46 protein-coding genes and 2 riboswitches (2 of these 48 only partly in view) are annotated in these 57671 nt (G+C 40.1%); of the genes, 15 read left to right on the top strand and 31 right to left on the bottom strand.

Annotated elements, in window-relative coordinates:
* The 10 genes from IE199_RS01505 to IE199_RS01460 all read left to right on the top strand — a co-directional run.
* Positions 1-533, top strand: partial view of a LysR family transcriptional regulator gene (locus tag IE199_RS01505; RefSeq protein WP_189766948.1) — the 3' portion only. Its footprint begins 307 nt before the window's first position; only the last 533 of its 840 coding nucleotides appear in the window; the start codon falls outside the window, past its left edge; the stop codon is at positions 531-533.
* Between the two features lie 99 nt (positions 534-632).
* On the top strand, positions 633-2696 hold the full coding sequence (locus tag IE199_RS01500) for a TonB-dependent receptor (RefSeq protein WP_189766947.1): 2064 nt from the start codon (positions 633-635) through the stop codon (positions 2694-2696).
* 242 nt (positions 2697-2938) lie between these two features.
* Complete coding sequence (locus IE199_RS01495; protein ID WP_189766946.1) at positions 2939-3790, top strand: MipA/OmpV family protein; 852 nt, start codon at positions 2939-2941, stop codon at positions 3788-3790.
* Positions 3780-4190, top strand: a complete 411-nt coding sequence (locus IE199_RS01490) for a DUF3019 domain-containing protein (RefSeq protein ID WP_189766945.1) — start codon at positions 3780-3782, stop codon at positions 4188-4190. Before IE199_RS01495 ends, IE199_RS01490 begins: the two co-directional genes overlap by 11 nt.
* A gap of 18 nt (positions 4191-4208) precedes the next feature.
* Positions 4209-4910 (top strand): response regulator, encoded by a 702-nt coding sequence (locus IE199_RS01485; RefSeq protein WP_189766944.1) that lies wholly within the window; start codon positions 4209-4211, stop codon positions 4908-4910.
* A 2-nt stretch (positions 4911-4912) separates the two neighbouring features.
* Entirely contained in the window at positions 4913-6214 is a 1302-nt protein-coding gene (locus IE199_RS01480) for a sensor histidine kinase (RefSeq protein ID WP_189766943.1), read from the top strand.
* Positions 6215-6373: 159 nt separating this feature from the next.
* Positions 6374-7267, top strand: a complete 894-nt coding sequence (locus IE199_RS01475) for a sugar phosphate nucleotidyltransferase (RefSeq protein ID WP_189766942.1) — start codon at positions 6374-6376, stop codon at positions 7265-7267.
* 29 nt (positions 7268-7296) lie between these two features.
* Positions 7297-8379 carry a phosphotransferase enzyme family protein gene (locus IE199_RS01470; RefSeq protein ID WP_189766941.1) on the top strand — a complete coding sequence of 361 codons (1083 nt, stop codon included), beginning with the start codon at positions 7297-7299 and terminating at the stop codon, positions 8377-8379.
* Positions 8380-8829: 450 nt separating this feature from the next.
* Positions 8830-10455, top strand: coding sequence for a methyl-accepting chemotaxis protein (locus IE199_RS01465; RefSeq protein ID WP_229854464.1), 1626 nt, complete (start codon positions 8830-8832; stop codon positions 10453-10455).
* Between the two features lie 611 nt (positions 10456-11066).
* Positions 11067-11516 carry a MarR family winged helix-turn-helix transcriptional regulator gene (locus tag IE199_RS01460; RefSeq protein ID WP_189766940.1) on the top strand — a complete coding sequence of 150 codons (450 nt, stop codon included), beginning with the start codon at positions 11067-11069 and terminating at the stop codon, positions 11514-11516.
* Here the strand turns inward: IE199_RS01460 and IE199_RS01455 are convergent.
* From IE199_RS01455 to IE199_RS01380, 16 genes are all read right to left on the bottom strand, one after another.
* Positions 11513-12319, bottom strand: coding sequence for a UDP-2,3-diacylglucosamine diphosphatase (locus tag IE199_RS01455; protein ID WP_189766939.1), 807 nt, complete (start codon positions 12317-12319; stop codon positions 11513-11515). The two genes, IE199_RS01460 and IE199_RS01455, sit on opposite strands and share 4 nt — an antisense overlap.
* Before the next feature lie 68 nt (positions 12320-12387).
* On the bottom strand, positions 12388-15681 hold the full coding sequence (locus tag IE199_RS01450) for an ATP-binding protein (RefSeq protein ID WP_189766938.1): 3294 nt from the start codon (positions 15679-15681) through the stop codon (positions 12388-12390).
* A 151-nt stretch (positions 15682-15832) separates the two neighbouring features.
* Positions 15833-16723: a cation diffusion facilitator family transporter gene (locus IE199_RS01445; protein ID WP_189766937.1), complete on the bottom strand. Its 891-nt coding sequence runs from the start codon at positions 16721-16723 to the stop codon at positions 15833-15835.
* Positions 16724-16969: 246 nt separating this feature from the next.
* On the bottom strand, positions 16970-20170 hold the full coding sequence (locus IE199_RS01440) for an efflux RND transporter permease subunit (protein ID WP_189766936.1): 3201 nt from the start codon (positions 20168-20170) through the stop codon (positions 16970-16972).
* A gap of 9 nt (positions 20171-20179) precedes the next feature.
* Positions 20180-21466: an efflux RND transporter periplasmic adaptor subunit gene (locus tag IE199_RS01435; protein ID WP_229854463.1), complete on the bottom strand. Its 1287-nt coding sequence runs from the start codon at positions 21464-21466 to the stop codon at positions 20180-20182.
* A gap of 113 nt (positions 21467-21579) precedes the next feature.
* Positions 21580-21924, bottom strand: a complete 345-nt coding sequence (locus IE199_RS01430; RefSeq protein ID WP_189766934.1) for a DUF2946 family protein — start codon at positions 21922-21924, stop codon at positions 21580-21582.
* A gap of 135 nt (positions 21925-22059) precedes the next feature.
* The gene (locus tag IE199_RS01425; protein WP_189766933.1) at positions 22060-22749 is read right to left on the bottom strand and encodes a hypothetical protein; all 690 of its coding nucleotides are present in this window, start codon (positions 22747-22749) and stop codon (positions 22060-22062) included.
* Positions 22746-23537 (bottom strand): hypothetical protein, encoded by a 792-nt coding sequence (locus IE199_RS01420; RefSeq protein WP_189766932.1) that lies wholly within the window; start codon positions 23535-23537, stop codon positions 22746-22748. Before IE199_RS01420 ends, IE199_RS01425 begins: the two co-directional genes overlap by 4 nt.
* On the bottom strand, positions 23527-23880 hold the full coding sequence (locus IE199_RS01415; protein WP_189766931.1) for a cupredoxin domain-containing protein: 354 nt from the start codon (positions 23878-23880) through the stop codon (positions 23527-23529). The genes IE199_RS01420 and IE199_RS01415 overlap by 11 nt, the downstream gene beginning before the upstream one ends.
* Entirely contained in the window at positions 23867-25180 is a 1314-nt protein-coding gene (locus IE199_RS01410; RefSeq protein WP_189766930.1) for a sensor histidine kinase, read from the bottom strand. Before IE199_RS01410 ends, IE199_RS01415 begins: the two co-directional genes overlap by 14 nt.
* A complete protein-coding gene (locus IE199_RS01405; protein ID WP_189766929.1) occupies positions 25181-25840 on the bottom strand; it encodes a response regulator in 660 nt (219 codons plus the stop codon).
* Positions 25841-25894: 54 nt separating this feature from the next.
* Positions 25895-26557 (bottom strand): tetratricopeptide repeat protein, encoded by a 663-nt coding sequence (locus IE199_RS01400; RefSeq protein ID WP_189766928.1) that lies wholly within the window; start codon positions 26555-26557, stop codon positions 25895-25897.
* Complete coding sequence (locus IE199_RS01395) at positions 26554-27345, bottom strand: SDR family oxidoreductase (protein WP_189766927.1); 792 nt, start codon at positions 27343-27345, stop codon at positions 26554-26556. The genes IE199_RS01400 and IE199_RS01395 overlap by 4 nt, the downstream gene beginning before the upstream one ends.
* Positions 27335-28021 carry an iron-containing redox enzyme family protein gene (locus IE199_RS01390; protein WP_189766926.1) on the bottom strand — a complete coding sequence of 229 codons (687 nt, stop codon included), beginning with the start codon at positions 28019-28021 and terminating at the stop codon, positions 27335-27337. Before IE199_RS01390 ends, IE199_RS01395 begins: the two co-directional genes overlap by 11 nt.
* Positions 28008-29474 (bottom strand): AMP-binding protein, encoded by a 1467-nt coding sequence (locus tag IE199_RS01385; RefSeq protein WP_189766925.1) that lies wholly within the window; start codon positions 29472-29474, stop codon positions 28008-28010. The genes IE199_RS01390 and IE199_RS01385 overlap by 14 nt, the downstream gene beginning before the upstream one ends.
* Positions 29471-30154, bottom strand: a complete 684-nt coding sequence (locus IE199_RS01380; protein WP_189766924.1) for a thermostable hemolysin — start codon at positions 30152-30154, stop codon at positions 29471-29473. The genes IE199_RS01385 and IE199_RS01380 overlap by 4 nt, the downstream gene beginning before the upstream one ends.
* A 277-nt stretch (positions 30155-30431) precedes the next feature.
* Here IE199_RS01380 and IE199_RS01375 point away from each other — a divergent pair, with 277 nt between their 5' ends.
* Positions 30432-31463 carry an NAD(P)/FAD-dependent oxidoreductase gene (locus IE199_RS01375; protein ID WP_189766923.1) on the top strand — a complete coding sequence of 344 codons (1032 nt, stop codon included), beginning with the start codon at positions 30432-30434 and terminating at the stop codon, positions 31461-31463.
* A 90-nt stretch (positions 31464-31553) separates the two neighbouring features.
* Here IE199_RS01375 and IE199_RS01370 read toward each other — a convergent pair whose 3' ends face one another.
* On the bottom strand, positions 31554-31988 hold the full coding sequence (locus IE199_RS01370; protein WP_189766922.1) for an Rrf2 family transcriptional regulator: 435 nt from the start codon (positions 31986-31988) through the stop codon (positions 31554-31556).
* Positions 31989-32623: 635 nt separating this feature from the next.
* Here IE199_RS01370 and IE199_RS01365 point away from each other — a divergent pair.
* Entirely contained in the window at positions 32624-34915 is a 2292-nt protein-coding gene (locus IE199_RS01365; protein WP_189766921.1) for a nitric-oxide reductase large subunit, read from the top strand.
* 51 nt (positions 34916-34966) lie between these two features.
* Positions 34967-35131 (top strand): CCGSCS motif protein, encoded by a 165-nt coding sequence (locus IE199_RS01360; RefSeq protein WP_189766920.1) that lies wholly within the window; start codon positions 34967-34969, stop codon positions 35129-35131.
* Positions 35132-35215: 84 nt separating this feature from the next.
* On the opposite strand, the gene IE199_RS01355 is transcribed toward IE199_RS01360, so the two are convergent.
* The 12 genes from IE199_RS01355 to IE199_RS01300 all read right to left on the bottom strand — a co-directional run bounded on the left by IE199_RS01355 (position 35216) and on the right by IE199_RS01300 (position 49735).
* Positions 35216-36595, bottom strand: coding sequence for a PhoH family protein (locus IE199_RS01355; RefSeq protein WP_189766919.1), 1380 nt, complete (start codon positions 36593-36595; stop codon positions 35216-35218).
* Between the two features lie 296 nt (positions 36596-36891).
* Positions 36892-38733 (bottom strand): TonB-dependent receptor domain-containing protein, encoded by a 1842-nt coding sequence (locus IE199_RS01350; protein WP_189766918.1) that lies wholly within the window; start codon positions 38731-38733, stop codon positions 36892-36894.
* A 36-nt stretch (positions 38734-38769) separates the two neighbouring features.
* Positions 38770-38926: riboswitch (cobalamin riboswitch) on the bottom strand.
* Positions 38927-38928: 2 nt separating this feature from the next.
* Positions 38929-39795, bottom strand: a complete 867-nt coding sequence (locus IE199_RS01345) for a cobalamin-binding protein (RefSeq protein ID WP_189766917.1) — start codon at positions 39793-39795, stop codon at positions 38929-38931.
* The gene (gene cobO, locus IE199_RS01340; protein WP_189766916.1) at positions 39795-40397 is read right to left on the bottom strand and encodes a cob(I)yrinic acid a,c-diamide adenosyltransferase; all 603 of its coding nucleotides are present in this window, start codon (positions 40395-40397) and stop codon (positions 39795-39797) included. The genes IE199_RS01345 and cobO overlap by 1 nt, the downstream gene beginning before the upstream one ends.
* Positions 40397-41872, bottom strand: coding sequence for a cobyric acid synthase (locus IE199_RS01335; protein WP_189766915.1), 1476 nt, complete (start codon positions 41870-41872; stop codon positions 40397-40399). Before IE199_RS01335 ends, cobO begins: the two co-directional genes overlap by 1 nt.
* Positions 41872-42528, bottom strand: coding sequence for a histidine phosphatase family protein (locus tag IE199_RS01330; RefSeq protein WP_229854462.1), 657 nt, complete (start codon positions 42526-42528; stop codon positions 41872-41874). The genes IE199_RS01335 and IE199_RS01330 overlap by 1 nt, the downstream gene beginning before the upstream one ends.
* Positions 42528-43094: a bifunctional adenosylcobinamide kinase/adenosylcobinamide-phosphate guanylyltransferase gene (gene cobU / locus IE199_RS01325; protein WP_189766914.1), complete on the bottom strand. Its 567-nt coding sequence runs from the start codon at positions 43092-43094 to the stop codon at positions 42528-42530. Before cobU ends, IE199_RS01330 begins: the two co-directional genes overlap by 1 nt.
* Positions 43094-43900 carry an adenosylcobinamide-GDP ribazoletransferase gene (locus IE199_RS01320; protein WP_189766913.1) on the bottom strand — a complete coding sequence of 269 codons (807 nt, stop codon included), beginning with the start codon at positions 43898-43900 and terminating at the stop codon, positions 43094-43096. The genes cobU and IE199_RS01320 overlap by 1 nt, the downstream gene beginning before the upstream one ends.
* Positions 43900-44976 (bottom strand): nicotinate-nucleotide--dimethylbenzimidazole phosphoribosyltransferase, encoded by a 1077-nt coding sequence (gene cobT, locus IE199_RS01315; RefSeq protein WP_229854461.1) that lies wholly within the window; start codon positions 44974-44976, stop codon positions 43900-43902. Before cobT ends, IE199_RS01320 begins: the two co-directional genes overlap by 1 nt.
* Positions 44977-44978: 2 nt before the next feature.
* Positions 44979-45911: a FecCD family ABC transporter permease gene (locus IE199_RS01310; RefSeq protein ID WP_189767294.1), complete on the bottom strand. Its 933-nt coding sequence runs from the start codon at positions 45909-45911 to the stop codon at positions 44979-44981.
* Between the two features lie 56 nt (positions 45912-45967).
* Entirely contained in the window at positions 45968-46744 is a 777-nt protein-coding gene (locus IE199_RS01305) for an ABC transporter ATP-binding protein (protein ID WP_189766912.1), read from the bottom strand.
* Positions 46745-46843: 99 nt separating this feature from the next.
* Positions 46844-47037, bottom strand: a riboswitch (cobalamin riboswitch).
* A gap of 61 nt (positions 47038-47098) precedes the next feature.
* The gene (locus tag IE199_RS01300; protein WP_229854460.1) at positions 47099-49735 is read right to left on the bottom strand and encodes a TonB-dependent receptor; all 2637 of its coding nucleotides are present in this window, start codon (positions 49733-49735) and stop codon (positions 47099-47101) included.
* A 310-nt stretch (positions 49736-50045) separates the two neighbouring features.
* On the opposite strand from IE199_RS01300, the gene IE199_RS01295 reads away from it, so the two are divergent.
* Entirely contained in the window at positions 50046-52187 is a 2142-nt protein-coding gene (locus tag IE199_RS01295; RefSeq protein WP_189766911.1) for a winged helix-turn-helix domain-containing protein, read from the top strand.
* 50 nt (positions 52188-52237) lie between these two features.
* On the opposite strand, the gene IE199_RS01290 is transcribed toward IE199_RS01295, so the two are convergent.
* Together IE199_RS01290 and IE199_RS01285 are read right to left on the bottom strand one after the other, a co-directional pair.
* On the bottom strand, positions 52238-53620 hold the full coding sequence (locus IE199_RS01290) for a TonB family protein (protein WP_189766910.1): 1383 nt from the start codon (positions 53618-53620) through the stop codon (positions 52238-52240).
* Positions 53621-53938: 318 nt separating this feature from the next.
* A complete protein-coding gene (locus IE199_RS01285; RefSeq protein ID WP_189766909.1) occupies positions 53939-56506 on the bottom strand; it encodes a TonB-dependent receptor in 2568 nt (855 codons plus the stop codon).
* Between the two features lie 1024 nt (positions 56507-57530).
* On the opposite strand from IE199_RS01285, the gene IE199_RS01280 reads away from it, so the two are divergent.
* Positions 57531-57671, top strand: the beginning of a protein-coding gene (locus IE199_RS01280) for a hypothetical protein (RefSeq protein WP_189766908.1). The gene runs 363 nt beyond the window's last position; 141 of the gene's 504 nt are visible here — the first part of the coding sequence; it begins with the start codon at positions 57531-57533; its stop codon lies off the right edge, out of view.

Genomic DNA, 57671 nt, shown 5'->3' with positions numbered 1-57671 from the left:
GTATGAGTACGTTGCTAAAACAGTTTATTTCTGAGCAACCTCAAATGGAGCTGACATTGGTGCCACAATATGAACAGTGTAACGCCCGTATTATCATTAAAGAGGAGTTAGCCAGTAATGAGTCCTATCATGTTATTTGGCAAGAGCAATACCTGCTAGCTTTGCCTCTTGAACACCCATTAAGCTTAAAAGATCACATAACGCTGGACGATTTAGATGGCGTCGATTTTATCCAACGTACGCCATGCAGCGCTTGGCAACTTTTGCAAGACACCCTCACCTTATCTGGCATTCAGCTAGCCATCAGAGCAAAAATTCAAACCATTGATTACGCGCTAGGTTTGGTCAAAGCAGGATTAGGCGGAGCTTTGGTGCCAGCGCACAAAGAAATCATCGATCAAAGTGACATTTGTTTTAAGCCCCTACAACAATTAGCACTACATCGTGAAATTGTATTGGCCTATTCCAACACATCACCACTAGTGGAAACATTATTAGACTGTATCAACAACATGCCAGCTTACAAAGATTGACATTTGCCGACATTTTTTCAACACAGATGATAAAGATTCAAACAGGGGAAAAGTAAACAATAGCGACAACAAAAAACGGCTCTTTGCATGGACAGGCACATGACACAATTTAACCGATCTTTATTAACTATCGCTATTTCCAGTTTATTTATTTCAACAGTTCAAGCGGCTACACCAACAACAGGTGTTGCTGCTGAAAAAACACAAGATTCAGCTATTGAAACTATCGAAGTAACAGGTCGTCGAAATCAACCTAATACCGAAGTTTCATTGGCAACTGAAAAACTGTTGGCCATTGCGGGCATAGATAACGATCCGCTAAATTCTGTCTATAGCATGCCAGGGGTAGTCTACGCCGGTGGAGATAACGGTGGAGAACCAGCCATTAGAGGTTCCTCTCCCGACGATAACGGCTTTTACATTGACGACTTGCCTGTTGATTACATTTTTCACTTGTTTGGTGACAGTATCTTTAATGAAAACTTAGTAAGAGACTTTTCGCTTCACCCCGCCGCATTTAACAGCCAATTTGGTAATGCAACGGGAGGAATATTTGATGTGCAATTAAGAGACCCTCGCAATCAAGACATACAAGTGATCGCCGACGCCAGTCTATTAAAAACAGGTGTGATGGTTGAAGGTGGGGTAACGGAAAACCAAGCATTTTATTTTTCTTATCGCCGTAGTTTAATGCACCTGTTTTTGGAAGAAGGTGAAGAAGACGAAGGCTATACTATTTTTAAAGCGCCGGTTAGTGACGACTACCAAGGTAAATATCAGTGGTTAATTGGAGATACACACAAACTCACCTTTACCATTGCTGGTGCCAGCGATACCGGAGGGCTTAATATTTCTGCAGCGTCTGAAAGTGGCCGTGCAGATCCCGATGTCATAGGTGATTTAAAAATTGATACCTCTTTCGACAGTCAATCTTTAAGCTGGCAATACTTTGGTGACAGTGGAAAAATCATGCAAGTTATTGCTGGGCATAGCAGTAGTGAAGCGACCGAGTCATACGGTCGTGGGCAGTTTATTAAAGTAGAAGAAGATAAATACAACTTACGAGCACACTATCAGGTCAATTGGTTTGACAATCATACGTTAATTGTTGGCGCTGATATTGAAGACGCCACGATAGATTACAGTTTTGATGCGATCCCTTATTACTGCACAGATCATCAAGCAGATTGTCAAAGTCAAAAAGGCGATAGAATTCAAGATGAAGACGAGCTATCAAGTTTAACTACCGCAATTTACCTCAATGACAAATGGCAATTTGGTGAAAACTGGCTTTTGGAATTAGGACTAAGAGCAGAGCGCAACGATTACACGGAACAATCATTTGTTCATCAACGTATTGCGCTAAATTGGTATGCTACTAAAGATCTCACTTTATCACTTAAACAAGGCAGTCATAGTCGTTTTCCTGACGTTGAAACCGTATTAAGAAAAGTCGGCAATCCCAAATTAAAACAGCCCAAAGCTCAACATTACGCCATTTCTGCCGCTTACCAAATAGATGATATTTGGCATACTAGCCTAGATGTTTACTACAAAGACCTAGGTGATTTACCTAGAGCCTTAGAAGAAAACGACATCAACTACGATTTGCATTACAGCAATGATATGTCAGGTACTGCACGTGGTATTGAGTGGGTCATTGAACGAGAACTTGCCGATGATTGGTATGGTTGGGCTTCAATTAGTTGGTCAAAAAGCGATAGAACCGATGAAAAAATTAACCAGACCACAGATTATTATCTAGATACACCGCTACTAGGAAATTTAGTAGCAAACTACAAATACAATGAAAAGTGGGATTTTGGAATCCGCCTTACGGTGCGCAGTGGACAAAAATACACACCTATCGTGGCACTTAGAACAAACCCTGATTACCCAGACAACTTCTTACCTGTGTATGGTAAATTAAACAGCAAAACATTACCCACTTATCATCGACTTGATCTTCAGGCTAATTACAACACGCAATATTGGGGTTATGACGCACAGTGGAGTTTTGCCATCTTAAATGCACTTAACAGCGATAACTATTCAGGCTATTACTATGCGCCTGATGGCACAGAAACTATCGATAATTATAAAATTGAAGGGGAAGAAGGCCTTGGTATATTCCCATCAATTGGGCTTAAAATGACCTTTTAACAAAAACTATAGCCCTAAGCCCCGCCTGTTAAAATGACAGAGTGACAACAATAGCTTAACAAACGTTTGTTTATTACTTTATTGAAGTCGCTCTCTTTTCTTACAATTTTTAAACATTTGACTTAAGCTGTTCAGTGCACATTAATAACATCATTTGTTACTATTACCGTAAATCTTGCCATGTGTGCAAATTAACAATAACAAGGTTCGAGCGCATTCGCGCCAACAGGGAAAGACAATCGATGTATAAATCGCTCGTCGCAGCACTAATGCTTTTTTGCACTACGCTAAGTTATGCAAATGAGAAAAAGCTGGAAAATGAAAGCACTGTCTTTAATGAAACGTTTAGCTGGCAAATTCAAATGGGCTTGTCTGGCTACTACTACGACATTATTTTAAAAGATGTAGAACAAGTTGACACCATAGATTTTATCAATGCTTCACTTCTTATCGACTTTTACTATAAAGGATTTTTTATTCAGTCAAACCACAGACGCACTGATACACATACCTTAGGGGCAGAAGTGGGTTATCAGCTAATAGTGAATGACGAATGGGAACTCGACATTATCAGTAAAAGTTATATCGGCGGCTTTGATCCAGAATTTATCCAAGATGATTCCAGTCGAGATATTCCTATTATTGAAGGGTTAGACAGCCGCAGCATTGGAAGTGGTGTAGGCTTGAGGTATAACCGATATTTTGAAAGTAGCCAATTATCAATCGATGTAGCTTCATTAGGCTTAAGTAGTTCAGTCAATGGCTGGTTAGTTGAGGCCTTCTACACGCAACTTATCCCTTACCGCAATTGGGACATATACCTTAATTCCAGTATTACTTTTTATGCTAAAGAAACCATGGATTACTATTTTGGTATCGACCCACACGAAGTAACTGAGATAAGACCGCTCTACACAGCAAAAAGTGATATTAAAGTACAGTTGGAAGCATTTTTCCAACACCCTATTACTGAAAAATGGACGTTTAATGCAGGATTTAGCTACAGCCGTTACCTAGGTGACATAACCGACAGCCCTATCGTTGATCAGCCAGATGCAAGCCAGATAATGTTAGGGGTTCTTTATGTATTTTAAACTAGGCAATCAAGTTGCGTGGTTTACTCTAGCTTTTACCTTGTTAATTGGGCTTGAGGCTCACGCTGAGTCAACAGCAGATAAAACACCAGTAATTACCGCACAACCAAGTAATTGTGTAACCTTGCATCAAGGCCGAGCCTGTTTTGCTAAAGTCGTTATAAATTGGCAAGTTGATCAACCAGGTAACTACTGTATTTTAGCTAAACACAATGGTCAAACACTGCACTGCTGGCGAAATTTAAAAGAAAGTCAGTGGATTTTTGAGTTTCAGTCCGCTGAAAAAGTCGAATATCAATTAGTAGCCGCAGATTCAAAACAAATATTAGCTGAAACTGAAATAACAGTAAGCTGGGTGCATAAAGCCACCCCCAGAAAGCGCCGCTGGCGTTTGTTTTAATGTAAAAGAGAAAACACCATGTCAAATCAACATCGAATTTTATTAGTTGAAGATGATCTCACCCTGGCTAACTGGGTAATTGAATACTTAGAAGACCAAGATTTCAACGTGGCACATGTTGCTCGAGGCGATCTGGTTGAAGAAAAGCTATTAAGCTATAACCCAGACATAGTGCTGCTAGATGTGATGTTACCAGGGCTAAGTGGTATTGAAGTTTGCCGCCTGATTAGACAGCATTCAAACTTACCTGTCATCATGTTAACGGCAAGAGCAGATGAATTCGATGAAGTCATAGGTTTCGAAGCAGGCGCAAACGATTATGTGATCAAGCCGGTTAGGCCAAGGGCTTTATTAGCGAGAATACATAGTTCATTAAAAAACCAAGTGGTTCCAGAACAAAATTCCAATGAAATTAAGCTAGGTCGCTTAGAGATTAACGGCGAAGCAAACAGAGTAGTCTTTAAAGGTGAAGAAATTGAACTATCAACCAGTTTATTTTCCTTTTTGTGGTTTTTGGCCAGTCACGCAGGGGAAGTTGTAGATCGTGATACTGTGTTTAAAGCCCTTAAAGGTAGAGAATATGACGGTCAAGATCGTCGTTTTGATGTCATGTTATCCACCCTAAGAAAAGTATTTAATGATGATCCTCAAAGCCCTAAAAAATTTAAAACAGTTTGGGGAAAAGGCTATTTGTTTGTCGCTGATGCCTGGGACGAATAAGCGTGACTCGACTATTTCTGAGTATCATTGTTACGGTGATTGGCTCATTATTTTTAATCGGTTTAGGCTTAGATAAACTAGTTGCCTCCCAAGAGAATGTAACAGAGATCCCTTTAGAAACTGCAATTTATCAACAAATGTTGGAAGGTTTAAGCCAGGAGTTAGCACATACTCCTGCACCTGACGTTGCCGACAAGTTCACTCAACTTGCTGAGCATTTTCAATTAGAATTAAGTTTAGATAAAACCCAAGACGTCGCTTTACCGCTGGCACTGTCGTCTCAATTAACCCAAGTTGGTGGACTAATACTTGCGTCGGATCAGCAGCCCTACTTATTGAGACAAATTCCCAATCACGATGACTATTTATTACGCTTACAATTACCCAATTTAGTGGATGAAGAACATCAACAAAGCGTTATTTTAACCGCTATTTTGTATTTGGGTGTTTGTGGTATTTTAATTCTTTGGCTTATTCCGTTGGCACGTCGTCTATTTATTCTAACTAATGCCGCCGCTAGAATTGGCAAAGGTGAACTTAATGTCAGAGTTAACTTAAACAGGCTTTCATATATTTATCCACTGGAAGCAAGTTTCAATCAAATGGCAGCTCAAATTGAAAAACTAATGGCTGACAATAAGCTGTTAGCTCGCAGCTTATCGCATGATATTCGCACGCCAATGTCTTGTTTACGTTTTGGTGTCGAAGCGGCGCTAGACACAAGTAACATCGAGAAAAAGAATACTTATTTACAGCGAATGGAAGCTGAGTTAACACGCATGGAAGATATGACCAGTGCGTTTTTATCCTACGCAAGTATGGAACGGCAAGGTGTTAACTTACGTATTCAAAAAGCTAATATTAATCAATTTATTGATAATGTTAGTCAGCATTTTCAAAGTTTGGCCGCTCAACATAACATTGTTTTAAGCACAGAACTGCTTGAACACGAAGCGCAAATAGAGATGGATCAACATTGGCTACATCGCGCTATTCAAAATTTAGTTTCGAACGCCGTACAATATGCTAATTCACGTGTATTAATATCGATAAAACGTGACGGCAAAGGTATGCTCATCAAGGTTGAAGATGACGGCAAAGGCATAGAAGAAAATAAGCTTGATGTGGTGTTTGACCCTTTTGTAAAACTTGATGTTGATCGTTCACGCGAACAAGGACACTTTGGCTTAGGGTTAGCGATTTGCGCAAAAGTGGTTGATTGGCACAATGGTTCAATTAAAGCACAAAAGTCTGTGGCACTTGGCGGTGCGGCTTTTGTTATTTATTTGCCATGCACTCATTAAAAACTAACAAGCACCAATTGAAACAAATATGTATTTCAATTGGTGTTAACGCTCAATCCCGTGATATATTGCTGCGTTAACGCGGTTTTATGTTTAACGCTATTTCCTTCTATTAAGTAGTGTAAACCTCAAAAAAATACTATTACTAATCTATTCATTATGAACAATCCTAATAACGCAATGTCACTTGTCATCTTGGCTGCTGGTCGCGGCAGTCGTTTTGGTGGCCCAAAACAATTTACTGACTTTGGTCCAAATCAATGGCCGTTAATGCTGTATAACATTTCACATGCTTTTAAAGCAGGAATTTTGCATGTGGTATTTATTACACGCCCTGAACATTTAGCTGTGCTGCAGGAAAAAGTATTGGCTAAACTGCCAAGCCAAATGACTTACGATGTCGTTTATCAGGATATCTCAAACTTTCCTCAAGAGTGCTTTGTTGATTCAACTAGAGAAAAGCCGTTAGGTACAGCACACGCACTATGGTGTGCCAAATCGGTTGTTAAAAGTAACATGTTAGTGATTAATGCTGACGATTATTATGGGTCAGAAGCTTTTACATTGGCGGCACAGCAATTAAACAGTAACGGGTTAGTCGCCTTTGAACTTAAAAATACACTTTCAATGCACGGCGGTGTGAATCGCGGCCAATGCAAACTAGAGAACAACAAATTAATTGATATCGAAGAAATTCTTGATATTACACAAGATAACGAACATGAATGTATTGGCTATACCACAGATAACACACAAGTGAATCTACCACTGACACAATTAGTTTCTATGAACTGTTGGTTCTTTACACAGGATATTTGGCCAGCATTAGAAACGGTATTAACTCAAACCCTAACAGAAAATGCAGCACTTGATGTTGAAGCTCATCTACCCTCTGCCGTTGCGCTTTTGTTGACCCAAAACAACTTGGTTAAGGTTTTAACTTCACATGATGCGTGGTTTGGCGTAACATATGCCGCCGATTCAGAAGCGGTAAACCTCCAATTAACTGAATTAACACAACAAGGAAAGTTTCCAGCCCTCGCTGAGCAGTAAGTAAGGATAAAAGGATTAGCGGTACCAACATGAGTAAAAGTATTGAACAAGCACAATTTGAACACGTATTAACAGCATACGATTGTCAAATTGATCAAACCCAAGTTTCACCTTTAGGTAACGGATTAATCAACAATACTTTTTTAGTGTCCTCTCCTGAATCTAAATTTGTTTTGCAACGCATAAACCATCACGTGTTTAAGCAGCCTAAACAAGTGGTTAGCAATGCTGATCTAATTAATGACCACCTACAAAACAAAAAAGAAGCACAAGAGTATTCACTTGAACCCATGTGGCAACTCAAAGATAAAGACGGTAAGCCAAGTGTTAAGTACAAAGAACATCTATGGCGCGCTATTCAATTTATTCCAAATTGCTACACCATTGAAGAAGTTGATTGTGCTAATCAAGCGCATATGGTTGCCAAGGCATTTGGTGAATTTACCTCAGCGTTAAGTGATTTTCCTGCAACTGAGTTAAGTGAAATTATTAAAGATTTTCACAATCTAGAATTTCGCATGTCACAGTTAGCCGATGCGGTATCACAAGATAAATGTGGCCGATTAAAACAGTGTAAAGATTTAGTCGATTTATGTTTTAAACAACATCGCTTTATTGATGAAGTAGCCACTTATGTTGATAACTTGCCAGTGCAAGTAACTCATAACGATACGAAAATTAACAATTTACTTTTTGCAAATTCGACCAAAGAGCCTATTGCGGTAATTGATTTGGATACCTGTATGCCAGGGTTTATTATGCATGACTTTGGCGACATGGTGCGCACCTGCTGCTCTAACTTAGCAGAAGATGGTACAGCACTTCACAAGATGGAACTGCGTTTAGATATTTTTGAAGGTTTAGCAAACGGTTATGTTGAGAGCTTCAGTGGAAAAATGACACCTATTGAAAAAGATAGCCTAGTTATTGGTGCTCAATTGTTGCCCTTTATGATAGGTGTACGCTTTTTAACTGACTTTATCGATGGTGACAACTACTTCCACACCCAAAGAGAAACTCACAACCTGGATCGAGCTAAAAACCAAATTAACCTGTATTCTTTGCTGAAAAACTCTCGCTCAGAGCTCGAAGCAATTGTCGCAAACGCTTAATTAGCTTTTGCTTTGCATCAAGATTTCGAAAAAAACAGCAGAGTGTTAATCATTTAATCATTCACTCTGCTTGTATATTTATACAAACTCCACTTTGTCTTTCTCGCCCTATTTTCAGCTATAAACAAATAGATAAAAACTAGCATTTCATTATATAACAGTTACTTAAAATCAACGTATGCTGTCACCAACAACTATCTTCCGCCTCAATTACTAATTACTAAGCAATAACCGTAATTCATTTTTTAAGTCAATAAATTATTAGGCTGAAACACAATTTCAGTGTTAGGGTAATTGGTAACAATTACAGTGATTAATGACGTTAATTGATAAAAATAGTTGTTAATAAACTACTTTTCAGCGCTTTTTTGTAATTTTCAGGCTAAAAAGTGTTAATACTGTAAACAAATAACAAAGTTTCAATAAAGTATTAATTTGGGGGTGGCAATAGTGAAGCTAAGCTTAAAAGTGAGTGCATTAGTTGCGTTAATTTTGGTCTCTTTTTTAATGTTGATGATGGTCGGATTGACCGCGTTACGTATTGCCAGCAATACTGATAATCAAGCCCGCGTCGAACAATTATTTAAGTCGGCATATCACATCGTTATCGAAATGGAAAAAGCAGTTAAACGCGGTGAAATGGATGAAACGCAAGCAAAAGCGTTGGCAACTCAATTACTGCGAGAAAACAAATACCATAAATCTGAATATGTGTACGTAGCCGATGAAAACTTAAACTTCGTTGCAACTCCACTTGATCCGCAGTTACACGGGACAAGTTTTAATGAATTTAAAGATGGTAATGGTCGCAGTGTTGGCCAAATATTACAAAATGCCGTCAGGCAAAACCCTAATGGCATCGCTCAGTATGAGTGGACACAAAAACAAGCAGACGGTTCCATTGAAGATAAGCTGTCTATTGCTCAACAAACACCGGACTGGGGCTGGTATGTTGGAACAGGTATTGGCTTTGCCGAAGTTGAAGCTCGTTTTTGGGCCAATGCTAGATGGCAAGTTTTAATTTGTTTAGCTTTAACAACCGCATTGGGTGTATTGCTGTTTTGGTCAACTCGTCGCCTGTTAGATGACTTGGGCGGAGAACCATCAGAAGTATTAAAACTCGTGCAAAAAGTGGCATCAGGCGAATTAACTGGTGATAACGATAAACAAGATGTCAGACCGGATTCTATTTATGGTTCAATTCTTAAACTAAGATCATCACTTGCGACAATTTTAGGCAGTGTTGATCAATCAATACGCCAACTTCGTCAACAAACCGAAGACACCAATAGACGATCAGCAGAAATTGATGAAACCTTTGAAAGCCAAAGAAGTGAAATTGATATGGTCGCTACCGCCATGACAGAAATGTCATCGTCTTCTCAAACCGTTGCGGAAAGTGCTAATGCCGCAGCGAAATCGACAGAAGAGGCAGATGAACAAGGGGTTAAAGCGCATCAAATTATTAACTCTGCTGTTAATTCCATCACTAACTTAGCCTCACAGATTGACGAAGCGAGCACTGTTATTACCGCACTGGGAAATGACGTAACTAATATAGTATCTGTGTTAGATGTTATCCGTGGTATCGCTGATCAAACTAACTTATTAGCCCTTAATGCCGCTATTGAAGCAGCTCGTGCGGGTGAACAAGGTCGAGGGTTTGCCGTGGTTGCAGAAGAGGTTAGAAATCTCGCTAAGCGAACACAAGACAGTACCGAAGAAATTCAGCTCATGATTGAGCGTTTACAATCGGGCTCGGTGAAAGGTGTTGAAACTATGGAGCAAAGTAAGTCATCAAGTGAAGGTACTGTAGAGCAAACACAACAAGCCGCCATTGCACTAAATCAAATTGCACAATCACTGTCTTCAATCACCGATATGAATAATCACATTGCCACGGCAGCTGATCAACAAAATAAAGTTGGTGATGATATTTCAAGACGTATCAATATGATCGCGGAAAGTTCACACGAAGCAGCAGAACTTGTACATGCAGGTAAAGATGCGACATATACCTTGGCACAATTGACCGATGAACTTGAAGACTTAATGTCACACTTTAGAACATCTTAATTACGCTAATTTTAAATGCAGCTCAATTATTGAGCTGCAAACAAATGTTGCACGAATCAATTAAATCAATAGCAGAAAAGTAGTGTTATATCGCTTAGGCCAAGTGTTCAACGCAAGGAGCTAACAAAATAAAACAAACTACACTGGAAACTTAACGCAAAACAAAACCAACAAAAACCTTCATTAAACTTCGTTTCGTCAAACTGACGACAAAACAAGCTAAACAACCTTACAATTGCACAAAAGTTTCGCCATAGTTACAAACTGAAGCCTTCAAAACGAAACACGTAACATATTTTTTACAAAAACAAATCCAAAAATTATCAATTGCAACAAATATTTAATTTAAAGGTGTGTTTTTTAAGCATAAGTTTGCTAATCTTAAAGGGTTCCGGGTAGACCAGCCCAGAACACCAGTTTAAACAGTGTTGTCTAACTTGGTTGAATTAGTAGTGGTGCAGTTACAGGGGTGTTGGTGCGCTTATTAATTTACTCAAAACGATGCTGTTTACCAAGCAGGCTCTGTTCTCCCTAGAGCCTGCTTGACCTCTACGATGTTTTTACATACCCTGTGCTCGGTCCGACTTTATTATCTGGCAATATTTCAACCAATGAAAAAAGCTATCATTGATCTTAGTTTATTTTTTCCTTATCAACTCTCGCAGTTACAAGCGACAGTAAGTAATTGTATTGCTCAAGTTTATGGTGGTAAATACCAGTTGAGCCGACAAGAATGGCGAGTGTTGGCCACCTTAAATAACCAAGAAGCCTTAAATGCTAGCCAAATAGGTGAACAATGCGACTTAGACAAAATGCCAACCAGCAGGGCAATAAAGTCACTTGTTGAAAGGGGCTTGATTCTGCGCAGAGAAGATACACAAGATAAACGCGCGTCGTTGCTTTCATTGTCTGATACAGGGCAAAATTTGATGCAAGACATCGCACCGCTTGTTCTTGCGCAAGAGCAGGAAATTTTGTCTGCGCTTTCTCCAAAAGAGCAAGCCACCATGGTTAAGCTTTTAGAGAAATTGCAGGCACACGCCAACAGCCTAAATCACTAGGCTAAACGCTTTACTTCATCTAATTGGATTACTTGCGCCGATGACATTTGATCCGACCAATGCATGATTTCCAAACGCCCTGTGTTGGTTTCTATCATAAAGGTGCAGTTTTCAATCCAGTCGCCATCGTTGCAATATAAAATACCGTCTTTCTCTCTAATATGTGGATGATGAATATGACCACATATCACGCCATCTAAGCCGCGTTTCTTTGCCATATCAATGGCAGCATCTTCAAATAGGGTAATGGCAGACTTTGCCTTTTTTACACGTACTTTTAGATATTTAGCTAAAGACCAATAACCATAACCTAAGCGTTTACGAAAAAAGTTAGTCCAGCGGTTTAAAAACAAAAGAAAGTCATATGCACTATCACCAACAATGCGGTTAATACGACTAAATCGAATAACATTATCCAATTCATCACCATGCATCACTAACATACGACGATTATCTTTAGTTTGGTGAATGTATTGTTTATGCACCTCAACAGCACCAAACTTTTCACCAATAAACTCTCTAAAGTTTACGTCATGATTTCCCGGGATATAGATAACGCGACACTTCTTTTTTGCCATTTTCATGATTTTGCTGATCACTTTATTATGAGCAACTGGCCAATAAAACCGACGACTCAAAGACCAAACATCGATAATATCACCAACGAGATATAAAGTGTCACATTCGAGTCGGTCTAAAAAAGACAAAAGGTATTCTGCTTTACAATCTTTATAACCAAGATGTACATCAGAAATCCAAACGGCATGAGCAGTAATTTTTTCTGGTAAATTGACATTCGACATTGTGTTTTCTTATTGAGCTGGTTTAAACCAGACTAAAAACAAAATATGTCATTTAAGAGACAGGCTGTTTACATTTTTTTGACCAAAACAGATAAAATACTGTCGCGTAACACATCACCTTTAACAGGCTTGGCAACATGTAAATTCATGCCAGCTTCAAAACTGCTTTCTCTGTCTTCATTACGAGCATGAGCTGTCATCGCAATGATCGGTAATTCAGTTAATGACATTTTTTCTCGAATATATTTTGTCGCGGACAAACCATCCATTACCGGCATTTGAATATCCATTAACACCACGTCAAACGATTGCTGTTCAAGTAATGTTATGGCAACTTTACCATTTTCAGCAACGGTCACCTGAGCGCCCAGCGCCTTTAACAGTTCTTTGGCCACCAACTGATTAACCAGGTTATCTTCAACCAATAAAACTTGAATATTAGTTAAATCTTCTGTTACCTGCTCAGCAATGACTTCTGAACAAGATTGAGAGTTTGAACATGCTCCCTTAATAGTAACGTCTCTCCTTGCAGATAATGCCGTTATGGCTTGATAGAGACTGTAACGATACAAAGGAAGCTCACAAACGGTATATGGCAAGTTATATTGCTCAAGCAGCATAAACTTGTCACTGTCACTATCATCATATTTGCTCTGCACGATAGCCAAATGACAATGGCTACATTGCTCCATTGATTGACACACATGATTAGCAATAATAGCGCAGTATCTGTCATTCACTTGTGCCGTATGAACAAAAACTAAACTCGGCAATTCACTATTTATATCGTTAACGTCAGATAATTCAGCAATATGTAAATACTGATAATGTAAGTTTTCAATTAGCTTGATAAATGGCGCTGGTAACTGCTCTCCAATACTAATAACCTGATATGACTCTTTGAAACGGTTAGTATCATCTTCTATCGGCTCAATAAACGGTAAAACAAAACTAAATTCAGCACCTTGACCACTGTCGCTTTTAAGTTTTATCTCACCGCCAAGTATATTAATAATACGCTGACAAATAGATAAACCAAGCCCTGAACCGCCGTACTCACGAGTCATTGACTCGTCTGCTTGCATAAAAGCTTCAAAAAGTTTTTCTTGCTTGTTTTTTGCTATTCCAATACCGGTATCTTTAACACTAAACCTAACAAGAGTCTCCTCTCCACCTTTAGCGATCACATCGAGCTTGATAGAAATTTTACCTTGGTGAGTGAATTTAGCGGCATTATTGAGTAAGTTACTAACCACTTGCACTAAACGCATGTCGTCAGTTAAAACAAGAGCAGGCACCTGTGCATCTATTACAACATCTAATGCTAAATTTTTGGCATGAATGGCATCCGAGTTAAGTTTTATCGCTCGATTGATGATTTGATCTAAACTGCAGCTATCTTCAACCATCTTCATATTGCCTGATTCAATTTTGGCAAGATCTAGCAATTCATCTACTAAATGTAACAGTGCATCAGAGGCGTCTTGAGCATGCGAAATATGTTGCTTTTGTTGACTGGTGAGCCCTGTTTTATCTAACAATGTGTGCATCCCTTGAATAGCATTGATTGGGGTGCGAATTTCATGACTCATATTAGCCAAAAACTGACTTTTTGCTTGGTTAGCAAGTTCTGCCTGCTCTTTTGCTTTTGCCAATGCCGCATTAACGGCATATTGCGAGGTAACATCACGGATAACCACAATAGTACCTAAAATTTGTCGCTCCTCGTTATAAAACTCAGAAGAGAACAACTCATAGGTATTATCTACCGTTGCAACTACCTTAAAAATACCATGGTGGCTTTCTTTAACATCATCGCCCGAAATCGCTTGTTTTAGCGCCCGACCCAATTCATTGTTAATGAGATCGCCCGCTTTTTGCCCTAACATTTGCACTTCGGCTAAATTAACAAAACGTTCAAAAGCCAAATTACAGCCAATTAGGTGACCATTTGAATCATTAAAGATCAGATAATCAGGAATTGCGTTCATTACCGAGCGCAAAATGGCGTAATCATGCTGGTGTTGGCGACTTTTCTCTAAAAGTGCCTGCGTTTTCTCGTTCACTCGCATATCGAGTACATTATTTTGATCACGTAGTTGCTGAAGTAAACTACGGTTTTGGCTAAAGATATCACCAACAATATCAAACCATTGACGCCAGCCAATTGGCGCAGTTATTTTGCCATGATCGCCCTGAGCACTATATGCAATATGACTAATAAAGGCTTCTGTTGGTTTAATAAACGTTTTTCGTGTTACAAAGTAGATGATGCTTAACAAAGACAATAAGCCAAAAGAAAGTAACGAAAATAGCCACATGAATCGTTCGAAAATTGGTTCAACAAAATCCTCATAAGGCTTGTATTTAATCAGTTTCCAACCTGTTGTATTTAACGTTTGCTGCAACACTAAATAGTCATTGTGCTTAAAAGAAAGCGGTTGATTATTGCCGGTAAAAAGCCGCAATTCGCTTAACTCAGGTGGTGCTAATTGTTGCCACTGTAAAGGCGAATTTATCGCAACACTATTTCGAAACTTGTGCAACAACACATTTTCTCGCTCATTGAGTAACACATAGTGATAACTGTTACTGTCATCTAGTGATAATGCGTCATGCAACTTTGCCAAGTCGATATTAATGACAGCGGCACCAACAAATGTCTCATCTCGGTAAACACCTGCCGAGGCTGAGGTATATAAGCTATTAGCTGACGCACTCATTTGTGGTTGTGACCACACAACATGTGAATCGTCATGATTCATGCGTGCCAACTTATGAATTTGCTCTGAATTAATTAAAGATTTGGAATACTGCCAGTGTTTACGGCCAATCCATGGATAAATACCAACAAACTGCTTCATGGATACGTAATAAAACCACTTAGCCATACCATTAACGCCCTGAGCACTAATAAATGCGGGAGTTAATGCAAATGTCATAGATAACTCTTTTTGAGCTTGTGCATCTAGCTGGTCAAATTGCCCTTGGCCAGTAATATTAACGCTCAGATGATGACGCTGTTCAATAATATCGCGACGCTCAAAATTTAAAAAATATTTGTCACCGTCCTGATTAAACTTAGGCAAGGTGACACGTTGTTCATCAGCGAAGTTAAGATAATAGCTCGCAAATGACTGAATAGCGGTAAGTGAATCAACCGTTTGTTGTAACGACTTGTTAAGTATTTTCGCTTGGTGGACTAGTTGTTTATTCTCGCTGTTTTCAAAAGACGCTAATTCTTCGTAATAGCGATAACTCGCCAACATCAACGAAACCAACATAATGGCAATAAACACACCAAATATAGATAAGGTATAGCGTGTTACAACTTGATATTCAGTAGTTAACCTAGGCTTCATGGAACAACAACTTTAAAATGCATTGCTCGATAATAAACGGATTTTTGATAAAAATCATGCGGTGATTAAGCATCAATAAGCCAGAAAGAGTAAAAAGAAGACCTATAACAAATTTATCAGGCACTTGCTCTAAGACGCTTTTACAGGATGTTTACTCTGGTTCATAACAACCTCTGTTAAACAAGCTACTCCCTGTCACTGTTTCCAAGGTCGCATGATTAATTCCATAATGTTGAGCTAAAAACTGTTTAATCGGCGATAAATCTTGAATGACTTCTGTTTTTAAATTAATCGACGCCTCCAAGTAAATGCTCTTATCATCAAGCTGCCAAACATGTATATGTTGAACTTTATCAACCATATCTAGCTGTTCAATGTCTTTTGTAAGCTGTTCAATATCAATATTTACAGGTGTTGCCTGCATCAATATCCTGATGGTCTGTTTGGCTAAAACTATGCCGTGATAAATAACGTAAACAGAAATGCCAATTGTCGCTATTAAATCCACGATATACCATTGATATAAAATAATAAGCGTGCCAGATATAATAACCACTACCGACGCCAATGCATCTGAGATGTTATGGATAAACGCGGCTTTTAAGTTTAGATTATCTTTTGCTCCTGATTTATAAGTTAGCACTGCAGTCAAGACATCAATAACCAGAGCAATTCCTGCTATCCACACAACAATCCAACCATCAATAGATTCAGGATTTATAAATTTGCTAAAGGCTTCATAAATCAAATACAAACCGATTAATATCAGGGTCGTACTGTTAATTAAAGCCCCGATAATTTCTGCCCTTTGGTAACCAAAGGTCATCTCACTATTCGCTGATTTTCTAGCGATTTTGCGAGCTATCATGGCGATCAAAATAGCACCAGCATCACTAAGATTATGTAATGCATCAGCAATTAACGACAAACTTCCAGAGACCAATCCACCTATGACCTGTGCTATGGTCAATAAGATATTTATAAAAACAGCCAATGATAGTTTTCCATCGTGTGAATGATGATGGTGATGGACATTTGACATATCTAATCTTCCTTCTTTTTTGCTATTTAATGTTTAGCATTAACTGAAATATTGTTCTTTATTACGTTTAATCTCAAAGGCTACAATTAAGTTATTTTAAAAGGCAATAGGCTCATTATGAGTCGATAACACCAAAGTAAGTAAGCAATTTAAAATAATCAGCAGCTAGCAATAATTGTTTAGCTTGGCATGTGCCAATATCTAATGTGTGCCTACTCCAAAGTGAAGTAGGCTTTGCTATAACCTTTACCTCGTAATTTCTGCAATTTTTCCGCGAGAAAACCATGTGTATAACACAGGTAAAACAAACAGGGTCAGCAAGGTAGCGGTGACTAATCCTCCCACAATAACACTGGCAAGCGGCCGCTGAATTTCGGCACCTACGCCGTTCGACATTAACATAGGGATCAACCCCAATGCTGAGGTAATTGCTGTCATTAAAACCGGTCTTAATCTTGAAGTGGCGCCTTGAAATACCGCGTCGTCTCTTGGGATACCATCTTTGATTCGCTGATTAATACTTTCAACCATCACTACACCATTTAACACGGCAACACCAAACAAGGTGATAAAGCCAACCGAACTGGGCACAGATAAGTACTGACCTGATAAATATAATGAAAAAATGCCACCGATAATGGCGAGCGGAATATTCACTAAGATCAATAACGCTTGCCCGACCGAGCCAAAGGCAAAATACAGTAATAAGGCAATCAAACCGAGTGACAGCGGCACTACAATTGCCAGACGTTGCTGCGCACGTTGCTGGCTTTCAAATTGCCCACCAATCGCTACGGAATAGCCCGCAGGTAAATCAACTTGGCTGTCAATCGCTTGTTGAATATCAGCAACCACACTGCCCATATCACGACCTTGCACATTAGCCTGTATAACCACGCGGCGCTGAACGTCATCGCGTCGAACCTGAGGAGGCCCAGATTCAAAACTAACACTCGCAACATCACCTAAGCGCACCCAAGCACCACTGGGTGATTGCAAACGAATATCAGCAATGGCTTCTTGGTTTTGGCGAAATTCTTGGTCAATGCGCACATAAATATCATAACGTTCATTGCCATTAATAATTTGCCCTGCAGCAACACCACCAATGCCATCTCTAACTAAGTCCATGATATCGCCAACCGACAAGCCAAAACGAGACAACTGTTGTCTGTTCGGCGCGATCACCAATTGCGCTTCACCGGCGATTTGCTCTAATGCAACATCACGCGCACCACTGACAGTTTTTATTACGTTTTCTATTTCCTGCCCTTTGGCAGCAAGCACATCGAGTTCTGGGCCAAACAATTTGATAGCAAGTTGTGCTTTTACTCCTGAAAGTAGTTCATCCACTCGAGTAGCAATAGGCTGGGAAAAGTTGAGTAATAGGCCGGGAAAGTCAGATAACTTTTCTTCCATCAAGTTTTGTAATTCATAACGATTGCTAGCACTTGACCATTGCGCTACTGGCTTAAGACCAATGTAAATTTCAATATTGTTCACTGGCTCTGGATCGCCACCAATTTCAGCTCGACCAATGCGACTAAGTGCATAAGTGACTTCAGGAAACTCCATGAGTTTGTTTTCCAAGATTGGCGCTACCTTTAAGGCAGTGTCTAAACTTGAAGATGGCGCAAGTGTTACCCTTAAATTGATGGTGCCTTCTTCTAACTCAGGTACAAACTCTGTTCCTATTTTGGGCACAATAGCTAAAGCAAACACCACCAAAACAATAGAGCTACCAACAACAACAAGGCGGTGTTTTAAGGCAATGGCTAAGCTTTTTTCATACCCTTTGGCTAGCGGCTTTAAAACAAAGCTCTCTTTTTCTTTAACACCATTTTTAAACAGATAGGTTGCCAGTGCTGGTACCACCAATAAAGCCACTGCGATGGCACAGACGATTGCTAAAATAATACTGATCGCCATCGGTTGGAATAACTTGGCCTCTACCCCTTCAAAACTAAATAAAGGAGTAAACACCACTAAAATAATAGAGGCAGCAAAAAACACTGGGCGAGCAACTTCTTTGCCCGCAATTTTAAGCCGTAATTCTATACCGTGATCGTCATGGCTAACCCAATGTGGGTCGGTATCGTCTTCAGGTACTCGCATTTTAACTTGATTTTCATGAGTGTCGTCAGGATGATTCAAATGCTTAACCATGTTTTCCACCATCACCACTGAGCCGTCCACTAACATGCCTATGGCAACGGCGATTCCTCCCAGTGACATTAAGTTGGCTGAAATGCCTAGCCACGCCATTAACATTAGTGCAAAACCTATCGAGATAGGGATAGAAATTAACACCAAAAACGTCGCTCTCAAGTTCATCAAAAATAACGCCAGCACCACGCAGATAAATACAAATGCTAATGCCAAGGCATCAACGACGGTATTAACCGCCTTTTCGATTAAATCAGCTTGATCGTAAAAGGGCTCAAAACTAACACCTTGTGGTAAAGCACGATTGATCATAGCAATACGATTATTAATGCCATCGATTGTTGATTTAGTGTTAGATCCCATACGTTTAAGCACGATACCTGAAACTACCTCACCTAATTGCTCTATGTCTCCATTGCTCGCTCTGCGCGTCATGGTGACTGCACCTTGGCGAATCTCACTGCCTATTTTGACCTCTGCTATATCGGCAACAGTAACGACCGTTCCCTCTACCGTTTTAATCGGTACCTGTTTAATGTCAGCAACACCTTGCTCACCACTTTGAAACCAGCCTGTACCGCGAATAACTAGCTGCTCTTGACCTCGGTTCATATACCAGCCACCGACATTGGCGTTATTGCGTTCGAGAGCGTTAGTTACATCTTCTTGGGTTAATTCATAAGAAAGTAACAGCGCAGGATCTACATTAACTTGGTATTGTTTAACGTCACCGCCAAACGATAAAACATCAGTGACACCATCAACCGGCATAACAAGCAATTTAACAATCCAATCGTTAAGGCTTCTTAATGCCATCGCGTCGTAACCACTGTCTTTATCGGCGATAAGCAAATATTGGAACACTTGTCCAAGCCCTGAGGTGTTAGGTCCCATTTCAGGTGTACCAACACCTTCTGGGATCAACTCTTTGGCAGCTTGTAAGCGTTCAAACACCAGTTGTCTGGCAAAATAAATATCCGTGCCTTCTTTAAAAACCACGGTAACGCCTGATAAACCGGTTTTAGAAATAGACCTAACTTGCTCAACGTCAGGTAGGGCATACATTACCGCTTCAATAGGGTAAGTGATCAACTGCTCAACCTCTTCCGCAGCTAAACCCGGCGCTTCGGTGTTCACTGCCACTTGCACATTCGTGACGTCAGGAAAAGCATCTAGATTAAGTTTTGGGATGACGATACTGGCACAGGCGATGGCGATAAAAAGAGCGATCAACACCAGCAGTCTGTTGTTAACAGACCAATCAATAATCTTATTAAACATGGCTTCCCCCTAGTGGTTATGTGGATCAAAACCGCTTTTGGCGATTTGAGATGCGACAAAAAAAGCGCCTTTTGTCACCACCTGACTACCAGGCTCTAAACCAAATATTTCTCGGTTATTGCCCAGTGAGCGACCTAGGGTTACCTCAACGGCTTTGAACTCACCAGGGTGCTGTTCAACAAACACTGTCCAGTCGCCATCCGCGCTGCGAACTAAGGCACCTTCTGGCACTGCCATAACTTTTTCTTGGGTATTAAAATGAAAATAGATTTTAACAAACATGCCAGAATGTAAGCGGTCACTTTCATTGGCGACTGACAATCTGACAATACGTGTTCTCGTTTGCGGGTCAATGGTGTGAGCTTCTTGGATCACCTTGGCGGCAAACTTTTGTTTGGCAAATTCAACAGTTGCAGGAGAATTAAGCGATATATTTAATTCTTTGTTTGGCGCCACTTTGGCTTCTACCCAAAGATCCTGTTCATCCGCTAGTAACATTACGGAATCACCAGCTGCCACACGCTGCCCTTGTGTAAAGTCATCTTGTAGAACCACACCGGCACGTTGGGCGATAAGCGAGTATTGGCCAAGTGTTTTAGAGTGTTTAATGGAAATGTCACCAATAGCTTGCTCTGTCATGCCCAGCGCAATAAGTTTGCCAAACGAAGCATTAAACGCGGTTTCCGCTTGCAGCAACTGGCTTTCACTTATCGTTGAATTACCTAGCTTTTTAACCCTTTGCCATTCTGTTGATGCCACTAAATAATCTGCCTGAGCTTGTGCCATCGCTTCACTAAACAAAGTCACCAACACTTGCCCTTGCACAACGTGTTCACCTAAGGTGGCATGACGACGAATAACGACAGAATCTGTGCGCGGTGAAACGATATAACTTTTATAGCCGTTCGCTTTTACTTCACCGGGCGCATAAATAAAGCGTGAATGAAATTGCGGGGTAATTGACTTAACTAAAATATCCGCTAGTGTCATTTGCTCCTGACTAAAACTAACGCCCTCTTCATGCTCTTCATCGGCATCTTCTTGTTTATTTTGCTGTTCTTGAGTATCAAGGCCAGCTGAAGGACTATGTTTATCTGCTTTGTTAGCGCTATTTTCATCTTCACTATGTTGATGTTCTTGTGCTGTATCATTTGATAATTGGGATGATGACAATGCCAAGGCTATTGTATTTTGTGCATTAATTTCATTGCTTTGACTAAAACCGGTTAACGGTAAAGCGACAGCCACGCCAAGCAATAGGCGATAAGCCATGCGAGATATATTAAAATCTTTCATGTACATTACTTCTATTCAAATATTAATGAATACCAAGCGACCGTAAATTAGTAAGGCGATTGGTATGACAGCCCGTTAATAGCCAGTGGCCTCAGGCAAATTTTTTGAACAGATTAAGCAATTGGAGGGCGTAGAGTTGCTTCTTTTCTTGCTATAGGAGGAGGGGATAAAAATAACTCAGGGTTAGTCGAAGTACTCACCCATGGGTTGATCACATTTTTTAAAAACACCCATGATAAATGGCTGCCACTGCAGTGACCGCAGTGATGGCAATCACTAATTTCGTGATCGCCAGCGTCTTGTGTATTTTGCACTTGAACAAAGTCTTGGTCATGAGAATGTTCGGTTTTTAAATGTGCTACGTCAACTTGATGACTTTCAGTCGCCGACACAACAGGAGCGATCGATTGCAAGACAATCGACAGTACTACTAGTATGTTGACAAACAACGTTCTCAATTTACGCTTCCTCTAACCAAGTTGAGTCAGTCTAACGATAAAACATATACTGCGCAATGAAACATTTTTAATGTGCAGTTAATACCAATTGGTATGAGCTATATGAACACAAAAAAACACTAAAGTTCGTTTAATTTAAAACTCATACTCAAGCAATAAGCGAAAACTATGGTCTTTTCCAGATTGAGATATTTCTGAAATAAAACCTGCTTCCCATTTTATTTGCTCTTGCCTATCGATTCTAAAAATCCCCATAAAGGCAGGGCCAATACCAAAAAAGTCTTCACCACTGTACACTTCGATTGCAGGTTGCAACTCTGGGATCCAACGATAGCGATATTTGAGTCGAAACTCTCCTTCAATTTCGTCTTTAATTGTGTCACCCCATTCGTAAACGGCAAACAGGTTCATGGTTAAGCTCGTGCGACCAAACTCTTTTTCAAACACTATGCCAGAGGTGACTTCCCAGTCGTTGCGGCGATGGATCTTCTCAACCTCTAACATTACCGCCCAATCAGCCCATTTTTCACCTTGTTCAGTTAACATCCAGCGAAACTCAAGCTCATAGGCTGCTAAGCCAAAATCTTCATCAGCGGTTTTTTCACCAACCAAATACGCTTCAACCATCAGTCGTTCACTGATTGCTTTACCAAACGCAATACGTTGACCTAACAAGTTATTTTCACTAGTTTGCCTTGATAATAAGCGCCATTCTAATTCAGTTTCATTAGGCAACACATAAGGGTGGTAAACTTTGTCAACGACAATACCATCAGCTTGAACAAGCCCACTTATCATTAACAATAAGAGCGTGACAATTCTCATTGCAAACCTCCCATAGGATTCAGTTTTGCCCGAGATAATTTACGTGGCAAAACAATAACAGCAGCAAACAGGATTAAACTGAGCAGATACACCACGGCATACTCAGTGGTAGGAGTAGAGACATAACCAAACATGGCCTTTAACAAATATCCATATTCTGAGCTATCTGCAACCCATTGGCTGCTGTTCCATAATACACGACCAGAGTTAAGCACATCAATTTGCTGTAACTGATAAAGTGTTTGAGCCAAAAAGCCCGCTAGGTATAACGCCCAAACAAGCAACAAAACAATCGGCCGATTTCGCCTTAAGCTATTAAGTGTTAAAGCAAATAAAGCAGTAAAACTAACACAAATCCCTAAACCAAATGAAGCACCTACTAAGGTACTGACAAGTGTTTGACTGCTGACTAAAAAGGTCGAAAAGTACAAGAAAAATTCACTAAGATTTATTGCGATATATCCTGCTATTGAGACAATCAATATCAGCTTTTGTACAATATTAATCGGTTTTGCCGAGATAAAAATAATACAGCTCATTAACAGAGCAAAGTAAACTGCAACATCAATCACGGTGTAGAGAAGTTCAAGTCCACCACCATCAAACAACTCACTGAGTGACTCAATGTGAGAATTAAGCAACCACATTCCTGCCAAGGTCAATAACAACAATAAAATAACGTCTCGGCGGGTCATCAGCTGGGGAATATGAAACATACTGATAAAGCTCAACATAATAAACACTGGCAATACATCTTTGACAAATAAAATCACGGTGTTAATCAACATGGTTTGCCTCCACGACTATGGTACCTCGGGCTGTATTAGGAAAATATTCGCCAAAGTATTCATAGCGTCCCGCAGGCAGAGGACCGATAAAAATATGCCCTTTTTTGCCGGGGAACAGTACTTTTTCTCGGTTAAGATCAAAACTATCAAATTCTTCCATCGTATCGTCTTTATTAACGATCACTAGTTTCACCTTAGTGTTGGCAGGGATCACAATTTCCGAAGGAACAAACACATGATTTTGCAGCGTCAGATAATACTCTTTTGTTTTAGCTGATAACGAAGCGCTAATTAACATCAGTAGTGAAACGAGAAAGAACCTGTCCTTATTAGTTCGAACCATAAGCCACCTTTTCTTTGATTGGTAAGGTGATAGCAACTTTTAACCCACCAAGCACAGAATGTGATAGAGCTATTTGTCCTTGATGCAATTGCACAATATGACTGACAATAGAAAGCCCTAAGCCACTGCCCGTTTGTTCATGCTGCTTTGCACGGTAAAAACGCTGAAACGCTTTTTCCATTTGTTCATCTGTCATTCCGCATCCTGAGTCTTCAACTACACATACCACACTCTCATCAAATCTTTGTGCGCTGATGCTAATTTCACTGGTTATTCCGCTATATTTGATAGCATTTTTTACTAAGTTATCAAATAAGGTTTCAAGAGAAAACTTATCGGCGATTAAGTAAATTTGTTCTGTGTTTAATGATATCGATTGCTGCTGTTCTTCAATCAAAGTGTAATTATTAGCAATCACTTCTTGCAGTAAGCTTTCTAAATTCACTTGCTCTTTTTTCGCTTGAAAGTTCTCTGGTGTGGTGCGATTTAGCGCAATAACTTGCTCGATTACATGTGCCATTCTGTCGGTATTTTTCTCAAGTTCTTCAAGATGATGCGCCTGAATGTCACCAGCCTCAAAAGCCACTTTAATATTATGACTATTAAGTTTTAACACACTAATGGGGGTTCTCAGTTCGTGTGCCGCATTACTGGCTAACGTTTTTTCGCGCTCAAAGGCTGCACAAAGCCTTGTTAATAACCCATTGATAGTCGTTTCGATCGGTACTAAATCGCTGGTATTTGCATGAACAGCGATCGGTGATAAGTCCGATGCATGTTTTTGTTTTACTTGTGCAGACAAATCTCTAAGTGGCTGCAAGCTCTTTCGAATTGCCAGATAAATTAACACACCAATCAGAGGGATCACGTAAACGATTGGTAATACCGCTTGTAATAACACCTCTTCAATGGATTCAATTCGTTGCGAAACGGGCTGTGCAACGATGACGTGTATTTCATCCTCAATCATAGAGTAGTAACGCCAGCGATTGCCTAAAAAACTTTTATAACCAAAGCCATTAACTTCTGAAGAGATAAGGCTTTCAGGCGCATTGACGCTTCTAGAAAGTAGTATTCCTCGCTGCCATATTTGGAAAGCAAAAGCCGAATGAGTATCAACCGGCTCAGTAGATAACGCCATTGGGCTATTTTTTAGTGTATACGCTATCGATTGCATCTCTTGATCAAACACATCGGTTAACTTGTTATTGCTAGCTTTAAATCCTTGTAATGCAGCACTAAAAGTCGCTAGTACAACAACCGATAGGATCACAATCAATAAATAGCGTTGAATGGTCATTTACGTTTTGCTCACCACGTAGCCAACACCACGCACTGTTTTTATAAAATCATTAGGTAATTTTTTACGCACATTGCTGATATGTACTTCAATGGTATTTGAGGCTACTTCTTCGCCCCATTCATACAATTTGTTTTCTAGTTGCTCCTTCGACAAGATACGGCCGATGTTTTCCATCAATGATTTAACAATCATGTATTCTCGTCGAGATAAGTTGACGGGCGCATCATCAACATCAATAGTATGAGATTGTGTATCCAACGAAACACCTTTATGAGCAATAATTGCCGATGAATGTGTTCCTAAACGACGTTCTATTACCCTCAACCTAGCAAACAACTCCTCGGTACTAAAAGGTTTAGCGAGGTAATCATCAGCCCCTAAATCTAAGCCAGCCACTTTATGTTCAATGCCGTCTCTTGCCGTTAAAATTAGTACGGGTAATGTTTTGTTTTCGCTTTTTAGTTGTTTTAGTACCTGCAAGCCATCCATGTCTGGCAACCCCAAGTCTAACACCACACAATCATATGGATTGACCTTGTTGGCCAATAATGCCTCTTTACCTGACGAGACATTATCGACACTGTAACCTTGATGTTTAAGCGATTCTTTTAATCCACGCGCAAGCTGGATATCGTCTTCAATTAATAATATTCGCATGCCTGTCCATTTTGGCGTTTATCTTTTATTTAACTATATGATAAAGCACTGACTTTACCTTGTCTTTTTCAATTTTTTATTCACTTTTGCCAGTAAAATGTCAATTTCTTCATGACGATATTTATCGGCCATTGGGCGCGTTTCTCGTGGTTTGGCGTGTTTAGCTTTTTCTAAATGAGCCAGCGCTTGTTGATAGTCGCCTTCATCGTAGAGGTATTCACCATAAAAATAATTAGGATCGATACCTTCTGGGTTAATCGTTAGGGCTTTATTCAACATTTTTTTAGCATCATCGTCATCACCAAACCCCAATGGCCAACCAGGTACTTTATGATAAAGTGTACCCAAACTGGTATAGGCTGATCCCATCAAGGCGTTTTCATCAATTTTCAGCGCATTTTCTAGTGATTTTTTTGCATCTTTTGCTAGTGATAAAGCACCTAAACCACCTTTGGCTCCAGCATAACTCGACGCTATTATCCCCTTCCAGATCCAAGCTTCTGCTCTTTCAGGATAATCTTGAGTGAATTGCTCAGCCTGCTCTAATAAGCTGGCAAAGGCTTTTTTCTGCTCTTTACCTTGTGCCTCATAATTTGTCGCCGCCCAAGTTTGTTGTATTGATAACAACGACGTATCAAAATCTTGTCCCGGCATTGCATAAACCGACGCCGAAAAATACAGAGCACCTGCGGCAATTAAGTTGATCATAGCTTTCATAACTTTTCTCCTTTAGCAAAAGTAAGTATTTCTTTTGTTTGTTTGGTGATGGCTTTGTCGACCACTTCCGGTAATAACCCATTTAATCGCGCAAAAAACTTCTCAGGCCAACCAACTGACTTTCTAGCACTTTGACTTTGAATAAGCTGCCAAAGCGCCTTTGCTACCGTTTCAGGTGAATCTGCACAATTACCTAAGGTAGCATTCATTTCATTGACCGTTGAGGAGTTGATCGAGGTGTTAGTCGCTCTAGGTGCAAAGTAACAAACTCGATGCCCTGAGCCATACAATTCACGCTGTAACGCTTCGGTAAAACCACGTAAGCCAAATTTGCTTGCACAATACAGGGAATAACCTGGATAACCTATGGCGCCAAATGCCGAACCAACATTGATGATAGTGCTCGCAGGTAGTGAGCGTTGCAAAAACAATCTAGTAAAATCGATAGTTGCTAGTAAATTAGTCGTTAGCAGGTATTCGATATCAGTTAAATTTGTATCTGATAACGCTTTAAACTCTGAGACTCCAGCATTGTTAATTAGCATATTCGGGCGAAGACCCGGCATGGAAAAAGCCTGTTCCATCAGCGCAGCTCTATCTTGAGCGTCTGTTAAATCACCGGCAATGGTGTGATGATTTTTGAGTAAACGCTGTTTTAGGTTCGCCAGCTTTTCACTATCTCTACCATGCAAAATTAGCGTTACACCCTGTTGGTCTAACAAGGTGGCAATGGCTTGGCCAATACCACCGGTAGCACCCGTTAATAAACAAATAGTATTAGGCTGCATAGGCTTTCTCCGACAAAAACAGGGCACCTTCATCATCTAACGATCTAAAGATATTGCCGTAAAGTACGTAAAACCGTTTGGCACTTTCCACAATGATATTTTGTTCGTTGATATCGGTGATTTTGTTCATTAAGTCTTCAAAAAACTTAACATGTTCTATATCTAACGCACCATGTGAGCGTAAATAAGAAAAGGCATTATTAGATAACTGTAATTTGTTTTTGATAACATCTGCAGCGTTGCCAGCAAGGGCGATACTAGTGCCTTCCAACACATGAACCATGCCAAAAAATGCTAATGGTGAAACGCGATTAACGCTGTCATAAGCATAAGACACCATCAATTCAGTACTAAATGCTGGCGTACTTTGTCGAATCTGTTCTTTGTCTGCTCCACAAGCGGCAATGTCATTTAAGATCCACTCTTGATGTCCTAGCTCTTCTTCTATGTACTCTGCTACAGCTTCTCTTAACCATTCATGCGACTCAGGAAGTTTTGCACCAACGTTCATCAATAACGGTACTGTGTGTTTAACATGATGATACGCTTGGCTTAAAAACCTAACGTAGTCGTCAACAGATACATTTCCCTCAAAGCAACGTTTAATAATCGGCGAGGCAACTAAGTAGTTTCTTTCTGCAACAGTCTCTTGTTGTAATCGTTCAAATAAGTTCATTAAAGCTCACCTCTATGTTGGCTATTTGATAAAGTTCGTTAATTTCTTGGCTGTAATCTTGATAAATTTTTTGACGTTTGGGTCGACCATTACTGGTTAGTTGTTGCTGCTCAAAGCTCAGTGACTCAGACAACACATGTATACTTTTAATATGCGCATATTCGGGTGTGGATTTATTTACTCGCTCGATAGCGTCATTAATCGTGTGGTATAAAGTATCGGGTTCTCTGGGCAATACGAGGGCAACTAAATAAGGTCTAGCATCACCAAAAACTACCGCTTGTGAAAAAGCTCCCGTTGACATCAACTCAGACTCAATCCACTCAGGCGAAATATTTCTGCCAAAAGAATTAATGATTAAATTAGACGCTCGCCCCGAAATCGTTAATTGACCGTTTGATAACTGACCTAAATCTCCCGTGTTGACTTGTGTTTGATACCAAGTATCTGGTGCCCCCAAATACCCTAAAAAACTATTGCCAGTAACAACCACTTCACCATGGTCAATATTGACGGTTAAATGAGGTAAAATTTGGCCGGTAGATTGTAAATCTGTATGTGCTTTGTCAGATAAAGCGACAACAGAAGCACATTCTGACAGGCCATACCCTTGATAAACCGGTAACCCTATTTGTTGAGCCTGTTGGATTAACTGTGGTGACACTTTACTACCACCCACAGCAATAAACTCAAATGTTGATGGTGCTTGCCACCCAGCCATTGCGGCATGTAAGAAAAACTGTAAAAGCTCGGGCACTAAGATAATACTTGTTGGCGAACTGGCACTAATAGCGCTAAGCAGTTTACTGCTTGACGTAATGACCGCCCCGTTAAAGCCACGCTGTTCGCTGGTTAACACATAAATTGTACCGCCAGCCATTAGAGGCGCATATACACCCGCTACATTTTCTAATAAGGTTGAAAACGATAATAAACAAAAGTGATCTGGTCGTTCTATTCCAATGCGTTCCACTAGTGATTTAGCCACTAGGTACTGATTTTCAATACTTAAACAAACGCCTTTGGGCGAGCCTGTCGAGCCAGAAGTAAAGGTGATCTTACTAGTACCATTTGGGACCAGCTCATGCGCTGTTTGTTCGATCTGTTGATACTGAAAGCAGGGTAATACAAAAGCAGACCAATCACTCGAACACTGGCTTGGCCGTATATAAAGATCAGGTTTTACCTTAGCTATCATGTAATCAATTTGGCTTTTGGAGAAAAAGCTCGGTACGGGCACAAAAATCACTCCCGCTTGTTGACAGGCCAGGTCGATATATATCCACTCAGGTACATTGTCACTTTCTAACAATAACACCTTGGTTTGATGCGATATCAGCCATAGCCTGACTTGTTCAACTTTTTCAAATAACTCACCGTAACTAATTTCGTCAAATGCTGTACGAATGGCTGGCCAGTGAGCAGGTATGTTTGAGATTGCTGATAAAATCATAATTTGCCCGCCATTTTTGAACAGGCATTGTCGATTTTATCTGACAAGCGATGTAGTAGTTTGTGATAAAAACGATTGTTAGCGATCACCTTCATCACATTATTTAAATTAACTGCAACCACCTGCGGGTTAGTTAAATAGTAACTGCCCCAATCGTCTGACTTGTTGGTTAACTTAGTTGCATCAGCATTAGCTAGCTTTTGATAAGCAACACCCGACTTTGCCAAAAGATCTAACACATGTTCTGTGCCACACAGCAATAAAAAGTGTTTACCAAGTAAAAATGAGGTCACCGCGGTCACCATAAAAAGAGGGATAGTGAAGCGATTAGAGTTGCTGTATAAACTGCCAATTTCGACTAACTGCTCTGCTTTGACCTTTTCGTTTTCTATTTGCAAATAGTCGGTTACGGGCAGATCTAAATATTGTTGAATGAAAAATTCTTGGCCAAAACCTCTCATGCCTAATGCCGCTTTAAGCGCATTGTCTTCGATATACAATAGATTAGGCATAGTGACTGAAATATCTGCATTAAAAGACTTTTTGTATCCCGCTTTGATAAAGGCTTCAATTTCAGCTCTTTTAACACCATCACCAATCGCGCAAACATCTAAATCAAACGACATAGTGTCAGCTTTGCTTTGGGTAATTAATTTTTTAGTCTCTACTACATTTTGCATCGCTACTCTCCGACCGCATGCTATAGATTGACTATAAAATTGATTCCTTAACGTAATCTTAAGAAAAGCAATCTTTTGATTTTTTTATTTAGTCGCTGCAATCGTGAGTGAATTTGTTATAGACAACTAACACAAATTAACATACATTTTATATGCATGTTTTATATTTAACGTAATAATGCAGATATCTTTGTTTTGCTCTGCCTAATGCTTGGCTACTTGAAGCAAAAAACATTTAACCTTTAAAAGAAATCAGCAGAGTTTTTCGGAGTGGTTTATGAGCACTAACAATCAAGTTTTACACACGGATGTTGCCATCATAGGTGCAGGCCCTGTGGGACTATTTCAAATATTTGAACTTGGCCTTCACGACCTTTCTGCTATCGTTATTGATGGATTACCATACGTAGGCGGTCAGTGTACAAGTTTATATCCTGAAAAACCCATCTACGATATCCCAGCACTGGTAGGGGCAACGGGGAGAACCACCATTGATAATTTAATAGAACAGTGCAAACCATTTAAGCCCACATATTTATTAGAAAACAAAGTGCATACGCTGATAAAAAATAGCGTTGGTAGCTTTACGTTAGTCACCGATAAAAATAACACCATTCACTGTAACTCTGTGGTTATCGCAACTGGAGCTGGCGCTTTTGAACCGGTAAAACTAAAGGTTAATGGCATTGAGCAATTCGAAGCAAAACAACTTTTTTATCATGTAAAAGACCCGGCAATGTTTAGCGACCAAGATTTAGTGATACTTGGAGGTGGCGACAGTGCCTTTGACTGGGTTGAAAACCTATTACCAATTGCAAATAGTATAGTATTAATTCATCGAAGCCTTAATTTTAGGGCAACCTCAGCAAGCATAAGTAAAATGCATGCAAACTGTGACGCGCTAAAAATGCAGTTTTTATGTGGGCAAGTGATAGACTTTAAAGAATCAAACCACAGATTAACCGCTATCGTTGTGCAATCTAAAGACGGCGTAAAACGCGTTGTATCGCTAGATTCCTTATTGGTCTTTTTTGGATTAAACCCTAAACCCGGTCCAGTAGAACAATGGGGATTAAAAATGCACAACCGCTCAATTGTAGTAGACACTGCAAACTTTGAAAGCTCAGTTGAGGGTATCTACGCCGTAGGTGATGTTAATTATTATCAAGGTAAACGTAAGCTCATACTTAGTGGGTTTCATGAAGCTGCACTAGCCGCTTTTTCAATAAAACAAACACTAAGTGGGGAACAACATGTTGCGACAATATACACAACGACTAATCAAAAAATTGTCGAGCGACTGAAATGACTACACCACTTACTTTGGCTTTTGAAAAGAAAAATACAGCCGTTGAATTACTGTATTAGATAACAAATTTACGGATTATTACTTATGCGATTAGCAAGAAATTTCCAATAACTCAATTAAGTTTTCTCTTTCTAAGCCAATCAAATCATTCAAGGTATACGACTTTAGGACGCCAACAAAAGCATTGGTCGCTTCATGAAGTATGTGTTGCAGTTTACAGGAAGACAAAATGACACACTGAGGGGAATTACAATCGATTACTGTCATTGAGTTTTCTAGCAACAGAACGACCTCACCAATATTAATTTCCTTAGGGTGTTTTTTTAACTCAAACCCTCCCCCCTTTCCTCTATAGGTGCTTATTAGCCCTTCTTTACCAAGTTGATGGACAATTTTGTTGATGATATTACGCGATATATCATACGTCTCACTAATTACAGTAATACTTGCTCTTTCCCCTTTAGGTAATAGAGCAAGATAAACTAATACTCGCAAACCGTAATCTGTATAACGGGTTAATTGCATTTAATATCCTGATTTTTTCTATGTCATTTGCTGCGAAATTTAACATACTTTTTAAATGTACCATAGTAAAGTGATACTCAGTTTAATTACTTGATTAAACTACATTTGAAAACTGAAACATTTTAAATTCCTCTAAACATTGATCACCTTTCACCTCAGCCTATTGCTGAGCGGACGACGTAGATTTACTCTTTAAGCACTAAAGACCTTACTAATGCCTTGTTCAGGCTAACACCTGACTATAATTATTAACATTTATCAAACGACTCTCATTTTCAGTGTCAACTAATTGTTATTTATGACAGTTCCCCTTATCACCGATTCACTTTGCGCTTTTGTCTCTGGCTATTTTTTCGACAATTCTTACCCTAAACTCAAAAAAGATACTTTTAAAATGTACCTTAAACGTTTAACATACATTTGAAATGCACTTTAAATATGGAAAAATTATGATGTCTATGCGGTGTTTGTCATTTTTTGGGTGGGAATTTAGCAATCTCACTAGATTTCTATCGAGCATTAAAAGTGACGGTGTTACGCCAGTACTACTCGCTGAGGTTGAATTATCATCAATGCGAGCTAAAACAAACAATCAGTTGTGCGTTAATTTTTCTTTAATGTTGAGGAGTTAACTCATGAGCTTTATAAAAAAAACATGGTGGGCTCTAGGTGTTATTTGTATAACCTCTTTTGCCATACTGCTGTATTTGGGTGGTGAGATATATCAAAAGGCACCACCTATCCCAGAAAAAGTCTTATCCGACAACGGCACGGTCATTTTTACTAAAAATGATATTGAACGTGGTCAGTTAGTTTGGCGTTCAATGGGTGGGCATCAAGTTGGTTCTATTTGGGGCCATGGTAGCCTGCTCGCTCCCGATTGGAATGCAGATTGGCTGCATCGCGAAGCTATCAATACTATGAATTATTTAGGTTTAGATCAATTTGGTTTAAGTTATGATAAATTGAGCACACCTGAACAATCTTATGTTGAGGGACAGCTAAAACAAAATATACGACTAAACCGCTTCGACGAATCAACCCGAACTTTATATGTTTCCGAACAAAGACACAAAGTAATTCTTGAACAGCAAGATTACTATCAGAAATTGTTTTCAGATCACCCAGATTTTGAAAAGCTTAGGGAGTCCTATGCGATTAAAAATAACCCAGTTAACACTGAAGAACATCGCAGACAATTAACTGCGTTTTTATTTTGGTCAACATGGGCTACTGTAACTAATCGACCGGATAAAGACATTAGCTACACCAGTAATTGGCCTCACGAACCACTTGTTGGCAACGTTCCTACCGGCAATGTATTGGGCTGGTCTCTTTTCTCTGTGGTATTTTTGATAGGAGGAATAGGCGCTTTAGTTTGGTATCACGCTTCACTTAAACATGAGCAACTACCTAAACCATCATTAAGTGATCCGCTGTTATCAATATCGTTAACCCCATCGCAACAAGCAGTTAAAAAATACTTTTTAACTGCCATGCTTTTATTCTTATTACAAATTATTCTAGGCGGTATCACCGCGCACTACGCAGTAGAAGGTCACCATTTTTATGGTTTTGAATTAGCCGAAATTCTACCATACTCAGTGACTCGAACTTGGCACACGCAACTCGCCGTATTTTGGATTGCTACCGCATGGCTAGGCACTGGGCTATTTATTGCTCCTGCGTTATCAGGACATGAACCAAAATATCAAAAATTTGGGGTAAACATTCTTTGGCTTGCTTTATTAATCTTGGTTGTTGGTTCAATGGTAGGCGAATGGGCGGCAGTTCAACAAGCATTCGATTTAGATTTAAGTTACTGGATAGGGCATCAAGGTTATGAATTTGTCGACTTAGGCAGGTTGTGGCAGATCGTTCTACTAACTGGTTTAACTATATGGTTAATTCTTGTAACCAGAGCAATCCTACCTGCGTTAAAACAAAATCACGATCACAAACCTGTCATCTACATTCTATTTCTTTCATCAATCGCCATAGGCCTGTTTTATGCTGCTGGGTTATTCATGGGTAAACATACCCACTTAGCGGTTGCAGAATACTGGCGCTGGTGGGTGGTACATTTATGGGTAGAGGGCTTTTTTGAAACCTTTGCTGCATCTGTTATTGCATTAATGTTTGTCCGTTTGGGCTTAATTAGAGCAGCGTCAGCAAATTCAGCAGTTTTATTTTCAACCGTTATTTTCCTGACGGGGGGAATTTTAGGCACACTTCATCATTTGTATTGGACAGGAACACCAACCTCGATTATTGCATGGGGTGCCAGTTTTTCAGCATTAGAAGTGGTTCCATTAGCACTTATTGGTTATGAGGCGTATGAAAGCTATAAACTATCAAAAGCCTCGGCATGGATGACAAAATATCGATGGGCAGTATTGTTTTTTGTCGCAACAGCATTTTGGAACTTAGTTGGAGCAGGAATGTTAGGTTTCCTCATCAATCCGCCAATATCGCTTTATTACATCCAAGGTTTAAATACTACAGCATTACATGCTCACACCGCTTTTATGGGGGTGTATGGCAATTTAGGTATCGGCTTAATGTTATTTTGTTTAAGAAGTTTAACGGCAAATCAATATTGGAGTGACAAATACCTAAAATTATCTTTTTGGTCACTAAATATTGGACTAGTGATGATGGCCGTTTTGTCTTTACTTCCCATAGGTATCATTCAAATGCTCGCATCTGTTGATGTTGGCTATTGGTACGCTAGATCCCCGGAAGTATTGCATTCTCCATTGGTTGAATCATTAGTATGGTGGCGAGTTCCAGGTGATATTGTGTTTGGCATTGGCGGACTTCTTCTCATTGTTTTTGGATTCAAAGCCATTTGTAAACTCAAAATATATTCTGAAGATGTTGATGAACCAATATCGACAAAACCACATCGTATTGCGGCTAAATAAAGCCAATATTTGATGACTTTTTAACTACTTTTACCAACAAAGGATACCAATATGTTTAATCTATTTAATTCGTCAAAGGATGAAAATAAGCCAGCAATAGATCAGGAAAGCTTACCGCCTAATGTCGAGCACCAAGTAGAAAACGACAACGAAGACAAGGGCAAACCTGTGCATGGAGAAGATGGTGCTTGCTGCGGCGGTTGTGGTGGCCAATAACTGAAAAATAAAATTTAATAACTTTTAAATTACGTGATAGTCAGCCGTCGGATCTTACCTACAGCTGACTACTGCTGATTAACATTATAAATTTTCTTCGGCAAATGATGCCAAGCGGCTTCGAACAACACCGTTAAGATTAACCGTTGTACTACCAGGAAAATCTTTAAAGCGCTCAACAATATAGGTTAAACCCGAAGTTAATGCGGTTAAGTAATTACTGTCAATTTGTGCCAAGTTACCAGAACACACCAGTTTAGTCCCCTCTCCACAGCGGGTGATGATGGTTTTTAACTGAGACGCTGTCAGGTTTTGACATTCATCGAGCAATACAAAGGCATTTTGAATACTTCGACCACGCATAAAGTTAACCGATTTAAACTGAATATTGGCTTTGTCCATGATGTAGTTCATGCTGCCATTCATATTTTCATCTTGTTTATGCAACACTTCTAAAGAGTCGGTAATCGCAGCTAACCACGGTGCCATTTTCTCTTCTTCAGTGCCAGGTAAAAAGCCAATAGATTCTGCAATTTCTGGGGTACTGCGCGTGACAATCACTTTGTCATACAGGCCACGTTCAACCACTAACTCAAGTGCAGAGGCAAGCGCCAGTAAGGTTTTACCGCAACCAGCAGGACCAGTTAAAATGACCAAATCTATCGTTGGATCAAGTAAGGCATCCATCGCCATACCTTGATAAATATTTTTAGGGTGAATGCCCCAAGCTTGTTTTGCCATTAAACGTTCACGGCTGATATCGGCTATCGCCAATCGAGAATCATCCCAACCAACAACTTTACCGGCAAAATGCTCACCTTCGTCTAATAAATATTCATTAATATAGGCGTTAGGTAAAACCCCTTTACTGATGTAATGAGTGGTATTGCGCCCTTCTGATTCACTTTCACAATCTTTAACTTGTTGCCAAAAATCGCCAGAGAATTTGTGATAACCTTTAGTTAAAAACTGAATATCATCAATAAGTTGGTCGGTCCTATAATCCTCAACATGTTTTAATCCAGCACCTTTGGCCTTTAAGCGCATGTTAATGTCTTTGGTCACTAACACCACTTTTTTATTCTTTTTCTCTGCTTGAATATGTAACGCTGTATTTATGATGCGGTTGTCGTTATCGTTAAATGATAGTTTGCCTGCCTTTTGTTCTAAGGTGTAATCATTAAAAATGGACAAAGTTCCAGTTTTTGAAGCATCTTCTCTTTTAGGTAATGGCACACCGGCAAGCACTTCTTCAGGAGTAGCATTAGCTAGCGCATCTTCTAACGCTCGAATAGCAACCCGAGCATCTCGACTAACATCTTTATGGCGATCTTTAATAGAGTCTAATTCTTCTAATACAGTCATCGGAACGATAACATCGTGTTCTTGGAAAGATAAAAAAGCGAAGGGTTCGTGAAGTAAGATGTTAGTATCTAAAATATAAATGGTTTTTTCTTCAGTCATATACACAAAATTCCTCAAAAATAGAAAATTCCTGTGTCAATCAAATTGGCAAGCCCTACCAATTAACGCCGTCAATTTAATCAACCAATACCGTTGAAGTTTGACCCTCCTCGCGTCACTTAATGAATGAAGCCATTCCACTTTGACAGTTTATTAAACCAGTTGCAAGCGGCTTTTTTGTTGTTCCTTATATTGACTATATGTGAAAAAAAACGATAACACCAAATAAAAAAAAAGCTCGGCAACAATATTTGTTACCGAGCTTTTAAACTAAATACTAGTTATTTTTTAATGCTTTAGTTTTGGTAACTAACACCAAAATAAACGGTACGATCTTGTGAGAAGTAATTGTTAGTCGTTTGATATTGTTCATTAAACGCGTTATTGATTTTTGCTTCAATTTTTAACTTATCACTTAATGGATAACTGGCGCCTAAGTTAATTAACTGGTAGCTATCTAGCGTAAGACGAGGCTTACCCCATGGATCATCATAGCGCTTACCCTTATACTGCCATTCAAAGTAAAGATCTGCATCGGCCACTTCTGTAGTAAACTTGTAGTTGGCTAGGTTTTTAGAGCGACGAGCCAATTGTCTATTTTTTGCAACATCTTCGGCATCAATATAACTAACATTTAACTGATGAGTACCGTGACTTGCTGGGTATTTTAAACCAAGCTCTGCACCTTGAATTTCAACTTCTTCAATGTTTGCAGGCGTTGCTAAACCGTCATCTCGTACAGCACCGTCCCACTTGATCAGATTATCAACATCCGTTTGATGCAAATTAAATGAAACAGCCACGTCACTGAACAGAGTTGTAAAGTTTATTTCAACTGTTTCTGATGTTTCAGACAATAGGTCCTGATTGCCAATTGAGCCCCATTTTTCAGGGTAATAAAGGTCGTTAAATGTTGGCGCTTTAAAACCTGTACCTGTTGATACCACAATGCGTGTATCTTCACTGAACTCGTAACCCACACTCGCATTATAAGTTGTTTCAGAATCCACGGTTTCTACGTCGTCATAACGAACAGCCAATTCATAAGTTAGTGCATCTTGGTTATAGACGGTATGGGCAAAATAACCAGAAACATCGCGCTGATTTTGGCTAAACGTATCACTACCTTTTAAACTCTCATCGTAAAAATCAGCGCCTAAGTTTAACTGCCAGTTAGTTGCAAGTTCAGTGTGGTTAACCACCGATAATTGGCTACGACGAGTATCAAATACACTGCCATTAGCCTTTTTGAAGCTATTACCATAGTTAATATTTGATGAACGACTTTGACTTAGCGAAACTTTTGTATTATTGGCTTTGCCGTTAACCGTCGTTGAATAGGCGGCGCCTATATTCCAAAGGTAATTACTTACGTCAGATTTATTTTGGTAGCTACTGTCGTATTCTGTTTCACCTTCTTCCACTTGCGCTAACCAAGTTAACGCCAGAGCATCACTCACTTGTTGCTGACCGTTAATGGCTAGTGACTCATATTTAAAACCATCGTTATCAGTTTCAGCATCATCTTTTACATCGAAACCGTTACTTTCTTCACGGTTAACACTTACGCTGGTAAAACCGTCACCATGATCAATGCCAATACCAGCACCTAATTTGTTATAACCTTCACTACCCACGGTGGCATTAACGAAGTGTTCACCGCCGTCAAGTTTACGGGTAAAAATTTGTACTACACCACCAATAGAGTCTGAACCCCATAGTGCTGCACGAGGCCCTTTAACAATTTCAATTCGCTCAATTAACTCAGGGGCGATTTCATTTAGATTGGTTGAACCCAAAGTGGCAGAGCCGACACGTACACCGTTAACAAGTACTAAAGTATGGTCAGAGTTAGCACCACGCATAAATACCGATGAGTTTTGACCGCGACCACCATTGGCCGCAATATCAATACCAGCGACAGTTGCTAAAACATCTAATACCGATTTAGCTTGAATTTTTTCAATATCAGCACGAGTAATAACCACCTGTGATACAAGTACGTCATCTGCATTTGTCGCTGTGCGGTTGGCTGTAATGGTAATTTGTTCATCAACCTCGGTAGATTGATTAGCAAAAACAGGTTGAGATAAAGAAAGTGCTGCCATTACAGCAGTAGTAATTAAATTGTGTTTCATATGCTCCTCGCTATCAACGCCCACCGCATTGATTAGACAGAATAAAAAGTTAAGGCCGGTCTCCGGGCTGTTGGCAAAGCCAATTTACCGTTGCGGGGGCAGCACTGGATTTTCACCAGTTTCCCTAAGTGTTTAGTCAAGCGTTTATCTGTCAGACATTCACTTGCTAAACTCCTTAACTCGAAAAAATGCTGGTTATAATCCAGCCTGTTTATAATGACGCTCTCTGATCTCGTCTATCTGCTGACACAGCAAAGTTAACTCGTTCAAAGCGCGTGAAGTCATCCGATGAAGTTGATTTTCATCCGGATGAATAAATGCGTTATTTTTTACCGCTGGAATATCTGACCACTGTTTCCAGTTAATTTCATCAGTAATAGATCTTGCACTAGAACGTGGCTGAATAATCAGCTGAGGATTTTTTAATACCACTTGTTCTAAATTTATTTGTGGATAATCTGTTTTACTTTGCACAAACGGGTTATTGGCGCGACAAATATTGATCAAGTGTTGTGGCCACGCATTGGCGGCAATGCTCGTTAATGGTCTTGGCCATAACTCATAAAATGCACTTACCCATGGTTTGTCTTGATACTGCTGTTTGATCTTATTCAGCTTTGCCAAATAGCCAATCGCTTGTTGTTCGGCTTGTTGCTCTAAACCCGTTAACTCACCAAAACGGCGAAACTCACCGGCAACATCTTCTGGGCTATGTGGATCAGAATAAACAATTCGAATGCCAAATTTTGCTAGGCGTTCTAGATCATCCGTTGGGTTACCTGTTTTCCACGCGATGATAAGGTCAGGATCTGCCGCTAAAATATCTTCAATGTTTAATCTGGCGTAATTACCAATTCTTGGGATGCTTTTTGCGGCCTCGGGGTAGTCAGAGTGATCTGTAGTACCAATGACCCTATCGCCCGCACCAATTTGGAACAGGTTTTCAACAATATGAGGCGCAAGAGCAATAATGCGTTTCGCCTCTTTTGTTTGTTGCTCGGCGTTAGCTTCAGGTGATACAAAGGCTAAAGTTAACAGCACTAAGCTGACGATGGTTTTCATTACCAATCAATCCCTTTTTGCACTTTAATGCCCGCTTCAAAAGCGTGTTTTATTGATTGAACTTCCGACACAGTATCGGCAATTTCTATCAAACGGCGATGTGCTGCGCGGCCAGTCACAACAACGTGCTGTCCTTCTGGACGATTAGCAATGGTTTCTAAAACATCGTCAATATCTAAATAGTTATACTTGAGCATATAGGTCAGCTCATCTAACAACACGGTATTGATGCTTTCATCGTTTAATAGCTTTTTCGCTTCTTGCCAAACAATTTCAGCTGCTGCCATATCAGTTTCTTTGTTTTGCGTTTCCCATGTAAAGCCTGTTTTCATCACGTAAAACGGTACGCCATGTTGCTCCAATAAGTTACGCTCACCACAGTCCCAAGTGCCTTTAATAAACTGACAAACTGCCGCTTTTAAGCCGTGCCCTACTGAACGAGTGACAACACCAAAACCTGCAGTAGATTTTCCCTTGCCGTTACCGGTGATCACTAACAACAACCCTTTATCATCTTTGGCTGCCGCGATACGAGCATCAACTTTTTCTTTGATCTTTTGTTGTCTTGCTTTGTGTTTATCTTGCTTGTCCTGATCGTTCATTACGCTCTCCAGTTAACTAGTGCTTGTTCTAATTTTTCTAAATCTAAATGTTGTTGACACGACTGTGCCAGTTTTTCGATCGCTTGTTCTTGTATCTCTGATAAATCTTGCTGCGCTTGCAATGAAACATTACACCACTTCGCCAACAATGAAATGGCATTATTCTGGTCGAACACGCCATGTAAATAACAACCCGCCACTTGCTGATCGTCACTAATAGCACCATCGATTTTGTCACTAAAGTGTAAAATCTGTTGAATAGTTGCCGTCAGTTGGCTTTTACCAACATGAATTTCATAACCTGCTACCGATACTCGTTCACCAGCCAGTTCAAGTATGGCTTGTTGATTGACTAAGGTTTTATCACCTGTTAATTCGGTTGTGATAGGTAGTAACCCTAAGCCTTCACTTTCACCGGGTTGCCCCTCCATGCCTGACGGATCCGCAATGAATTCGCCCAACATTTGATAACCACCACAAATGCCAAACACTTTACCTTGATAACGTAAATGACGATGTATTTGTTTATCCCAGCCTTGCTGCTTCAAAAAGGCTAAGTCTTGGCGAGTATTTTTACTGCCTGCCAGAATAATTAAATCAGCGGGCGGTAAATCTACTTGAGCCACTTCGGAAGAATAAACAAACTCTAAATCTATCTCAGGGTGAATACGTAGCGCATCAAAGTCATTGTGATTACTCATGCGTGGTGTCACCGGCACTATTACTTTGAGCTTAGTGTTTTCCTTTTGTTGATCTTGCACAACCGCATCTTCTGCTGCGATATGCAGACCATGAATGTAGGGTAAAACACCTAAGACCGGCTTACCGGTTTTTTGCTCTAACCAAGTTAGGCCAGATTCCAATAACTTAATATCGCCACGAAAACGGTTAATAACAAAGCCGACAACACGTTGCTGCTCTGACTCCGACAGTAATTCCAAGGTGCCAACTAAATGTGCAAATACGCCACCTTTGTCGATATCAGCAATAATAATCACGGGGCAATCCGCCTCTTCGGCAAACCCCATATTGGCAATATCATTAGCACGCAGGTTAATCTCCGCTGGGCTTCCAGCGCCTTCTACCACCACACGATCGTAGTTTGAGGTTAACAATTGATGTGACTCAAGCACCGCTTGCATCGCCACTTTTTTGTAATCATGGTAAAGCACAGCATCCATTCGATTAAGCATTTTACCGTGAATAATCACTTGTGCTTTTCTATCTGATTCAGGTTTAAGTAACACCGGATTAAAGTGTACCGATAGCGGCACTCGAGCAGCAATCGCTTGCACTGCTTGCGCTCGACCTATTTCTCCACCATCAGGTGTTACCGCGCTGTTTAACGCCATGTTTTGTGGCTTAAATGGCGCAACCTTTAAGCCCTTGTCGGCATAAATGCGACAAAGCGCAGCAACAAGCGTGCTTTTACCAGCATCACTGGTGGTGCCTTGCACCATAATAGTTTTATTCATCAGGCCACTTGCTCCGAAGCTGTCGAAAAGCCATCAAGAGGTTTAGCAATGTGTTTCACGCGCGTGTCATTTTCCTTAACCTCAATGGTTGTTAAGCTACCATTACCAATCGACAATTGGGTGTACCAAAGCGGGTTGCGAAAATCGACATTGAGCACATGCGCCAAAATCATGCGGATCACACCACCATGGCACACCACTAGGGTGTTTTGCTCAAGATGACGAGCTTGTTCAACTAATTGCTGCCATGCATGGCTAACACGATAAGAAAACCCGGTTAATAATTCTGCTTCTGGCAAGCTCTGTTGAACAGGATCTTGCCAAAATTTTTCCAACACTTGCCAGTGTTCAGGTTGTTGATGCAGGGCATCAAAAGGTACTCCGTCATACTGTCCAAAATTCATCTCTTTAATCGCATCTAATGCCTTAGGTGCTGCGAGTGACCTTGAACTAGCAATCAATTGAGCAAGTGACAAACAGCGAATAAGTGGTGAAGTCACCATGTGATCTATCGTAATGTTTTTGCGCTGGCAAAATGCGGTAAAGTCTTGATTAATTTTTTCATTGGTCGCCGGAGTTACGGGTACATCGGTATGACCATATAACGCCGCTTCACCATCAACTTTGCCATGTCGTAATAAATAAATATTGGCCACTATAAATTTCCTTTTAATGTCAATGGAATTCCCGCGGTCACCAAGGTGACTTGTTGCGCATTTGCCGCGATTTGCTGATTTAACCAACCCGCATGATCAACAAACAATCGGTTCAGTTCACCAAGAGGCACAATGCCTAATCCCACTTCATTGGCTACCACGACGATGGTCATTCGTTTGGCTTGCTCAGCAAGCCCTTGTGAAAGTGTTTTAACATGCCCGCTCAGTTGCTCACTTTTATCACTAAAGCTTGCAGTTTCCTCTAGCATTAACAAATGATTACTCAGCCATAAGGTTAAACAATCAAGTAACACAAAACTGTGATCACTGAGTGTGGTTAACTGCTCAATCACTTTTGTTGGTGTTTCAATTAACTGCCAGCCTTGAGATAGACGACCTTGTTGGTGTAAAGCGATACGCTGACGCATTTCGTCGTCAAATGCTTGCGCAGTGGCCAAATAATATAAACGACAGCCGTTGGCACTTTGTTGATGCTGTTCGATAAGCCAGTTTTCTGCAAAGCTCGATTTTCCGCTTCGCGCACCACCGGTAACTAAATGCAACATTAACCCAGGCCTCCAGCCATTGATAAAATGAATAACGCGATCAGAAGTTCAGCCATTTGCTGTGCACCACCTAAACAATCACCAGTAAAACCACCTAAGCGTGCCATTATCCAACGCTTAAATAACCAACGGAAAACGAGTAATACCAGCGCTAAATAAAACACAAAACTAATGCTCACAACGCCAGTTGGTGCAACAACTAATGGCATTAACGCGATGGCAAACAACCACCAACAATCCGAGCTAGATTGCTGTTGTGCTAAAGGTTTACTTTTACTCTCGCTGTCTTCAGTCACATACGGTGTATCAAAAATCAAACTGCCGGCAACAGCACGAGATAAGGCATGAGATAACAGCAAAGCAAAAACTAATAATTCAAGTTCTGCCAAATGAAAAAACAACACCAGCTTTAATGCTGTTGGCAGCACAATCGCCAATGCACCGTAAGTACCTAACCGACTGTCTTTCATAATCGTTAGGCGCTTTTCTACGGTGTAACCGCCACCGATACCATCAGCCATGTCAGCAAGACCATCTTCATGAAAAGCCCCGGTGATTAAAACGCTGACCACTAATAATAAAACGACCGTCACACTTAGCGGTAGAAAGCCACTCAACAAGTGGTAAGTTAACGCAAGTAACAGCGCTACCGTTAAACCCACTAATGAAAAATAACGGCTGGCTTTGTTTAAATCAGCTTCTTTAAAATCAGCAATATGGCCAACAGGTATGCGAGTGAAAAACTGCAATGCAAGGCGAAAATAGCGCCATTGTTGTTCAAACTGCTGATAAATTGGCGTTGCCATTACACCGTCACTCCAGCACTTTCAAAACTGGCCATGTGGTTATAAAAACTTGCTGCTGCGTTTAACAATGGCATGGCTAGTGCCGCCCCCGTACCTTCCCCAAGGCGTAAATCTAGTTGCAATAAAGGCTGGGCATTAAATGCTTTTAACATCGCTTGATGACCGTGTTCATCAGATTGATGCGCAAAGATTAAATAGTCTTTTACGGCGGGATTTATCTGATAAGCGGCCAATGCAGCAGCACTGACAATAAAACCATCAACTAAAACAGGGATATGCGCTTGTGCACAAGCTAAAATAGCGCCGGTAATTTGCACAATTTCAAAACCACCTACTTCACTAAGCAGTGTTAGCGCATTGTCAGTAGCACCCTGAGCAATCGCACGTTCAACACCTTGGCTGATTAACTGTGTTTTCAGTGCTAGTTGCTGCTCGCTAATACCCGTGCCTTTGCCCACTAGTTGCTCGACAGGTTGTTTTAATAATATCGACGCAATCGCGGTGGCCGAGCTGGTATTGGCGATTCCCATTTCACCAAACATCATCACCGTTGCACCTTGTGCTATTTTCTCTTGGACAATTGCCTTGCCCGCCAACAAACCTTGCTCAACTTGTGTCAGCGTCATCGCCGCTTGCTGGCTAAAATCTTGTGTCCCCGCACCTAACCTAGATTCAGTAAAGTTATCTGTTTGCACGGCTAATTCACTGGCAATAGGCAATAAGATGCCCGCATCAACAATATGTAATGGCAGCGAATTGCTCTGGCAAAAACAGTTAATTGCTGCGCCTCCATGGATAAAATTTAACACCATTTGTTGCGTCACTTCGCTTGGCGCAATACTGACACCTTGTTGTGCAATGCCATGATCGCCTGCAAAGACAATAACCTGAGGAGCTAACTGAATGTTTTGCCATTGTCCGGTGCGCTGCGCCTGAATATTAGCGAGCTGCCTTGCAAGTTGCTCCAACTGACCAAGCGCGCCTAGCGGCTTGGTTTTGCTGTCAATCTGCTGTTGAATTTGTTGCGAAAATTCACTGCCAAGTGGCGATACATCAAACATAGCTAGATTAAACATGGTTACATCCTACGCATTAAAAAGAGGAAAAAGACACTGCCAATCACAGAGGTGATCACGCCAATGGGGATTTCTTGTCCAGTGACTATGGTTCGAGCAACAACATCTACCCAAACCAAAAAGCAGCCACCAATCAGCCCAGCACTTAACAATAACTTTGCCGTGGTGATGCCAAAAAATGGTCGAACAATGTGCGGGATCATTAAGCCAACAAAGGCAATACCACCACAATAGGAAACAACCACCGCCGTCATCGCTGCACACACCACCAAAGCGACAAGTCGCACTTTATCGACATTAACGCCTAAGGTTCTTGCACTTTCATCGCTAAGTAACAGCGCATCTAATTGCCTTGAAAATACAAGTGCTAACACACAGCTAATCAGTACCACAGGTGCAACATAAGATAATGATTGATAATCGGCACGAGCCAATGAGCCCATCATCCAAAAAATCACACGGTTGGCTGCAAAGGCTTCACCAAAATACAAAATAAAACTACTGATGGCACTGAGTAGAAATGAAACCGCCACTCCAGCAAGCAAAAGATGTTCAATGCGTCGCCAATTATTGTGCATCAACACGGTAATTACGATAAAAACTGCAAAAAGTGCACCTAAAAATGCAGCGAATGGTAGCGAAAACGCTTGAAATTGTTCGGGTAACAAGCCGGATAACGTCGCACCTAAAGCAGCACCGGCAACAATACCAAAAAGATAAGGATCGGCGAGTGGGTTGCGCGTGACATTTTGCATTAAAGCACCTGCTGCCGCGAGCGCAAAACCAGCCAAAAAGCCCATCAAAACACGTGGCAGTCGCACATCTAACAATATGGTTTGATAAATTGAACGCTCACAGGTATTAGTCATACATTGCCAAATATTGGCAAAACCTAGCTCTGCTGCGCCAAAGCCCATCGCTAAGGTTAACGACATGACCACTAAGCCAAGTAGCACTAAAATACCGGGAACAAAAGGTAAGCGAGTATCCACTAACTAACTCCTCCAAAAGAAACACGTACTTTTTGTGTTAGTGGGTGGATATCTATCATGCATGGCAATTTAAACACTTGCTCTAATAGCGGTTGTTGCAGCACGTTTATTGGTGTATCAAAAGCTAATTGTTTGCCGTTAGCCATTAGCAATATCCGATCGCAGTACTGAGCTGCTAAATTGAGATCGTGAATGGTCATTAATACGGTAAAACCAAGCGCTTTAGATAAACTCAGAATTTGATGTTGGTAATAAACATCTAAGTGATTGGTTGGTTCGTCCATGATCAAAATTTCAGGGCGCTGCACTATGGCTCTAGCAATTAAACAACGCTGCTGTTCACCGCCTGACAAGGTGTTGAAATACTGGAACTGCTTGTCGAGCAGGTTCACTTTTTTTAATGCGCTTTCTATAATGGCGCGATCAGCATCGGTATTTAAATCGAAATGGGATTTATGTGGGATCAAACCCATTTTCACAATATCAATAACCGTTAGGTTAAATACCGAATCATAATGTTGACCAACAACAGCCACTTTCTGTGCCAGCTGTTTTCGTGAAAGTGCAACCAATTTCTCACCAGATATCAACACTTCGCCACTTTTAGCGACATGTTCGCCATACAAACATTTAAGCAATGACGTTTTTCCTGCGCCATTTGGCCCAACAATACCGACAGTTTCCCCCTTGTTTTGTGCAAAAGAGATCTGATCGATTATGGCTTTATTGTCAGCATGCCAGACTAATTGATGTGCTTGAAGATGAGGCGCCGTCATAATACTCAGGTAACTGTTATTTTATGCGGCTACAAAGAGGAGTTTGAGCCAATGCTCATTCACCAAGCTATGTTACCCGCATAGTTGTTCTTATACCAATTGGTATCACTTTCTACGGCAGGTCTCCTGACTCATAAGGGTCACCCAAATTTCACCTTCCCAGTTCCGTCCAGTGGTATTGAAATTCAGCCTTATTTACAGTTGCGGGAACAGTTGTGGATTTGCACCACATTCCCTTTTAAGTCTTAGTTACTGCATCTTAGCAATTAGACACCATAAAAATCGGCGGCAACTTTAGCACATTAAAATAGTTAACGCCATATTTTGGATGTTTAGACGTCTATAATCTCAAATTTAATACTCAACCCTAACACCCGCATAAAAACGGCGGCCATTTTGATAAACACCGACGGGAGCCAACTCATTGCGCTCATAGGTATAAATATGTTCGTTAGCTAAATTTATACCTTCAAAAACCAATGATGTATGGGCGTTGAGCTTAAACGATAAATTCACGTCCCATTGACCATAGTCATCGTTGATTTGTTCACCAATGCCTGTCGCCCATTCTGTGCGAAAGTTATAAGACAAACGTGAGCTTACCCAATCGTTTTCAAAATAACCGGTAACATTGAAGCTATGCTCTGAATTTCCAGGAATATCGATATCTTTACCCGTATTTAAGTCTTTACGTTCGCCCTGAACAAAAGTGTAATTGGCGATCAAACCAAAACCATAAAACAACTCTTGTTGTAAGTTCAATTCAACGCCATAAATGGTGCCACCACTACCATTCACAGGGCGGTTGATCACCATATCAATGTTTTCGTAGTTTTCAATTGAACGTTTGATATCAATAAATGACTTTACGTCTTTGTGGAAAGCGGCGATAGAAAATAAGGCAGCTTGATCAAAATACCATTCAAACCCTACATCAAAATTAGTCGCGCGAAATGGTTCAAGCTCAGGATTACCACCAGCGCCTTGCGCCTGTGTCACGTTATAATTGGTCGACGGCATTAAGTGATGATATTCAGGACGAGACATCACTTTTGAAGCAGAGGCTCGCATCACCAAATCTTCAGTTAAATCAATCGCTAAATTAACACTTGGCAATACATCGGTATAATTTTCGTTATGAGTAGACCATTGATATTCATCGTAAATATCTATTTCTGTTGTTTGCTGAAAAGCGCCAGAGTCTTGCTGAGTATGAACAACACGTAAACCAAAATTACCGCGATAATATTCGCCAGAAAAGTTTGCTTTTGCGTATCCCGCGTAACTTTGTTCGCTGATATCAAAACTGCTCGGTTTTTCTTCACCTTGGACAAAAGTTAAGGTGTTAAACGCCTTATTTAACGAGCGGATATCAACAAATGCATAATTTTTTAATGTGTTTTCAGAGCCAACACCTGATAAGTAATCTTTGGGAAACTTTCCTTGAAAATCAGCCAAAGTCCAAGATAAATCGCCAGCTAAACCGTTATAGTCACCATTTTTAGAACGATATCGAATAAAGTCTCTGACGTGCTTTTTATATTTAAGCCCCATTTTGATTGACTGGAAAAACGCCTGATCCCATTGATACTCAAAATCTGCCTGAGCAAAAAATTCTTTATCAGTGGAATCTTGAGCGTCTTTTCTTACCTCTGAAACCTGCCAATTTTCACCAGCCAGTGGGGATATTTGGTATTGGGTGTGAATGTCTTGGGGCGAGTTTAAATCAACGCTGAATTCAGAATTAGCAGACCATTGTGAGGTGAAATCTTTGCTGGTTCCACCAGATGCACGTGTGACACCTATTTGATATTGGTTGTGCCAATAATCGTTATCATGTTCAACATTTAAATGTATTAAGCTGGTTTTTATTTGCGAAGTACGCCAAATGGCTTCCATTGCAGTATTAAATGGAATACCCGTTTCGTTGTTTTCAGGTACTTGAGAATATTTGGCATAAGCTAAAGTGTTATCTTTAATTTGATAATCCAGTATCTTGCCACCTCGACCATATACGGAACTAGGCTGCCACAGAAAGTTTTGATTCGAATTATCGGCATCAAGCTCCGAGTACAAGGTATTGAGCTCTATATTCCAATCGACACTAGGCTGAAACTGCACTAACCACAACGCACTAGATAAAATTCGACGTTGGGTAAACGTTGCTGAACCACCACCACCTGGTGACCAAATATCAGTAAGATCTGCGTTGTCGTCGTCAGTTTGCTGCAATGCTCCTTGCTCATCGATATTGAAATTACGTTCCGCCCAGCCCCAAGACTCTAATCCATCTCGTCGTAAACTACGTTCATGGCGAGTAAGTGAAAACAACATGCCCAAATCTGCACTGTCGTTGATCCAGTTGTAAAATAGTGACACTTGCGGATCTGTTTCACCTGAAGTATCACTGTGTTGCAGCTGCGCTGTGCCAACAAACTTTTGATCTTGTGTTTCTAACGGCGAGTGCGTTTTAATGTTAATTGAACCACCAAGAGAGCCTTCATCATGATCTGCTTGCGGCGATTTATGCACTTCTAACGAGCTAACGATTTCTGAGGGTAATAAGGTGTAATTAAAGCCACGATTAGGCTGAGAAGATATCCACCAATCGGCAGACGCAATATTTTGCCCGTTAATGTAAGTCCGGTTTTGACTTGGTGCAGTGCCTCTAACACCAACCCTTTCGCCTTCACCTTGCACACGATTTAGCGACACACCAGTAATACGTTGCAACGACTCAGCAACATTTTTATCGGGAAACTTTCCTATTTCCTCAGCGGTAATCGCGTCAACAACCGAGTCACTGTAACGTTTAGTATTCATCGACTTAACTATGCTGCCGCGAATACCACGTATTTGAATTTTTTCTAAAGGACTTGCGTCAATAACGTCATTTTTGCTTTCTTGCTGTTTTTCTTGGCCAAACGCACTCATTGCCAAAAAATAAGTACTTAATGACATCAAACAACAAAGTCGCGTTGTTGTATTCATGTTTATATCTTCCAAATTTTTAGCTTTTCACAGGTATTGGTGCGTAGACAAAAAGTAATCAGCTAATTTGGTGTATTTTTATTCTAATTATACTTGTTGTAATTTTTACTTAATGTGTTGAATTAACGAATATTTATTTTAATTTATTTCTGTTAATTCAAACGACCACTATTTTAGATAACTTATTGAAAATCTATCTAGTTTTTCAATTGCACACTTGCCATTGCAAGCATAGAATAGAGGCTTAGCCATAATACGCTTTGTTGTTGTTTTTTACCATTGATAGTTAACATATTTTTATAATAATTTGATGCATTCAGGCCCCCTAGAAAAAATAAAAGTAAACGAAGTTGAAGTAGACTTTGTTGGCCTTAAACTTTTTATTAATCATCAATGGCATGACATTGAAGCACGCCAACTCGGCCTGCTAAAACTCCTGATTGAAAATCACGGTAAAGCAGTTTCTCGAAACGACATCATGAATAGCCTATGGCGAGATACCATAGTCAGTGATAACTCTGTTTCTCAAGCTATAACACAATTACGACGTTCGTTAGGTGATGATAAAGGCACACCGCGATTCATCAAAACGGTGCCCAGAGTCGGTTATCAACTAATCGCTGAACTTGAATATCCTGAGCTGTCTGAGCCAGAACTCAAGCAACGACGAAAAAGCAAAAAGCAATCAATTATTGTTGCCTTGTTAAGTTCGTTATCAGCAATCGCAGTAACCTTGTTTTTGGTACACATTAATCAACCCGAGCTCGCCGCACCAAGTTACCAGTATGAATCTAGACTCACTTCAACGCCCGGCCCAGAAAATTATATAAGATATTCTCCAGATGGTCGTTACTTAGCGTTTAGCCAAATAAGCGAAGATCGTCGACACATGGATCTTGCTGTGTACGACGCCGACACACAATCTGTGCACACCATTAAAAACACGGGTTACAGTGAAGAAGCGCCCGAGTGGTCACCGACCGGTGATTGGTTGGTATATTTTCGTCATGATCCATTTACTTGCGAAATTCGATTAATGACAGTGAAGAACCCTGTCGAAACTTGGCGCATCAGCCCCGATCGACACTTAGCTTTTTGTGAGCCTGGGTTTACCCGTGAAAAAATACACTGGTTGGATGATAACACCTTGTATTTTCAGGCTTGGAAAAATAGTCGGCCAACATTAAACAAACTGACATTAGACGTTTCATCAACGCCAAAAGTTAGCAAGGAAGAACAGTTAGAGCAGTTCTCTCCTATTTTGATGGACATTGATAAATCGTCGAATCAAGCCTTAATTGTTGAAAGAAAAAGTACCGTTAATCAACTTAAACTTGTCGATTTGAATAACTTAAATGAGCAAATCATTTCGGTCAGTGAAAAAGACTACTGGGGACTCAATTGGCATATTCCTGGGCAAAGCTTTTGGTTGGGCAATGAAAACTTAAAATTGATGTCGGTGAACGGTCAATCTGAAGTTGTTTACCAACCGCTCGGTTTTATCACTGACCTTGATCTAAACCCTGTCACTAAGCAGCTTGCCCACACAGAAGGGCTGATCAATGTCAATTTATATACGATGAATTTAGAGAAACATCAAGAATCAGATGAACCAGGAATACGCGTTTCTTCTGCTGCAAGAACCGATGTATTACCTACCCTCTCCAGCGACGGCACACAAACGGCGTTTATTTCTTATCAGCGGCGCGCAATAGATGGCTCACACCGCGCTGAAATTTGGCTAAAAAACAAATATAAAAAAGCAGCTACCCTACTTGCTAACTTACCTGAGCGCATTCAACCAAGGTATTTACTTTGGTCTCCAAACGGTGAAAATCTGTTACTTGGTGATAATAAGTTCAAGCTTTACCTGATTAATATTTTCAGTAAACATATGGTGCCAGTCATTTCTAATTACCAAGGAATTGATGGGGTTAATTGGTCAGAAGATGGCAAAAGCTTTACCTTCACCGCAAATCACTCAGACGAAGCCCAATTATGGCGATACAGCTTACAAACGGAAACCTCTGAATTATTGAGTAAATTACCGAATAAAAATGCTGAAAACTCTGAGATTACTTTAGACAATGTGAAAGTATTAAATCCGTCTTATCGCAACTACACGCAATCTTTAGCTGATTTTTTAGCAACCACAGTTCAAGAACTCTTACCTGTTGACAGTTTATTACCATCATTTGCTTTGTATCGACCTTTTATCTATCAAAATGGCATCTATTACGTGGTTAAACAGGGCCATGAATTAACCTTATATAACTACAGTTTTAGTGATCAACTCAACACTAAGATAGCCCTACTAGGCAACCATGAACAAGACGTGCATATTTTATTAAGCTTATCGGCATCAGACGATGGTAAAGAGGTGGTGTATTCTAAACTAGAAGAGTTGGAAACCGATATTTCAGTTCAGCGCCCAATCGCGCGAGAGGATTAATACCTGTTGAAGCTGAGGGTTGAATAAAACATAGTGCTACACCAAAAAAACTATAACTTATGTTGTTGTTGGTAGGCTTGAAGTTTTGCCAAATGCCATTCACGCTCTTTAGCATATTTTATCGCTTTATTAATTGCATCACTGGCTAGTGCTTTATCGCCACGTTTAATCGCCATTTTACTTTGACTAAACCACAGGTCTGGATGTTGTGCATCATGCTCAAGTGCCAGTGTTAAATAATTCACTGCTTGCACAAACTCTTCATTTTCAATTAACACGTCAATTAAATCGCGCTGTGCTCTAAAGTGACCTTGATTAGCCGCCATGGTTAACCAACGTTTTGCTTTGTCTTGGTCGTATTCAACAAAACGCTTATCAAGCAGCTCCCTACCTAAACGGTATTGAGCATAAACAAAGCCTGACTGTGCGGCATTTAAAATCCAATTTAGGCCTTTTTTGCGGTCAGTTTGTGTAAACTCCCCCCGCAGTAAATTAGTACCTAACCGATATTGTGAATTGGGATAACCATTAATCGCCGATTTCAATAACAAGTCAGAACTGGCAGTGTCTTGTTGCCAGTGATAACGCAACAATTTAGTTGCATTGTGCTCGTCAGCATTTAGCCAATTGGCAATATAATACTGTACTAGTGCATTGCCTTGTTCAGCGCTTTCAATAAGCTCACTGATTTTACGCTGATACTGTTTCTTTTGACTGGCAAAACTCGCCTTGTAACGTTTTCCTTTGAAAGTAGTAAAGTGATAGAGCAAAGAACGACTGGAGTAATTTTGTGCCACACCATCAACCCGATAAGGCTCATATCGCCAACGTCTTACAGCGTTATAAATTGCACGATTAAAGGTTTTATCGGGAAATGCATCAATAATATCAACATCTTTTACCGCTCCGCTGGCATCGACATCAAATTCTAACCAAACCCAGCCTTCTATACCTTTTTCATACGCAGATTGTGGATATTTGGCATCAACAGTATGTATACGCAGTGGTGGTTCAGTGTTTTTTTCAGTAAATTTTTCAGCGCTAAATATCGGCTGTAATGTTTGTTCAAATTGGCGAAAGCTAATTGATTTTTGTAATGCCTGATATGCCTGTTCAAGAGTCGAATGTTCAGTTTGAGCGGCAATTAACTGGGCTGCGTCTCTTGCTTCGTCTAATCCAAAGTCTGCTGCCAATCGAAACCAAGCATTAGCTTGTGCAAGATCTTGCTCAACACCTTGGCCATGCAGAAACATTACGCCAACATTAAAAATTGCGTCTTCGTTGCCAAGTTTGGCTAAGCGGGAGAATTCGGCAAATGCCTCACTGTAATTGCCATCGTTATAATCTAAGGTCGCAGATAACAAATCTGCCTTTGCTGGAAAACAAACAGTCAACAAAACAACAATGATAAGACGATAGAAGATGTTCATCATGCGCAGCTAATATACCGTTTGCGCCACCCGAACAAAATTTGCATGTTCCAAATTAGTTTTCCAATAATTCACAATAGCTTACTAGAGAGATTTTTATTTTTTAAATCATTCTACTGACTTTGTTTAATGATTGCTCGCAAAATTTAGCCTTTCGAAAAAAAAACACGAGCCCTAATCAATGTTTGATTAAAACCCGTGCCACCAAGGATGTGTGTAAGGGAAAGCCTTGTCCTCGGAAAAAAGATACCAACAACCGGGAATTGAAAGTTATTGATATTTGCTAGGGCCTTTCGACCCTAGCGTTAAGCGCTTACTTCATTAAAAATTAAAGCGAACACCTGCAACGTAACGACGTCCATCTGCATACAGGCCTGTCAGCGCATTTTTCACGCCTTCTTCTTGATAGCTAAATGTTTTTTCGTTCGTTAAGTTAACACCTTCTAACACTAAGGCTAGGTTTTCATTGATGTTATAGGTTAAGTTGGCATCAACTTGACCATAATCATCGACGTAACCAGGCCAGCCGCGACCAGTGTCGTAACCCGTACGGAAGTTATAAGAAATTCGACCACTAATGACGTCATTCTCATAGTACGCACTCAAGTTAATCGTGTGATCTGAGTTACCAGGAATGGTGACATCATTGCCATCAGCATCCTTTGCTTCGCCATCTACATAGGTGTAGTTAGCTGAAACACCAAATCCTTCATAGATTTCTTGCTGATAGCCAAGCTCTAGACCCTGAATAGTACCGCCTTTACCATTAACTGGGCGGTTAATTAAGATCTCAACACCTTCGTGCACTTCTAAGCCTGCTTTTGCATCAATAAACGACTGTACGTCTTTATGGAAAAACGCCGCTGAGAAAATGCCAGCTTCACTGAAGTACCACTCAATGCCTAAATCAAATTGTGTTGCACGATATGGGTCAATGTTTGGATTACCACCTGAACCGGTTTGGGTTTCTTTGTTGTATGAAGTTGATGACGTCATATCTGCATAGTCTGGACGCGACATAACACGTGCTGCTGAAAAACGAAGCACAACATCGTCAGATAAATCAACCGCCAAGTTTAGACTTGGTAAAATATCAAAGTAGTCGCTGTCTTGTGTTGACCAAACTTCTGCACCTGTTTCACCTACATATGCCGATGAACTTTGATCAGTTTGTACAATACGAACACCTAAATTACCGCGCAGACCATCTGCCTCAATATCAGCTTTGATATAACCAGCTAAGATTTTCTCTTCAATTTCAAATGTACTTGCTTTTAGTACACGGTAATCCCAACCCAATGCATCACCTTCGCGACGAATTTTATCTGAATCAGTAATGGCATAATCACGGAGTGTACCGCTTGAACCTTGATCTGATAAAAAGTCAGACGGCATATCAAGTGAGTAGTCAGCTAAACTCCAACCCAAATCTGTTTTAGCATCAGTTGTGTGTTTTGTGTTGAAACGTGTATGGTCACGGTACTTCACCCCCATTTTGATGGCACTAAAAATGGCAACATCAATTTCGCGTTCAAAATCGAACTGTACGTAATGTTCGTCATCTTTAGCATCGTTAGAGTCATAACGTAGGAAGTCTAAGTTCCATAACGTGCCATCTGCTGGATCTTTTTCATACCAAGTTTTCATGTCTTCAACACTTGAGGCATCGTATCCATGAACTGAGTTTCCGCCCCAACCTACACTACGATCTTGCTGTGAGCCACCAGTGCCCTCTGTATAACCAAAATGCATGCTTGATTGCCAAACATCACCTTGGTGATCCACTTTTAAGTCATAAGATTTTGTTTTTAGTTCTGAGTTACGAACTTTGGTTTCATCTAAGATGTTGTTACCGTCTGCAGACTCACCTAAGGTACCTGCGATTAACATCTTGCCAACTTTTTTATGGTCAATAATGGTTACATCTGTGTACTGTGAACCGCCGTATTCAGGAAGCCACAAAAAGTTTTGGTTTTCATTATCCATTTCCATGGTGGAATCTAGCGCATTAAACACCACGTCAATCGTATCACTTGGACGATATTGCAAGGTTAAATTTGCACCGGTACGAACACGTTCTTGGCTAAACATGGCAGAGCCACCGCCACCTGAGCTATATACGTTTTCATGCACAGTACCATCGGCCATGGTGATATCGCGATGTGCCCAACTCCACGACTCAATACCATCACGACGTAAGCTACGCTCTTGGCGAACAACTGACACCATAGCACCAAAAGTTTCGTCTTCGTTTTTCCAGCTATACATACCTGAAACAACAGGATCTGTTTCGCCTGATACGTCAGAATGCTGAGCTAATACAGAGCCAGCAATTTTGCCTGCTTCCATATCAAGTGGCTGGCGTGTTCTAACAATAACCGTACCACCGATAGAACCCTCATCGATATCAGCTTCCGGTGATTTGTAAACCTCTAAACCTGAAACTATTTCAGATGGCAGCATAGTGTAGTTAAAACCACGGTTTGCCGCAGAGTTAGTCCACCAGTCTGCAGAGCCAACTGCCTGGCCGTTTAGTAAGGTTCTGTTTTGGCTCTCTGTGGTACCACGAATACTAACACGCTCACCTTCACCGAAGTTACGAGTGATAGAAACCCCCGTAATACGCTGTAAAGACTCTGCTACGTTTTGGTCAGGAAATTTACCAATATCTTCAGCGGTTACCGCATCAACAATAGAATTTGAGAATCTCTTAGTATTTAGAGACTTAACAACACTTCCGCGAATACCACGAACTTGAATCGTTTCCACTTCTTCTGTAGATGCTTTTTTAGTTTCTTCAGCAACAGCTGCTTGTGTAAATGATAAAGCACTTGCAACCAGTACAGATTGAACTGCCCAATTGACTTTATTTAATTTAAACTTTTGCATTTTCATGCTCCGACACGCTTTTAGTTTTTATAGTTGACGCCGATCTCTAAAAGAGACTTTTGCCTACGTTCCCTTAACACTGTGCAGATAAACTAGCTCGATAACCTAGGTGAAAATTTTACGTTTTCAACTCTGACGTGTTACCGATACTGCTCAATCACTAGCCACTCACTATCTAACACTGGCATTTATCTAATTGCAGTCAGCTTGAAGAGTCTTGAATCGGTATGAAAAGTTGTGAATTTGAAATTAATATTTTTTAACCATTGTTTTATATAGACTTTATTATTTTACATTTTTATCAAAGTTAACCGAGAAAAACTGGTTGATGAGTGACGGATTCACAAATAAAACCTTAGATTAAAAGTTATGATGCACATCACCTGTTCATAAAACAAACTAAACACTGAATTTTTACAGGCAAAAAATATTATTTACTCCGATCGAAATGATGAAATTAAGATCTCATTTAAAATCATTTTTTGGATTTAGTGATAGATAAAAATCACGGAATTGAAATTAGAATAAATGAAAAACAAAAATGAATATTTATTCAGAAAATACTAAACAGCCAAGCATTAACTTTAAATGCCAAGTAACACAAATAATGTAAATAATATTGAGATAGGTTACAGTTTCTTTGTTGGCTCGGAGGATATTTTGCCGCTTTTAATTAACTTTATTGTATTTAGTGCCCTTATTTATCCTTTTAATAAATTTATTACTTGGTTGTGTTCTGGACTCACAACAGATAAACATAATTTGTATAAGAAATAGTGCTAAATCAAAGAAAACAATAAGTAGCAGTTTCTTATATTTCTAGGTCGATATTTTTGCCTGAATTCAAGGCATTTTGCAGCAGGAATAGCTAGCTATTTCGCTTCAAAATAACGCAGAAGTCAGTAAAAATAGCAGTCAAGAACTTAGCAGCACTTATAGTTGTTGGCTTTATTCACTGCATACGTTACTTTAATCGAATAATGTATGCTTTTATCGTGCAATATACATTCATGGAGGAATCGTTATGTATAGAAAGTCATTAATCTATTGTATTTGTATCTTTGGCATCATAGCAACTGGCTTTATATCAGCGCCCTTTTTTAAATCGCTAACTCCAAGCGAAGCAGCGCTAACTAAATATCCACATTTTAATATTTCAGATTTG

The organism is Thalassotalea marina, assembly GCF_014656435.1.
GTDB classification, from domain to species: Bacteria; Pseudomonadota; Gammaproteobacteria; order Enterobacterales; family Alteromonadaceae; genus Thalassotalea_C; species Thalassotalea_C marina.
This window is presented reverse-complemented; position numbering and strand designations above follow the sequence as displayed.

Bases quoted from the DNA above. Each gene is read 5' to 3' on its own strand.
- IE199_RS01395 (WP_189766927.1), bottom strand. From the start codon at position 27,345: ATGCAGCCTAATACTATTTGTTTATTAACGGGTGCTACCGGTGGTATT.
- IE199_RS01345 (WP_189766917.1), bottom strand. From the start codon at position 39,795: ATGAAAACCATCGTCAGCTTAGTGCTGTTAACTTTAGCCTTTGTATCA.
- IE199_RS01290 (WP_189766910.1), bottom strand. From the start codon at position 53,620: ATGATGAACATCTTCTATCGTCTTATCATTGTTGTTTTGTTGACTGTT.
- IE199_RS01360 (WP_189766920.1), top strand. From the start codon at position 34,967: ATGTTTAATCTATTTAATTCGTCAAAGGATGAAAATAAGCCAGCAATA.
- IE199_RS01370 (WP_189766922.1), bottom strand. From the start codon at position 31,988: ATGCAATTAACCCGTTATACAGATTACGGTTTGCGAGTATTAGTTTAT.
- IE199_RS01485 (WP_189766944.1), top strand. From the start codon at position 4,209: ATGTCAAATCAACATCGAATTTTATTAGTTGAAGATGATCTCACCCTG.
- IE199_RS01495 (WP_189766946.1), top strand. From the start codon at position 2,939: ATGTATAAATCGCTCGTCGCAGCACTAATGCTTTTTTGCACTACGCTA.
- IE199_RS01440 (WP_189766936.1), bottom strand. From the start codon at position 20,170: ATGTTTAATAAGATTATTGATTGGTCTGTTAACAACAGACTGCTGGTG.
- IE199_RS01450 (WP_189766938.1), bottom strand. From the start codon at position 15,681: ATGAAGCCTAGGTTAACTACTGAATATCAAGTTGTAACACGCTATACC.
- IE199_RS01415 (WP_189766931.1), bottom strand. From the start codon at position 23,880: ATGGTTCGAACTAATAAGGACAGGTTCTTTCTCGTTTCACTACTGATG.
- IE199_RS01455 (WP_189766939.1), bottom strand. From the start codon at position 12,319: ATGTCGAATGTCAATTTACCAGAAAAAATTACTGCTCATGCCGTTTGG.
- IE199_RS01310 (WP_189767294.1), bottom strand. From the start codon at position 45,911: ATGTCGTTAACCTTAGCGATGGGCTTTGGCGCAGCAGAGCTAGGTTTT.
- IE199_RS01460 (WP_189766940.1), top strand. From the start codon at position 11,067: ATGAAAAAAGCTATCATTGATCTTAGTTTATTTTTTCCTTATCAACTC.
- IE199_RS01350 (WP_189766918.1), bottom strand. From the start codon at position 38,733: ATGAAACACAATTTAATTACTACTGCTGTAATGGCAGCACTTTCTTTA.
- cobU (WP_189766914.1), bottom strand. From the start codon at position 43,094: ATGTTGCATTTAGTTACCGGTGGTGCGCGAAGCGGAAAATCGAGCTTT.
- IE199_RS01500 (WP_189766947.1), top strand. From the start codon at position 633: ATGACACAATTTAACCGATCTTTATTAACTATCGCTATTTCCAGTTTA.
- IE199_RS01445 (WP_189766937.1), bottom strand. From the start codon at position 16,723: ATGTCAAATGTCCATCACCATCATCATTCACACGATGGAAAACTATCA.
- IE199_RS01470 (WP_189766941.1), top strand. From the start codon at position 7,297: ATGAGTAAAAGTATTGAACAAGCACAATTTGAACACGTATTAACAGCA.
- IE199_RS01405 (WP_189766929.1), bottom strand. From the start codon at position 25,840: ATGCGAATATTATTAATTGAAGACGATATCCAGCTTGCGCGTGGATTA.
- cobT (WP_229854461.1), bottom strand. From the start codon at position 44,976: ATGTTTAATCTAGCTATGTTTGATGTATCGCCACTTGGCAGTGAATTT.
- IE199_RS01355 (WP_189766919.1), bottom strand. From the start codon at position 36,595: ATGACTGAAGAAAAAACCATTTATATTTTAGATACTAACATCTTACTT.
- IE199_RS01295 (WP_189766911.1), top strand. From the start codon at position 50,046: ATGCATTCAGGCCCCCTAGAAAAAATAAAAGTAAACGAAGTTGAAGTA.
- IE199_RS01420 (WP_189766932.1), bottom strand. From the start codon at position 23,537: ATGTTGATTAACACCGTGATTTTATTTGTCAAAGATGTATTGCCAGTG.
- IE199_RS01375 (WP_189766923.1), top strand. From the start codon at position 30,432: ATGAGCACTAACAATCAAGTTTTACACACGGATGTTGCCATCATAGGT.
- IE199_RS01385 (WP_189766925.1), bottom strand. From the start codon at position 29,474: ATGATTTTATCAGCAATCTCAAACATACCTGCTCACTGGCCAGCCATT.
- IE199_RS01410 (WP_189766930.1), bottom strand. From the start codon at position 25,180: ATGACCATTCAACGCTATTTATTGATTGTGATCCTATCGGTTGTTGTA.
- IE199_RS01305 (WP_189766912.1), bottom strand. From the start codon at position 46,744: ATGACGGCGCCTCATCTTCAAGCACATCAATTAGTCTGGCATGCTGAC.
- IE199_RS01320 (WP_189766913.1), bottom strand. From the start codon at position 43,900: ATGGCAACGCCAATTTATCAGCAGTTTGAACAACAATGGCGCTATTTT.
- IE199_RS01300 (WP_229854460.1), bottom strand. From the start codon at position 49,735: ATGAATACAACAACGCGACTTTGTTGTTTGATGTCATTAAGTACTTAT.
- IE199_RS01365 (WP_189766921.1), top strand. From the start codon at position 32,624: ATGAGCTTTATAAAAAAAACATGGTGGGCTCTAGGTGTTATTTGTATA.
- cobO (WP_189766916.1), bottom strand. From the start codon at position 40,397: ATGAACGATCAGGACAAGCAAGATAAACACAAAGCAAGACAACAAAAG.
- IE199_RS01390 (WP_189766926.1), bottom strand. From the start codon at position 28,021: ATGAACTTATTTGAACGATTACAACAAGAGACTGTTGCAGAAAGAAAC.
- IE199_RS01490 (WP_189766945.1), top strand. From the start codon at position 3,780: ATGTATTTTAAACTAGGCAATCAAGTTGCGTGGTTTACTCTAGCTTTT.
- IE199_RS01435 (WP_229854463.1), bottom strand. From the start codon at position 21,466: ATGAAAGATTTTAATATATCTCGCATGGCTTATCGCCTATTGCTTGGC.
- IE199_RS01380 (WP_189766924.1), bottom strand. From the start codon at position 30,154: ATGCAAAATGTAGTAGAGACTAAAAAATTAATTACCCAAAGCAAAGCT.
- IE199_RS01335 (WP_189766915.1), bottom strand. From the start codon at position 41,872: ATGAATAAAACTATTATGGTGCAAGGCACCACCAGTGATGCTGGTAAA.
- IE199_RS01285 (WP_189766909.1), bottom strand. From the start codon at position 56,506: ATGCAAAAGTTTAAATTAAATAAAGTCAATTGGGCAGTTCAATCTGTA.
- IE199_RS01425 (WP_189766933.1), bottom strand. From the start codon at position 22,749: ATGAGAATTGTCACGCTCTTATTGTTAATGATAAGTGGGCTTGTTCAA.
- IE199_RS01400 (WP_189766928.1), bottom strand. From the start codon at position 26,557: ATGAAAGCTATGATCAACTTAATTGCCGCAGGTGCTCTGTATTTTTCG.
- IE199_RS01475 (WP_189766942.1), top strand. From the start codon at position 6,374: ATGAACAATCCTAATAACGCAATGTCACTTGTCATCTTGGCTGCTGGT.